At 55.5% G+C, this 57671-nt stretch carries 44 protein-coding genes, 1 tRNA gene and 1 pseudogene (2 of these 46 cut by a window edge); 36 read left to right on the top strand and 10 right to left on the bottom strand.

Annotated elements, in window-relative coordinates; translation table 11 throughout:
* Nucleotides 1-8, bottom strand: partial view of an SDR family oxidoreductase gene (locus tag OHL16_RS17900; RefSeq protein ID WP_263368568.1) — the start only. Its footprint begins 721 nt before the window's first position; only the first 8 of its 729 coding nucleotides appear in the window; the start codon lies at nt 6-8; the stop codon falls past the left edge of the window.
* Between the two features lie 102 nt (nt 9-110).
* On the opposite strand from OHL16_RS17900, the gene OHL16_RS17905 reads away from it, so the two are divergent.
* A complete protein-coding gene (locus OHL16_RS17905) occupies nt 111-1028 on the top strand; it encodes a LysR family transcriptional regulator (protein ID WP_263368569.1) in 918 nt (305 codons plus the stop codon).
* A 378-nt stretch (nt 1029-1406) separates the two neighbouring features.
* Here OHL16_RS17905 and OHL16_RS17910 read toward each other — a convergent pair whose 3' ends face one another.
* The 3 genes from OHL16_RS17910 to soxR all read right to left on the bottom strand — a co-directional run bounded on the left by OHL16_RS17910 (nt 1407) and on the right by soxR (nt 5045).
* On the bottom strand, nt 1407-2528 hold the full coding sequence (locus OHL16_RS17910) for an outer membrane beta-barrel protein (protein ID WP_317891090.1): 1122 nt from the start codon (nt 2526-2528) through the stop codon (nt 1407-1409).
* A gap of 469 nt (nt 2529-2997) precedes the next feature.
* The gene (locus OHL16_RS17915; RefSeq protein WP_263368571.1) at nt 2998-4338 is read right to left on the bottom strand and encodes a phospholipase C; all 1341 of its coding nucleotides are present in this window, start codon (nt 4336-4338) and stop codon (nt 2998-3000) included.
* A gap of 260 nt (nt 4339-4598) precedes the next feature.
* Nucleotides 4599-5045: a redox-sensitive transcriptional activator SoxR gene (gene soxR, locus OHL16_RS17920; RefSeq protein ID WP_263368572.1), complete on the bottom strand. Its 447-nt coding sequence runs from the start codon at nt 5043-5045 to the stop codon at nt 4599-4601.
* Between the two features lie 101 nt (nt 5046-5146).
* On the opposite strand from soxR, the gene OHL16_RS17925 reads away from it, so the two are divergent.
* The 3 genes from OHL16_RS17925 (at nt 5147) to OHL16_RS17935 (ending at nt 7950) form a co-directional block, all read left to right on the top strand.
* Nucleotides 5147-5959, top strand: a complete 813-nt coding sequence (locus OHL16_RS17925) for an SDR family NAD(P)-dependent oxidoreductase (RefSeq protein ID WP_263368573.1) — start codon at nt 5147-5149, stop codon at nt 5957-5959.
* Nucleotides 5956-7029 (top strand): S-adenosylmethionine:tRNA ribosyltransferase-isomerase, encoded by a 1074-nt coding sequence (locus OHL16_RS17930; RefSeq protein ID WP_263368574.1) that lies wholly within the window; start codon nt 5956-5958, stop codon nt 7027-7029. The genes OHL16_RS17925 and OHL16_RS17930 overlap by 4 nt, the downstream gene beginning before the upstream one ends.
* Nucleotides 7030-7452: 423 nt before the next feature.
* Nucleotides 7453-7950 (top strand): thiamine pyrophosphate-dependent enzyme, encoded by a 498-nt coding sequence (locus OHL16_RS17935; protein WP_263368575.1) that lies wholly within the window; start codon nt 7453-7455, stop codon nt 7948-7950.
* 383 nt (nt 7951-8333) lie between these two features.
* On the opposite strand, the gene OHL16_RS17940 is transcribed toward OHL16_RS17935, so the two are convergent.
* The 3 genes from OHL16_RS17940 to nusG form a co-directional block, all read right to left on the bottom strand.
* Complete coding sequence (locus tag OHL16_RS17940; RefSeq protein WP_263368576.1) at nt 8334-9392, bottom strand: VWA domain-containing protein; 1059 nt, start codon at nt 9390-9392, stop codon at nt 8334-8336.
* Between the two features lie 17 nt (nt 9393-9409).
* Nucleotides 9410-12544, bottom strand: coding sequence for a hypothetical protein (locus OHL16_RS17945; protein ID WP_263368577.1), 3135 nt, complete (start codon nt 12542-12544; stop codon nt 9410-9412).
* Between the two features lie 603 nt (nt 12545-13147).
* The gene (gene nusG / locus OHL16_RS17950; RefSeq protein WP_263368578.1) at nt 13148-13669 is read right to left on the bottom strand and encodes a transcription termination/antitermination protein NusG; all 522 of its coding nucleotides are present in this window, start codon (nt 13667-13669) and stop codon (nt 13148-13150) included.
* A gap of 347 nt (nt 13670-14016) precedes the next feature.
* On the opposite strand from nusG, the gene OHL16_RS17955 reads away from it, so the two are divergent.
* The gene (locus tag OHL16_RS17955; RefSeq protein ID WP_263368579.1) at nt 14017-14412 is read left to right on the top strand and encodes a response regulator; all 396 of its coding nucleotides are present in this window, start codon (nt 14017-14019) and stop codon (nt 14410-14412) included.
* Here the strand turns inward: OHL16_RS17955 and OHL16_RS20145 are convergent.
* The gene (locus tag OHL16_RS20145) at nt 14361-15137 is read right to left on the bottom strand and encodes a Crp/Fnr family transcriptional regulator (RefSeq protein WP_317891091.1); all 777 of its coding nucleotides are present in this window, start codon (nt 15135-15137) and stop codon (nt 14361-14363) included. The two genes, OHL16_RS17955 and OHL16_RS20145, sit on opposite strands and share 52 nt — an antisense overlap.
* 798 nt (nt 15138-15935) lie before the next feature.
* Here OHL16_RS20145 and OHL16_RS17965 point away from each other — a divergent pair.
* The 27 genes and pseudogenes from OHL16_RS17965 (at nt 15936) to OHL16_RS18095 (ending at nt 48765) form a co-directional block, all read left to right on the top strand.
* Nucleotides 15936-17120 carry a DegT/DnrJ/EryC1/StrS family aminotransferase gene (locus OHL16_RS17965; protein ID WP_263368580.1) on the top strand — a complete coding sequence of 395 codons (1185 nt, stop codon included), beginning with the start codon at nt 15936-15938 and terminating at the stop codon, nt 17118-17120.
* Between the two features lie 23 nt (nt 17121-17143).
* A complete protein-coding gene (locus OHL16_RS20150; protein WP_317891092.1) occupies nt 17144-18721 on the top strand; it encodes a Gfo/Idh/MocA family oxidoreductase in 1578 nt (525 codons plus the stop codon).
* A gap of 146 nt (nt 18722-18867) precedes the next feature.
* Nucleotides 18868-20847 (top strand): polysaccharide biosynthesis protein, encoded by a 1980-nt coding sequence (locus OHL16_RS17980; RefSeq protein WP_263368581.1) that lies wholly within the window; start codon nt 18868-18870, stop codon nt 20845-20847.
* 47 nt (nt 20848-20894) lie between these two features.
* The gene (locus OHL16_RS17985) at nt 20895-23186 is read left to right on the top strand and encodes a GumC family protein (protein ID WP_263368582.1); all 2292 of its coding nucleotides are present in this window, start codon (nt 20895-20897) and stop codon (nt 23184-23186) included.
* A gap of 59 nt (nt 23187-23245) precedes the next feature.
* The gene (locus OHL16_RS17990) at nt 23246-24505 is read left to right on the top strand and encodes a DegT/DnrJ/EryC1/StrS family aminotransferase (protein ID WP_263368583.1); all 1260 of its coding nucleotides are present in this window, start codon (nt 23246-23248) and stop codon (nt 24503-24505) included.
* Between the two features lie 76 nt (nt 24506-24581).
* Nucleotides 24582-26129 carry an oligosaccharide flippase family protein gene (locus tag OHL16_RS17995; protein ID WP_263368584.1) on the top strand — a complete coding sequence of 516 codons (1548 nt, stop codon included), beginning with the start codon at nt 24582-24584 and terminating at the stop codon, nt 26127-26129.
* Nucleotides 26130-26164: 35 nt separating this feature from the next.
* The gene (locus OHL16_RS18000; RefSeq protein ID WP_263368585.1) at nt 26165-27379 is read left to right on the top strand and encodes a glycosyltransferase; all 1215 of its coding nucleotides are present in this window, start codon (nt 26165-26167) and stop codon (nt 27377-27379) included.
* Between the two features lie 142 nt (nt 27380-27521).
* A complete protein-coding gene (locus tag OHL16_RS18005) occupies nt 27522-28865 on the top strand; it encodes an O-antigen ligase family protein (protein ID WP_263368586.1) in 1344 nt (447 codons plus the stop codon).
* Nucleotides 28866-28871: 6 nt separating this feature from the next.
* Nucleotides 28872-30599 (top strand): glucosamine inositolphosphorylceramide transferase family protein, encoded by a 1728-nt coding sequence (locus OHL16_RS18010; RefSeq protein ID WP_263368587.1) that lies wholly within the window; start codon nt 28872-28874, stop codon nt 30597-30599.
* A gap of 24 nt (nt 30600-30623) precedes the next feature.
* Nucleotides 30624-31730 carry a polysaccharide biosynthesis/export family protein gene (locus tag OHL16_RS18015; RefSeq protein WP_263368588.1) on the top strand — a complete coding sequence of 369 codons (1107 nt, stop codon included), beginning with the start codon at nt 30624-30626 and terminating at the stop codon, nt 31728-31730.
* Nucleotides 31731-31745: 15 nt separating this feature from the next.
* Nucleotides 31746-33008, top strand: a complete 1263-nt coding sequence (locus OHL16_RS18020; protein ID WP_263368589.1) for a glycosyltransferase — start codon at nt 31746-31748, stop codon at nt 33006-33008.
* 22 nt (nt 33009-33030) lie between these two features.
* Nucleotides 33031-34071, top strand: coding sequence for an NAD-dependent epimerase/dehydratase family protein (locus OHL16_RS18025; RefSeq protein WP_263368590.1), 1041 nt, complete (start codon nt 33031-33033; stop codon nt 34069-34071).
* A 100-nt stretch (nt 34072-34171) separates the two neighbouring features.
* Entirely contained in the window at nt 34172-35356 is a 1185-nt protein-coding gene (locus tag OHL16_RS18030; RefSeq protein ID WP_263368591.1) for a glycosyltransferase family 4 protein, read from the top strand.
* A 115-nt stretch (nt 35357-35471) separates the two neighbouring features.
* Complete coding sequence (locus OHL16_RS18035; RefSeq protein WP_263368592.1) at nt 35472-36089, top strand: PIG-L deacetylase family protein; 618 nt, start codon at nt 35472-35474, stop codon at nt 36087-36089.
* A complete protein-coding gene (locus OHL16_RS18040; protein WP_263368593.1) occupies nt 36083-36862 on the top strand; it encodes a WbqC family protein in 780 nt (259 codons plus the stop codon). The genes OHL16_RS18035 and OHL16_RS18040 overlap by 7 nt, the downstream gene beginning before the upstream one ends.
* An 84-nt stretch (nt 36863-36946) precedes the next feature.
* The gene (locus OHL16_RS18045; RefSeq protein ID WP_263368594.1) at nt 36947-38200 is read left to right on the top strand and encodes a glycosyltransferase family 4 protein; all 1254 of its coding nucleotides are present in this window, start codon (nt 36947-36949) and stop codon (nt 38198-38200) included.
* A gap of 3 nt (nt 38201-38203) precedes the next feature.
* Nucleotides 38204-38950 carry a carbohydrate deacetylase gene (locus OHL16_RS18050; RefSeq protein WP_263368595.1) on the top strand — a complete coding sequence of 249 codons (747 nt, stop codon included), beginning with the start codon at nt 38204-38206 and terminating at the stop codon, nt 38948-38950.
* A 124-nt stretch (nt 38951-39074) separates the two neighbouring features.
* Nucleotides 39075-39758 carry a PglD-related sugar-binding protein gene (locus OHL16_RS18055; protein ID WP_263368596.1) on the top strand — a complete coding sequence of 228 codons (684 nt, stop codon included), beginning with the start codon at nt 39075-39077 and terminating at the stop codon, nt 39756-39758.
* 24 nt (nt 39759-39782) lie between these two features.
* The gene (locus OHL16_RS18060) at nt 39783-40496 is read left to right on the top strand and encodes a sugar transferase (protein ID WP_317891093.1); all 714 of its coding nucleotides are present in this window, start codon (nt 39783-39785) and stop codon (nt 40494-40496) included.
* Between the two features lie 61 nt (nt 40497-40557).
* Nucleotides 40558-41301 carry an RraA family protein gene (locus OHL16_RS18065; protein WP_263368597.1) on the top strand — a complete coding sequence of 248 codons (744 nt, stop codon included), beginning with the start codon at nt 40558-40560 and terminating at the stop codon, nt 41299-41301.
* Between the two features lie 19 nt (nt 41302-41320).
* Nucleotides 41321-42409 (top strand): hypothetical protein, encoded by a 1089-nt coding sequence (locus OHL16_RS18070; RefSeq protein ID WP_263368598.1) that lies wholly within the window; start codon nt 41321-41323, stop codon nt 42407-42409.
* Between the two features lie 16 nt (nt 42410-42425).
* A complete protein-coding gene (locus OHL16_RS18075; protein WP_263368599.1) occupies nt 42426-43451 on the top strand; it encodes a hypothetical protein in 1026 nt (341 codons plus the stop codon).
* Between the two features lie 36 nt (nt 43452-43487).
* Entirely contained in the window at nt 43488-44828 is a 1341-nt protein-coding gene (locus tag OHL16_RS18080; protein WP_263368600.1) for a carboxylate--amine ligase, read from the top strand.
* A pseudogene (locus OHL16_RS20410) lies at nt 44821-45246 on the top strand (NAD(P)-binding domain-containing protein); the annotation flags it as partial. The gene OHL16_RS18080 and the pseudogene OHL16_RS20410, both read left to right, overlap by 8 nt.
* 48 nt (nt 45247-45294) lie before the next feature.
* The gene (locus OHL16_RS18085; RefSeq protein WP_263368601.1) at nt 45295-45795 is read left to right on the top strand and encodes a DUF1932 domain-containing protein; all 501 of its coding nucleotides are present in this window, start codon (nt 45295-45297) and stop codon (nt 45793-45795) included.
* 112 nt (nt 45796-45907) lie between these two features.
* Nucleotides 45908-47050 (top strand): right-handed parallel beta-helix repeat-containing protein, encoded by a 1143-nt coding sequence (locus OHL16_RS18090; protein ID WP_263368602.1) that lies wholly within the window; start codon nt 45908-45910, stop codon nt 47048-47050.
* Between the two features lie 713 nt (nt 47051-47763).
* Nucleotides 47764-48765 (top strand): hypothetical protein, encoded by a 1002-nt coding sequence (locus tag OHL16_RS18095; protein ID WP_263368603.1) that lies wholly within the window; start codon nt 47764-47766, stop codon nt 48763-48765.
* Between the two features lie 221 nt (nt 48766-48986).
* On the opposite strand, the gene OHL16_RS18100 is transcribed toward OHL16_RS18095, so the two are convergent.
* Nucleotides 48987-51284, bottom strand: coding sequence for a putative Ig domain-containing protein (locus OHL16_RS18100; protein ID WP_263368604.1), 2298 nt, complete (start codon nt 51282-51284; stop codon nt 48987-48989).
* Nucleotides 51285-52044: 760 nt separating this feature from the next.
* Here OHL16_RS18100 and OHL16_RS18105 point away from each other — a divergent pair.
* Nucleotides 52045-52119: transfer RNA gene (locus tag OHL16_RS18105), tRNA-Gly, on the top strand.
* 87 nt (nt 52120-52206) lie between these two features.
* Here OHL16_RS18105 and OHL16_RS18110 read toward each other — a convergent pair.
* Nucleotides 52207-53835: a S41 family peptidase gene (locus OHL16_RS18110; protein WP_263368605.1), complete on the bottom strand. Its 1629-nt coding sequence runs from the start codon at nt 53833-53835 to the stop codon at nt 52207-52209.
* A gap of 270 nt (nt 53836-54105) precedes the next feature.
* Between OHL16_RS18110 and OHL16_RS18115 the strand changes: the two genes are divergently transcribed.
* The 3 genes from OHL16_RS18115 to aroC form a co-directional block, all read left to right on the top strand.
* Nucleotides 54106-55998 (top strand): peptidylprolyl isomerase, encoded by a 1893-nt coding sequence (locus OHL16_RS18115; protein WP_263368606.1) that lies wholly within the window; start codon nt 54106-54108, stop codon nt 55996-55998.
* A gap of 460 nt (nt 55999-56458) precedes the next feature.
* Nucleotides 56459-57442 carry a 3'-5' exoribonuclease YhaM family protein gene (locus OHL16_RS18120; protein WP_263368607.1) on the top strand — a complete coding sequence of 328 codons (984 nt, stop codon included), beginning with the start codon at nt 56459-56461 and terminating at the stop codon, nt 57440-57442.
* A 194-nt stretch (nt 57443-57636) separates the two neighbouring features.
* A protein-coding gene (gene aroC / locus OHL16_RS18125) for a chorismate synthase (RefSeq protein WP_263368608.1) crosses the window boundary here: on the top strand, nt 57637-57671 show its 5' portion. The gene runs 1141 nt beyond the window's last position; 35 of the gene's 1176 nt are visible here — the first part of the coding sequence; its start codon is at nt 57637-57639; its stop codon lies off the right edge, out of view.

Below are 57671 nucleotides of genomic sequence, written 5' to 3' on the forward strand. Positions count from 1 at the left end.
TTTGCCATAGCGTTCTCCATTTCTCGACAGCTTCTCGCTGTGAAGCTGTCTATAAACGAAGAATGCTCCTCTCCCGCATATAAATCCAATACATAGTGCTAATATCATGCATGCGTCTAACGCAATTAAGACAGGCCGACCTGAACCTACTGGTTGTCTTTGCGGTGTTCGCCGAAGAACGAAACGTCTCCCGCGCGGCGGATCGCCTGCTGTTGAGCCAACCCGCCGTGAGCCGCGCACTCCAGCGATTGCGCGACATGTTCCACGACAACCTCTTCGTGCGCACCGCCGCGGGATATGAACTCACGCCGCAAGGGCAGCGCCTTCTGCAGGAACTCGAGGTCATGCTGCCGAAACTCGATCGCCTGTTGAGCGGATCGAGTTTCGATCCAGCTGTCGAGCAAGCGAACTTCCGCCTTGCCGTCACGGACAATGGTGCCGCGATCCTGGTGCCGGTGTTGTGCCGCGAGGTCTTGCCGATCGCGAAGAAGGTGCACTTCGATTTTGTTGCCTGGCACCGGGGGAGCTTCGACGAAGTTGTGCACGGCAGCGTTGATCTCGCCTTTTCCGCGAGCTCAGTAGAAGCTCCGCCACCGCTGCAAAGCCAGACGATCTATGACGAGCAGTTTGTTTGCGTTGTAGATGCGAAGAGCCGCCTTCCGAAGTCGCTCACACTGGCGCAGTACATGAAACTCGAACACATCAGTATCAGTATTCTGGGCGGGATTCAGGTGTCTCCTGATAGGGCTCTGGCCACGATGGGACACAAAAGGCAGATCGCTATCCATGTCCCCTACCACGAAGCTGCCATTCGCTGTGTCCCAGGAACGAAGCTTGTAGGAACTGTCCCGCGTAAGTTTGTATCCGGAATGATCCGCAACCCAGCCATCAGGATCCTCAATCCTCCGCCCGAGATTGCCGGTTTTCGTTATGCGATGACCTGGCATCCTCGCCTCAATACGGACGCGGCTCACTCTTGGCTGCGGGCCACGATGCGACACATCGGAGAAGTTGTAGCCAGAAGCTAAACCGCCGTATTTCAATTGGCGCGTAATCGCCAAAGCACTCATCAAGACAAATCGCTCGGTGGGGATGTTGTTGGCCGTATACCGGCAAACCGGAAGTTTCGTGGAACCGGGTCGAAAGGTCCGGTTTGCCGACTACTCGGGAGTTAGCGAGTTCCGTGCTCTGTGGTTCCAAGAGTTGCGCAAGAAGCAGACGAGGAACGACGTGCTATGAGTGGGTTCTTTCCAGCGTGCAGCCATGGAGCCGAGCAGTTGCAGGACCCGCCTGTGAGGCGCCCATGGTGTGCACACCCGCAGATTCTGTTTGTCACTCGTCGAGTCGGTGCGCACGACTTTGCATCGTGTATGGAGAAAAATCGGCGTGCGGGAAGCGAGCATACCTCAAAAGTGAAAGATCACATCCGTTGCGAACGTAAATTGATTCGTCCGCGTCCCCTTGTCATAGGCCCCGCGGTCCCAGGCGTGATCGAACCGTACCTCCGGCCTTATCTGCACCGTGGACCCCACCCAGTGGCTCAGCATCAGCGTGGCCTCGCTGTACTTCGTCGCATACCCCGTACGCTGGCCCTTTTTGTCATTCAAGAAATCATTGCGGAACGAGGCGAAGTCGTGCGGCGATATCTGCTTGTTGATGTAGTTCACCATTGCCCACTCAGGCGCCAGACACGTCTGTAAGTCCGCCCTGCAATTCGCGCCGTTTGTTCCTTTCTCCGGCGCAATCGACCCGTTCACACTCGGCACATCTCTCTGGTACATCGCATACATCTCCGTTGCCATATGCCAGGTGCTTCCGAACTTGTGATACCAAGTGCCGTCATACATCTGCAGATTGTTGAACGCATACTTGCCGTCATTGATTCCGTTTGCGCACAGGTAGAAGTTATCGTTCACGCTCTTCGTCGTATAGCTAACACATCCCATGAACGACGGCTTGGCATCCTCGGTCCATAACGCCACATCATGACTACCCGAAACCCCGGCCTGCACTACCCACTGATCGTTCAACTGGATCGTTGCCAGCACACCCGTGTCGGTAAAGGGGTCCACGGCATACAGCAGTGAGTGGCTGAAGATGTAGTTGTTTGGCGTCAACTGCGCTTCGATTCCCGGGATGGAGATAAACCGCCCCACCCGCACATTCATGCCTTTCGCCACGTGCGGAAAGTACACGTCCGCGTACTCCAGCACCGGGTCGAACCCATACTGCCTGTCATGATCCAGCAACTGGCTACTGAAGTACCCCTTGTTCGTCGTCGAACGGTAGTCCGTCCCGAAGAACCCAGTCAGATGAAATCCCCAATCGACATGATCCCGCTGCACCGAATCCGGCAGCCGCTCGACATACACCACTGCCTGCCCCAGCTCTATGCGATTCGAATAGATATCATTCGTCTCCGGATAGTTCCGGTCGCGCGATGTCGACACGTTTGCCGTCGGCTCGATCCACCCATAGACCTTTGTCCGCCCTGTCGCTCCATCGATCGCGGTCTGAAGGGGATACACGTTCCCATCTGCCTCTCCAATTGTCGGTGACCCACCGTACGACCAGTCCGAGTTGGGGAATGGTGGCGAACTCAACGGCGAAGGTAGCCCCCGCCGAGGCGCCGCCGGCCCGGCCACCGCCGTACCCTTCCAATCCTCCCTATAAAAGTCTATCCACCGCTCAAAGAGGTTCCGTGTGCCATTCGCTGTCGTCGCGGTGTTAGCCGCTGGCGCGTTTGGAACTTGCTGAGCTTCGGCGCAACACACGCCTAGGAGCGAAATACCGACAATTCCTGCTACCGCGAATTTCCTCAAGCCTCCTCCAGCAATCTCAACTCGTGAGAGATACCACTCAAGACTACTTCCTGAAAACACTGCAACAGAACTCACTCTATGGGAGGACCAATATGAAATCCGTAAGAACGCTTGACGCGACCCGGACCCTGGTCGCCTTCCGGAACCATTCCAGCGTAGGACACCACGCAAAAGACTACCTGGGCGCGCTGGTTAGGTCTCCGACCATGGCGCGGCGCCAGGCGCTCAAGTTGGGCACTTCAGCACCGAACAGAGTCTCGAGGAATCGCAACACCGAAGTGTGATCGAAGAGGTCCGATGACACGAACGCGCCTCGACTGAACGGCGAGATGATCAGCATGGGGACGCGAAAACCCAATCCAATTGGGCCTGTGATCGTTGGACTGCCGGTGACGGTCGGGTCCGGTATCGCGGGCGCGGTCACATATTCGCCTGGCGTGCCGGGAGGTGCCGTCACCGGCGCAACGTGATCAAAAAATCCGCCGTTTTCATCGTAGGTAACAAGCAAAAACGTCTTTGCCCACAGTGCCGGGTTCGCTGTTAGAGCACTGACGATGAGAGAAAGGATATTCTCGCCAAATATCGAAGGCGAAGGCGGATGATCCGAAGTTAGAACCGACCCCACCAGCCAAGAGACCTGGGGCAAATTCCCAAGTGCCACATCGGCCAGGAAGTCGACGGGGAACTGTGGTCCGAATGCATTCTGATGCAGAACCGATGCAGGATCCTGAAAAGTTTTGAAGTAGGAGAGAACATTGTCCGAGAGAATCCCGCCGAGCACAGTCTCATCAGGCGACGAGTAAACCTTCCAGGAAATTCCCCGAGCCTGGAGCTGCTCGGGCATTGTCGTATATGTCAGACGGCCGTAGACGGCTGTGCGGTTTGTGACGATGGTCTGCAAGATCGGTCCGCCGTTTTTTCCATCCGGGTCGAGGGAGGCCGCCATCGTGTAGAGGCGATTCGGGTCGGTCGGGCCCATCACCGAGCAAAAATAGTTGTCGCAAATCGTGAAGGCATCGGCCAGAGCGTAGTAGTAGGGAAGGTCGACGCGAGTGTAGTAGCCCATACCTAATACGGCGTCGTTGGAATCGATCGGAAGACGCGAGCTCACAAAACCGTCCATGGCGCCATTGTTCCAGCTCTGATGCTGTGGCACCCAGTCGTGGGTGATGTCGTGCGTGCAGGCTGCATTCGTTTTAGAGGTGTCTAAGTGGAATGGCAAGAGTACCCCTACAGGCGAGCTCGTTGTGTTCGCCGGATCGGGTTGCTGGAATGCCGTGCTTCGATCAGAAAATCCACGGACGCCCCGGTAGCTTCCAAAGTAGTGATCGAAAGAGCGATTCTCCTGAATCAGGATCACCACATGTTCGATGTCAGTTAACTTGGAGCAAGCGGGCGAAACGGAAGGAGAGGTGACAGAACTGCCGCCGCAACCATCCAATCCCAAAGACGCCAGCTCTGCAACAACAGTGGCAGCTCCGAGTCTTAATAGTTCCCGGCGAGTGAAATTCTGCATAGGCTCTAAATTTCAGATGCTCTCTCCAGGAGCAAAGGTAGTATCGGTTATCAAGTCCTGGTTGGCACCTGCGCAACAGGACTATTTGATTGGAAATGCGGGCATCCCGAATCCAACGACCAAGGGGGGACCGAAAGTACCGCTCCGCGAAACGAGGGTGATCCGGTTGCGTCATCGAGCGGATCACGGGCAACCCTGAAGTAATCCCAAGGTAAGAGTTGCCGACAATTCAGGAGTTCATTCGAATCGATGCACTTACTTTAAAGTCTTTTGTCACCAATCCAATAGCGAGGACCGGGACCGAATCGGCTGGCCCGATCACCAGGGTTGGCAAGTTGACAGTCATGTAGTGACAAGCAGCCGCAACCAATGCATCGGGTGAGACCCGCCCGGAGGCGCTCGAGCTCAGCAATCCGCTCATCAATACGCTTTGTCCAACTCGCAGAGATTTTCGCCCAATCCGTGCGTTCTGGCACGCGGTTCTCCGGTAACTTCGCCAGCTCGACGCCGACTTCTTCGAGCGTCAGACCCATTCGCTGAGCGAAGACAATGAAAGCAATCCGCCTAAGAACCGCCCTCGGATACCGACGGTGACCTGAGCCCGCACGTTCGGACTTGACCAGGCCTCGCTCTTCATAGAACCGGAGCGCCGACGCGGCAACGCCACTTCGACGCGCAACCTCGGAGATTGTAAGCAAGCCGGACATAAGGGAAGACTAACGGGATTTGCGCTTGACTTCAAGTTGACTTGAACTTGTAGTTTGAAGACGTGTCAGATCGTAACGCCTTTTCGGCAGAAAGAACTCTCATGAATATCCATCACAAAGCTGTCGACTCTATTCCGTCTCCGCCCGCCCCGGCAGACGACCATCCGTTCAACCCGTTCCCCCATAGTCGAGTCGCTGTTACCGGCGGCACATCCGGCCTTGGCCTAGCCCTCGTCCGCGAACTGCTGAATCGTGGCGCGGAGGTCGCGCTCGTCGCGCGTGGCCAGGACAGGGTGAAACGTGTCGTGCAGGAGTTGTCGGACGCACACGGCATTGTCGGTGACGTGTCCCGGAAGGAAGATACACACCCCATTGCGATGCAGGTCGTGGGTGCGCTTGGAGGACTTGATGTTCTCATCAACAACGCATCGGACCTGGGGCCGACGCCGTTGAAGCTATTGGGCGATACGGAGTGTGAAGACTTTGAGCGTGCACTCGCGACGAATGTCCTCGGCCCTTTTCGGCTGACGAAGGCGCTGCTTGGCTCGCTGGGTGCGTCCGCGCGGGAGGGCCGCGGAGCGGTAGTGGTAAACGTGTCGAGCGATGCCGCGGCGAACGCTTACCAGCGCTGGGGGGCTTATGGCGCGAGCAAGGCAGCACTACTTCATTTGAGCCGCATCTGGGACGAAGAACTCCGTTTGGAGGGAGTCCGCGTTCTCTCAATCGATCCAGGCGACATGGACACACCCTTGCACGCTGCTGCGGTGCCGGATGCGGACCGCTCAACGTTGAAGCGTCCGGAGGTGGCAGCCCGCGAACTCGCTGACGCGGTCGCTGCCGTGCTGTCGCGGCGTGTCTCGGATTTGGACTCGGATTCGGATTCTGAGGCGATAGCACAAGAGGCAACGGGATGATTGCCGCCAATCTTCCAGTCCAGCGCCCGTCCAACGCGAAGGTACTGATCGTTGACCGTCGAGGTCATATCAAGCATCAGGCCCGGTCCGAGTTCGTGAACCTATTGCGCCGCAGCGATGTGGTGGTTGCGAATGACGCTGCTACCTTGCCGGCGAGTCTTTTCGGACAGCATAGCCGCACCGGCCGCCAGATTGAAGTACGTCTTGCGGGCCGTGACTCACTCGATGAGGTCGGGCAGTTTTCTGCTGTCGTCTTCGGGGAGGGTGACTTCCGCACGCGCACAGAGAGTCGGTTGAAACCCCCAGCCTTGATTCCCGGCGACCGACTGGAGTTAGGGCGGCTACGGGCGACTGTCGCACGATTGCTGAATCATCCGCGCTTGATTTTGTTGCAATTCGAGGGCTCGCCACAGGAGATCTGGGAGGGGTTGGCCCGGCACGGGCGACCTGTCCAATATGCCCACCTTCCGACCCCACTTGCCATTTGGGAAACTTGGACATCAATAGCCGGTCCACCAGTCGCCTTCGAGCCGCCTTCAGCTGGATTTGTTCTTGACTGGAGCATGCTCGCATCCATGAGCGCACGGAAAATCCGGTTCGGAACAATCACGCATGCAGCTGGGCTTTCTTCGACCGGCGATCCGGAGCTGGATGCGCTCCTGCCATTCGCCGAGCCGTACCGGATTCCCCGATCAACTGCGTTGATGATCAAGCAGGCTCAGGCGTCACACGGACGCATCATTGCCATCGGGACTACGGTTGTCCGGGCACTGGAACATACGGCTGCAATGTTTGGCGGCGTCGTGCCATCCGGCGAGCGGTTGGCGACCCAGAGACTCGGCGCCTCCAGCAAGCTGTGTATCGTCGATGCAATTCTCTCCGGCACCCACGAGCGGGGCACCAGTCATTACGAACTGCTGCGCGCCTTCGTCGATGATGAAATACTGGGCCGCATTGACCAGGAACTGAATGCTCGCGACTATCGCACACACGAGTTTGGCGATTCAGTGTTCCTCGAAAGAGCCGCCAACCGAACGTGCCACTCAGCGCAGCCATCTGTCGCCGCATGACTGCATGTGACACCTCAAGCGCTCCGTCAGCCTCCACGAAATAGTGCGCTTAGGCTGATTGGTCCCGAGTGACGGGCAAACCGGAAGTTTCCTGGAACCGGGGTCGAAATGTCCGTATTGCCGACCACCGGGAGCCATCGCAGAGCGGCTCGAATCCCTAATGCCAAGTCCGCCCACCTCTTCGAGCAGCGCTCACCTAGCCGTTACTGCCGATGAAACATGAGATCAAAAGCATGCTAATATCCCCGTCAATATGACTGCGAGCCCACCCCTCATTATTCACTCGGCAGCACGGGCGCGCTGACGAAGTTCCCTAACAGTCAGCAGACGTAGCAGTAGTTGTCTTTAGGTGAAGTCACTCTCGCAGGAAAAAGAGAAGGCGTTAATGGAACCTCAAGCGAGTGACGTGATCGCGGCATCGGCGTGATCGGCGACGGATCAGCCAATTACGCTATCACAGGTCTCTGGTCCGCGGCGCACTATCGTGTGCCCGCCACTTTCGTGATCCTGCGCAACGACGAGTACGGCGTGCTGAAGTGGTTCGCCGGCGCCCTGAAGGCAACTGGCCTGCCCGGCATGGACTTGCCGGACATCGACTACTGCGCCATTGCACGGGGCTTTGGCGTACGAGCCGTTCGCATCGACATAAGCGATCAGCCGGTGACCATCAACGACACTAGCAGACTTCGCCCAGGCGATGTGCCTCTGCCGCACGGTCCAGATCTTGGCCCTTCAATCGTGTGGCCTGCTGGCGGGGCTGGTGACTCGTATGTTCGCAAGTTTGAGCTGGCCTATCTTTACGATTTAAGCGCGCCCGGCAGGTACACCGCCTACGCGGAGGTTATGGACCCGTCATCCCATCGATGGCTGCGTACCAAAACGGTGACCTTCGAGATGACGGCGGTACGGAATAATCTCTAAATAGAGTGCGCCGGACGTATCACCGGCAATCCGGAAGTAATTCTCATTTGGCGATATCAAGGGCGATGCACTCATTGAGCTTAGCGAATCGACAGCGATCCGACGTCTACACTATGAGGTCTCAAGCCGTCCGCGTTTTTTGTCGGTCATGTTGCGTTGTCATCGGAGGGACTTATTAACCGGTCCAACTTGGGTCCAACTTGGGTCCAATAAGGATTTCTACCGATTGTTTTCGGTTCGAAACCGTTGTGTCTTGCACATCTAAGTTATTGAAAATGCGTGCTATAGCATTTTCGCAACGAGGAGGTCAGCGGTTCGATCCCGCTCAGCTCCACCAGAGATGAGATTTATCCGTCGGCCGAACGCTTTTGCGTTCGGCTTTTTCATCGAGCGACGGTCTGCGCGTCTGGCGCGGGGAAGGTCGCCGTTGAGACCTGCGCCTGTTGGAGGCGGTATCCATCCCGCGTGCGCACGCGGTATTTCTGCAGACGATCGCCGACGAGCTTGACGGAGATCGAGCGCCAGCCATGATTGGCGTTCGGCTGCGGGTAGTAGCTGAGCGAGTAGAGGTGCGCGAGATCGTCACGGATCGAGGAGAAGGCCTTGGTTTCATCGCCCCAGCTTCTGGAGAAGTAGGCCTTGCCGCCGGTGGCTTTGCTCATGCGTTCAAATACGGCTGATGAGACCGGTTCAGTTTCCGCGGCACGTGTGCTGACCATGTAGATGATCGTTCCCGTGGACTGGGCCAGCTCCGCTACGTCTTCCGGGGGGACCAGGCTGGCATTGTCGGGACCGTTGGAGAAGACGACGATCGCCTTCTTGCCGGTGAACTGGGCCGCGTCTTTGACCGTCATCAGGAGGGAGTTATAGAGAGCGGCGTCGTCCCCGGCGACCGTGCTGCGGACGCCTCGCAGGACCTGTGAGCGGTCAGGAGTGAGCGAGACGGCACGCGAGAGGTTGCGGCTATAGGAGTAGAAGGCCAGTTTGCTTGCGTCTTCAAGCTGGCGGATAAAGTCGGCGATGGCGTCCTGCGCGAAGACAAATCCGCGGTACATATAGTTGCTGGTGTCGAAGAGGATGAAGACACTGGCTCCGGTGATTGCCGGGCGTGAGATTTCGCTTAATACTTTGTCCTCGACCGCCCGGAGCCCATCTTTGGGCGGTGTTTTGCCTTTGGAGGATGTGTTGTCGATCAGCATGCGTGTGGGCTCGTTGCCCTCCTCGAATGTGGCGATCTTTTCGGGGATCTTATCCTCGGTGATGGCGAAGTCTTCCGGGCGAAGGCCGCTGATGTAGTTTCCGTTGCGGTCGGTCACGGCGACGTTCAACTGCACGAGAACGACGTTCACGAAGATTCGCGAATCGTCCTGGGCCACAGTCCCGTGTGTGCCACTGTAAGAGAGGGTCAGAAACAGAGGGAGCAATAAGAGTTTCTTCGTCATTGTTTTGCCATGGGTTCTCATTTCTCACCACCACTTTCGACTTGTGCGGTCGCTTTTGTCGCTGGTTGCAAGGCGAACTTGCCTTGCCGAAACTCGTCTCCTGTCTCTTCCATGGCGCGCTCCACTGCAGGCCAGTCCTCGAGCTCAGTGGCGAAGATCTTCGCGGCCATGCGATGCGTCAGTTGAGGGGCAAAATGATTGAGCATCACGGGGGAATAGCCCATCTCATCGACCAGGCGGGCCCAGTAGAGATTTGTGGACTCCCATGACTCGCCGAAGAGGCGGCTGGAGTCTCCTCCAAAGGAGGGGAATGGCTTCACGTTCAGGAGTGTAGAAGCGTAGGTTCGCGCAAGGACTGGATGAGGCACGCCAAAGTCCTTCGCGAGTTGCTCCACACTGGTCTCAGCCGGGTCGGTGCGGGAGAGGGCCTCCAGTTGCTGATTCGCTGTCCCTAGAGAGGCGGCCTCTCCGGGATACATTTTGCGGTACTCGACTGCGAGGAAGAAGGTGTCTGTGGGCATCAGGTGATAGAGGATTGCCACCGGATCCTCTGCATTGACCAGCGCCTGCTGGAGATGCTCCATCCGCTGTGGGCTCATTCGCGCCGAGAGAATGGCGGTCACCTTGCCGCGCAGTTCGGGGTTCTTCGTCGATGCGACGAGGATCTCCTCCCCCGATCGCTGATATAGTGCGACGGCGTGAAGCTCGTTGGGGCTGATGTCCCACCACCGCGGCACTGTGGCGCTTACCAGAAGGGCAGGCACCAGCTCTTTCCAGATGAGGGCTTGAACGTTCTCCGGAACAATGAAATCCTCCTCGGTCATGGCGAGGGCATGTGGCAGGTCAGATAAGGAACCCATCAGATAGGCGCCGCCGCCGGCGGGGGTGCCTATGCCGAACAACTGCGGAACCTGCCAGTAGCCTTCAGGACCGATGATGGAGATCCCTGAGAAGTCATGGGAGCGGACGAAGAGCGAGTTGTTGTGCAGGACCTGAGCTCCCGGCGGTTCGTAGTAAGCGTAGTTGAGGCCGACAAGGGTGTCCCTGAGAAAGGGGGCGAGCTGGCCACGGGCTGCGTCGAGTTGCGCCGGTGTGCCCGGTCCTTTGATGACCTTGGTCAGGTCTGTGCGAATCTGCAACTCGGCGTGATGGGTGACGTAAATTCTTGGCGCCCAGGAGATCTTTTCGCTACTCGTAAAGATCGGGCGAGGCATCTCAAATTCGCGAAGTTCTCCTGCTAGAGCCAGTGCGTTTGGAGGGGCATGGGCCCCCTTCGCCATGGCTTGCAGGTCATCGGCGAGAGCGAAGAGCGTATCGAGTGAGACGAGGCGCTGGTCTTCGAGCACAGTATGGATTCTGGCAGCCAGCTCCGCGTGCATGGCCTGGCCGTCGGCTGTCTTCTGAGGCGGTCCTGCCAGCAGGTCGACGATTCCGCCCTCGGTTGGCTTCGGCATGCCGCAAGCCGCCGTGATCGCGGTAAGCGAGGCACGGGAGGCGTCGAAGAGTTGGATCGAAGAGGAGACCTTGGCATAGGGAGCAATCATCTTCTGCCATGACGCGTTCATTTGATCGGCAGGAATTTCCCCCTGCCGCGCGAGGACCTGCCACAATCCGATGTTTGCCTGAAGGGCACCGAGAGCATTTCCACGGAGCGCCTGGTTTGAGATCCCATCGGTTGCATCGGCAGCGGCCATGAACTGCGCGATGGATTCGTCGCTCAGCTGCGGGAACTCCGAGAAGACCAGGTACCAGCTGCCGAACTGAGAGAAGCGATCCGCCAGCAGGCGCACGGTCGCCGGCGACAGGCGGCTCTGGGGGGATTTTCCGCTGTCGATTGCACTGAGCATGAGGTAGCTCTGAAGCGGTCCGCTGTCGGTCTCGACACGCGACAGGGAGACCATGGCCTCAAGCAATTGCTCAGGGCTGTCCAGGTTGTGACCATGCTTGCCGAGATTGCGAAGAACCTTGGAATCGGCCTTGTCGCTGAGAATCCCCTTCCATGTGGCGAGATCGCCCGGGACAAGTGGTTCGCCGTTTGGCTCCCACTCGACGCGGGTTAACAAGACGAGGAGACCGGGCGCCCGGCGGAAGATGCCTGTGCCCGCGCTGGCGTCAGGGAATGGCTCCTTGAACGCTTCGTAGAGGCGTTTGAAGCGAGGGCTTTCCAGGAGGTGCTTCTGCTGCTCCGGACTGACGCGCGCCATGGCATCGAAATAGGCGGCGAGCCAGCCATTGTCCTTGGAGAACAGATGGCTTGCGAACTCCCCGGAGGATTCCGGGCTCGCCCCTACCAAGTCTTTCCAGGCTGGCTCGGCGGCGGCTCCACCGGGTACAGCCACGTGCCCTGAAGAGATGCTGAGCTCGCTGCCGTAAAAGTTGAGAATGGCGCTGGACGGAAGCAGTTTGGGAAGCCCGGGCGAGCGCTCGAGCGAGCGGGCAGTGTCGTCGTCGATCTTCGCCATCGCCCAGTAAAGACGCGCCACGTCCGGATTGCGCACCATGAGCTCTACGAGGTTCCCAGATGCGTGTTTCTTCCCGGCACCTAGGGGCAACCAATTGCTCTCTCGGAACAACACAGGCACACGAGTGGAAGGGTATGAGTAGTCGAACGGAATTCCCTTCTGTAGGTCCTCCTCGAATTCAGAGAGGGGAAAACCTGAATCGATCGTGAGGAAGGCTCGCTCGGCGTTGGCCGTCGAGAGGACGATCTTCTTCTTGTCCTCGCAGCCTTGAAGCAATCGGTATCCGAGGATTTGAAGCAGCGTGCCTGAATCGTCACAGTTCGACACGTGAATGGTGTTGCGTGAGCCTGCCAGGATCTGAAGCTCCCGCGCCTGCTGCACGTAACGATCGAGCAAGAGAAGAAACTCGGTTGGCTTGCCGACCTGATAGCCCTCGATGTAGACGTTGCGAGCGAGGAGGGGAAGCACGTCCTCCGGCGACACTTTCTGGCTGATGCCTGCCATGCGAAGGAATGACCGGAGGGGGCCGGGGATAAAAACGCCTTCTCCCGCAGGAGATCGCGATGGACGCGCCTCCGGCTGATGGGATAACGATGGTGCCGATTGAGGCAGGGCAGCAGGCGGATAGAGGCACAAAGACACAATGCCTGCCGCGGCCACGACGACGAGCGGACGAAGAGGAGACGTCATGAGGGAACACCTCTCCAGAACCTTCTGAGCGACGGCATAGCGACCCGAAATTGCACCAGGCGCGGCGTCACGATGCCGCACTCAATCTATACCTGGCCTACAAAGATACCGCTCTACCGTCGTGTCTTTCCGGTTCCTTTTGCCTTTGGTCGGAAAATATATACCAACTGAATCCCAATGCCAGACTATTTGGTCAAGCTGATGTAAAAGATTTCCTGATCGGCCATCCGCCACGTACTGTACTCTCCCCGTGGAAAGATTTGCCAGCGTATGTTGATCGCATCCAATGCGGTTTTGTGCCGCCGTAAGCGCGATTGTGGTTTGCCAAGTTCCGGGGGCATGGAAGGCTTTGCTATCAATGCGGGAGGGCCTTGGCGAGCAGCTGGGCCGAATTGCCGCAGGGTGTCTTGCCCCACCTTTTCGTTTGAAGTGCAGCGCTTGCTCGCCAACCGCCAACAAGGTTTAGGGCCGCCCGGCCCCCTGGCCCCGACGGGGCCGTCCCCGGAGGGCTGTCAGGAGCCATGTGGAGGCATCCCCTCGGGGGGAGAAGCGCTCGATGCAGTCCATGTGCTGTTGCAGAACCGTTTAGGGCGAAAACATGCGTCAACTGGCTAATTGCGCCTCTGCAGCATCCATCTCGAGCAGCATCGCGCTCTGGATCAGGTCCAACGTGACAAGCAACCGCATCTTTCCCTTGCGCTGAAGGATTTTACCCTCCAGCCCAGCAAAAGGTCCGGACGTAATCCGCACGTGTTTGCCGGCAGTTAAGTAGGGGTATGGCTTTGCTTTCCAGGTTGACAAGGATGACTGAAGTCTTTCAATCTCCTCATCTGGGAGAACTGCTGGACCGCCGTCAAAGCTCACCAGCCGAATTATTCCGGGGCGTGAGAGGACCCGTACCCGGTCGGACAGAAGCATCCTGACGAACACATATCCTGGAAAAAGGGGAAGCTGCACTTCGACTCGGCGATGATTCCAGTGGCGCACAGAGGAGTAGAGAGGCAAATACGACTCGACTTTCTGACTAGCGAGTCTGTGTGCGACAGCTTTTTCGTGTCGAGGCACAGTGTAGGCAGCATACCAGCGTGGTCTCAAATCATTTTCCACCAGGTGTGTTGTTTCCATGGCCTCGCCCTTTCTCAATCCTGCTGCCAGAACTCCGGCAAGCCAATATTGCTCAGCGAGTTAGATATTAGCTATTAGAGAATAGCTATGACTTGTTTCAATCTAGCAGTGGACCTATTTCCTCCTACCGCCCCGAGATAACGTGTCCTCAGATTATTCGCATATCCACAATGTCCGTCAGTGTGGTAGCGCACATGGCGACGAGAATTAATGGGAGTAACCCGAATTTCCACTTCTTGTGTAATTCAATGCACAGACGGCGATGTAGATGAGTTGGTATATGAACGACTCTGAGGAATTTATCTCAGGAAGGACATTGACCGCATCGAAGACAGGATGAAGCGATTATGACCTTTGAACAGCCACAGCTCCCGATCGTCCTGGTACTGGAAGATGTAGACGAGACACGTTACTTAATTGAGAAAATGCTGGTAGGAAGTGGTTACTGTGTAGCTCTAGCGAGGAACGAGGACGATGCCATTGTGATGGCCAGATCCCACACTCCCGATCTGATCCTGATGAGTCTGGGCCTTGGAACCGATCGGCTCATTGCAGCCGCCCATCGTATTCGCCAACAAGCCGCCCTCAGCGAAGAGGTTGGGGTCGTCATTTTTTATGTTCCGACCATTCCAGAAGGGGCTGAGATGGAGGTTGATAAGAATGTTTACCTGACTCGGCCGGACAACTTTAATCAAGTTAGAGATCTCCTCCAAAGGCTTCTCTGTAAAGCCTCCTGCCGCTGAGGTTGCTTCCTTTGACAAGCCCCGACCAAGCGATCCATCTCGTCTTCGACGATGCTATAGCATTCACAAACCGTCGCTTCCAGGCCTTTCCGGTCGAGGACCTTGATATGGCCGCGGGAATAGTGGATCAGGCCAGCGTCCTGCAGTCGCCCAGCTGCTACGGTCACGCTCTCCCGTCGTCCGCCTACTAAATTGGCGATGAACTCCTGCGTCATTAGGATCTCGGAGCCATAGACGCGGTTATGGCACAATAGCAGCCATCGGCAGAGACGCTGCTCTATAGGGTGCAGCCGGTTGCAAACAGCCGTTTGTGAGATCTGTGTAATGAGCGCCTGAGTGTAGCGGAGCAGGGTGCGTTGAAATGTACCACCACGCGCAAACTCCTCTTGCAGTACCTTTGCAGGCATTTTCAGAGCATGGCCGCCGATCTGCGCCACTGCACGATGTGGGATATTACCGCCGCCAAGGAATAGGGCGACGCCGATGACTCCTTCATTTCCCGCGAGAGCCATCTCAGCGGTTGAACCATCTTGCATTGTGTAGAGACACGAGACGACACAGGTCGTCGGAAAGTAAGCGTAATCGATCCGCTCACCGCACTCATATAGCACTTGTCCGAGCTTAAGAGTCGCGTGCTCGAGGTGAAGGCGGACATATTCCTCTTCTGAAAGAGACCACAGAAGACGGTTTCCTATAGGGTCTTGCGTTCCCAAGGCTCTGAACATCGAAGACTCCAAGCTGATCGACAACCTCGACTCTTGTTTCTAGTGATCGGCCCGGGTTCCAATAAAAGGTCAGTCAATCCAGCCAGTAAATTTGACGACGCTGTATCCCATTTGCGAGTCCGTCCCGTATCCCACCTGCGAGTCCGCCGCTGTATCCCACCTGCGAGTCCTTACTCTATCCCAAGTTAGAGATCTTGACTAGTGGTTAAGGTCAGAGGAAACAGATATGCGGAGCATAACTACAGTTCGAGTAAGTCCTATGAAGGTTACCACCGTAATGTGCGGCGCTTTCTGAAGCACAGCTGCACAAAGTTGCTGCGACAAATTGAGGGATAGAGAGTTTTTCCGTCATCTGTACGCTGCCACACCGACACCTTGCCCGTGAACCGCTAGTTTGTTTTCCAGTCTCAAAAATAGGTCTAGTGAGCGGGCATTGGAAGACTCGCTCTGAGTCAATAGGGCATGGCAGCAACAAACAGATTCGTCAGGATGACGCTGTTGAATATATTTTGCTAAGCGACTGATTCGAGAAGCATAAGCAAGATATCCACAGCGGTTCAGGATGGCGGAGCCATGCTCCACGGCGCATACCGGAAGGACTACGCTGAGACGCAACACATATTTTCGAGCCGTTTTCACGCAACTCGACCATCTCCCGCAACAAATGGCCGAACACCAATGATGGTTGCCTTTGCAGCGAGGACAGGATGAACCATTGAGAAACTCTATCTCCAGCTTTTGCTTACAGCTACATCATTCTGCTCGATCCTATTCTTCAATGTGACAGGAGAAATCCACGTGGCCACCAGTGCTCCGGCTCGATCCGACTCTCCGGCTTTAGTAGAGCCGCCATTTGCAAGCATTCCATTGCTGGATCTCAAGGCACAGTACGCTGGGATTCGCGGCGAGCTCACCGACGCGGTTACTCGAGTTTTTGAATCTCAGCACTTTATCCTGGGACCTGAAGTTGAAGCGTTGGAGCGTGAAATAGCCGAGTACGTAGGCGTGGAATTCGCGATCGGATGCGCATCTGGTTCCGACGCGCTCCTTCTGGCACAAATGGCTATTGGCATTGAATCTGGAGACGAGATAATTACTTCTACATTCACTTTTGGTGCAACCGCGGGTTCGATCGCACGATTGAAGGCTCGCCCGGTGTTTGTAGATATCCGACCGGATACATTCAACATCGACGAGCGGCAACTCGAGGCTGCGATTACGCCGCGCACTCGAGCCATTATGCCGGTTCATCTATTCGGTTTGTCGGCCGACATGGATTCAATTCTGGAGATAGCGCACAAGCATCATGTGCCCGTAATCGAAGATGCTGCCCAAGCCATCGGCGCACGATGGAAGGGGGAGGGCGTTGGGAGCCTTGGGGCTTTTGGGTGCTTTAGCTTCTTTCCATCAAAGAATCTTGGTGGGGCGGGCGATGGCGGGATGATTACAACAAATGATCCGCAGCTGGCTCAGCGCCTGCGCATACTGCGGGCTCATGGTGCTCGGAAGAAATATCAATACGAGTTGCTGGGGATCAACAGTCGGATCGATGCACTTCAGGCCGCTATTCTGAGGGTGAAGCTCGGGTATTTGGAAAGCTGGACCGCAGGCCGTCGACGAAATGCAGAGAACTACCGCGCGTTGTTCGCCGAATACCACCTGACAGAACTGCTGACGTTGCCTTTTTCGCCGGAAACAAGCTTCCACGTGTACAACCAGTATTCGATTCGCGCTCCGCACCGGGACGAACTACAGAGGTATCTGTCCGACCGGGGAATTTCGACCGAGGTCTACTATCCGAGCCCTCTTCATGTTGAGCCAGCATTTGCTTATCTCGGCTATCGCGCCGGAGATTTTCCCAACGCTGAGGTTACGTGTCGTGAGGTACTGTCACTACCAATTTATGCCGAGCTTACTATGGACCAGCAGAGGGTAATAGTTACTACTATCGCGAACTTCTACGCCAGACTAGCTCATCAATAAGGTCCGGAGTAAAAGGAGGAGTAATGCTCCCAAAGATTGCTGTGATTGGAAACGGGTACTGGGGGACAAACCTAGTGCGCAATTTTCACGCTCTTGGAGTACTGAAATGCGTTTGTGATTCTCGAGCCGAATCGCGGCAAGAAGCACAGGCACAGTTTGGTGTAGACACCTGCTCTTCAGTCTCGGCGCTCCTCAATGACCCTGAAATCCAAGGCGTGGTGATCGCGGCACCTGCTGCTCAGCACTACGAGCTGGCCAAGAACTGCTTGTTCGCAGGGAAGGATGTCTATGTAGAGAAGCCACTGGCGATGCGGGTCGAAGAGGGGCGGGAACTCGTAGCAATCGCGGAGACGCGACGGCGGGTACTTATGGTTGGGCATATTCTCCAATATCACCCCGCGATTCTGAAGCTCAAAGAGTTGATTGACTCTGGCGAACTTGGCCGTATCCAGTACATTTACTCGTCACGTCTCAACTGGGGCAAGCTTCGGTCAGAAGAAAACATTCTGTGGAGCTTCGCCCCACATGACATCTCTGCCATTCTCTACCTTCTAGAAGAAACACCGGTTACTGTTACAGCAACGGGTGGGTCATTTGTAAATCCTCACATTTATGACACCACACTAACAGCCTGCGAGTTTCAAAGCGGCGTGAAGGCGCACATATTTGTAAGTTGGCTCCACCCGTTCAAAGAGCAACGATTAGTCGTCGTTGGTGCTCAAAAAATGGCTGTATTCGATGACGTAGAAAAAGAGCGCAAACTTACGATCTACTCGCACAGCATTGATTGGCTAAATCGCCTTCCGATTGCGCATAAAGGCGAAGGCCAGCCGGTGCCTCTTCCAGTTGAGGAGCCTCTCAGGAACGAATGTGAACACTTCATTGAGAGCCTTGTTACCCGAAGAATGCCACGGACCGACGGCAATAATGGAGTGAAAGTGCTTGAGATTCTGGATGCCTGTGAGCGATCGCTGCATGCGCAGGCCGCATCTGTTAAGGTCCATGGAGAAACGACAAAGTATTTCGCCGACCCTACAGCAGTTATCGACAGTGGTAGCGAAATTGGCGAGGGTACCAAGATCTGGCATTTCAGCCATGTGATGCCTCGCTCCCGGATCGGAAATAATTGCAATTTGGGTCAGAATGTTGTGGTAGGTCCAGATGTCAGGATCGGCGATAGAGTAAAAATTCAGAATAACGTTTCAGTGTATACCGGAGTGGAGCTTGAGGACGACGTCTTCTGCGGGCCGTCCATGGTGTTCACAAATGTGATCAATCCGCGCAGCCACGTCGAACGGAAGCACGAGTATCGACGAACGCTCGTGAAACAGGGCGCTTCGATCGGAGCAAATGCAACCATCCTCTGCGGGGTCACACTAGGTCGGTATTGTTTTGTGGCCGCTGGCGCGGTCGTCACCAGCGATGTTCCCGACTACGCGCTCGTGATGGGGGTTCCGGCAATCCAGACTGGTTGGATGTGTGTGTGCGGAGTTCGGCTGCCTGCTGCAAGTAACTCAAGCTGCAGCGAGTGTGGGCGCACTTACCTTATCGAGGACGGTTATTGTCGAGAGACAACCCAAACCTCTGCTATAGCAGCGTAACCTTATCATTGATCACTTCTATCTCATGCAGCGCTCTGATTTCCCCTAGCGGAGAGTGGATCACTTAGGTCTCCAGGCTCATCGCAGTCTGTAGTCATATGAAGCTCGTTTCATTCCGCACCAACAACCTATAGGAGCGGATCGCCGTGACCTCTCTGCTGAACTACAGAAAGACGCTCATCCTGACGTCGCAGATCTTCCTATTAGCCATGAGCTATTACGGAAGTTTTATGCTTCGATTCGACTTTCGCCCGGAAGTGAGCTATCAGCTGCTTTTCGTGCGGACACTACCCGTGGTTCTTGCGGCCGAGTTGCTCGCGTTTTACACGTTTGGGCTTCTCCGTGGATGGTGGCGTTACGCGGGAATGAGCGACGCGCTGGACATTTGCGAGGCTACGTTTGCTAGCGCTGTGATCCTTTATTTGCTGATCGAGGTGGTTCTTCGAGTGGATGGGTACCCCCGATCGGTGCTTGCGATTAACTTGGTCCTTACTGTGCTCGTTGTGGGAGGAACGCGCTTTGCGGTTCGCGCCTACACGGAAGGCGCGCAGCACAGTGCCGCTGAACTTAACACTTTGATTGTTGGGGCCGGCAGGGCAGGGAGCACCATTGCGCGCGAACTGAAGCGTAATTCGGGGCTAAACCTGAAGCCGGTTGGATTCGTTGACGACGATCCCAGCAAGCACGGTATTCGTATTCACGGCCTGAAGGTGCTGGGATCAACTGACTGCATGTCGGAGATCCTTAGCCGGATGAACATACGGTGTGTGTTGATCGCGATCCCTTCGGCCAGAGGAAGTCAAGTGGAACAGATCATTGCGAAGTGTCGCCAGTGCAAAGTGGATTTTAAAATCCTTCCTTCTCTTAGCCGGCATGTTAACGGGGGAGTCTCGTCAATTGCCGACTTGCGCAATGCGCGGCCTGAAGATTTGTTAGGTAGGCAGCCTGTCCAGATCGACCTGGCGAGTATACGAAGACAGCTCGAAGGCAAAGTGCTGCTGATTACAGGAGCCGGCGGGTCGATAGGCGCAGAGTTGAGTCGCCAGGTATGTGACTTTGCGCCACGCGAGTTGATTGTGGTGGATCGTTCAGAGAATTGTTTGTTCAATCTGGGACTGGATCTCGGCACAAACAGACCGCAACAGCATTTTATTCCTGTGATTGCGGACATACAGGATGTTGGTGCTATGCGTGAGATCTTCGCTCTGCACCGCCCCGACATGGTGTTTCATGCTGCTGCATACAAGCACGTACCTCTGATGGAGCAGAGTTGTTTTCAGGCGGTGACCAACAATATTTTCGGCACTTACAATGTTGCTCTTGTCGCACGCCAGTTTGGGTGCAAAGCCTTTGTCATGATCTCCTCCGACAAGGCCGTAAACCCGACCAACGTCATGGGAGTAACAAAGCGAATTGCCGAGTTGATCATCCTGGGCTTGCAACACGAGCATACACGCTACGTTGCGGTGCGGTTCGGAAACGTCTTGGGCAGTAACGGCAGCGTAGTCCCTATCTTTCAACAGCAGATCGCCGGCGGCGGTCCCGTCACTGTGACGCATCCTGAGGCGAAGCGCTATTTCATGACCATCCCGGAGGCGGTTCAACTCGTATTGCAGGCTTCGACCATGGGGGTTGCCAGCGACATTTTTGTACTCGAAATGGGCCAGCAGATCCGCATTGCGGATCTGGCGCGCAATCTGATCCGGCTATCGGGTTTGGAGCCAGACCGGGACATTCCCGTTATTTACACTGGCCTGCGTCCCGGCGAGAAATTATTTGAAGAACTCATGTTGGATGGTGAGGGGATGAAACCGACTTCACACCCAAAGATTCGCGTGCTCGATGGTGGGCCCATCAGCTTTGAACAGGTGCATCTCTGGTTAGATGAACTGTCCGCGTTAGTGGAAGCAAAGAACGTGTACGGTTTGGTGCAGACTTTCCAGCGTATCGTGCCGGAATACAAGCCCAGTAACGAACTACTCGCTATGAGTGAAGTCGATCGTCACGACATGGCTCTCAAATACCGTCGGGCCCGAGGGCAACTGTGGCACTCAGTAGACAGCATGCCTAATGTTCCCACCGAACACTTAGTCATGCCGAAAAGAAACTATGAACAGCCTCACTAAATCTATTTGCAGCGTTGTGGAAGGGTAGCGGGAAGGACGGGGAGACAATGAGCTTTGAACCATTCTCGCGGGACGAACAATGGGATGCCATGAGCTTGCGAAGAGCCGAAGCAATGAATCGGCACCTTGGGCTAACAACCGAGCAAGGACCAGGTCCGCAGCACACGACTGAGTCCGACCGAACAGCCTACCCCTTTCGGAGCCGCCCGGTCGACGCCGAGGCGGAAGGCACAGGCTGGCTACGAGGTGTAGGTATTGTCAGGGAGCACTGGCGCCTATCGGCGCTGTTTACCCTCGTCGTCGTGGCGAGCGTGACTGCGGCCACACTGATGATGAAGCCGGTTTATGAGCCTCAGGCACGTGTACAAGTTGACCCGCCCGGCGCTGAGGTGTTCTCTCTTCAGGGCAATAATAGTAGCGGAGCCGCGACCGATTACCTCGCGACACAAGCGCAGAATCTGCAAAACGATGAGCTGACGCTGGATGTCATTCGTAAGCTCCATCTTGATCAGAGCCCTTTTTCCGGAGGCGCCCCGGGGGCAATTAGTGGCACGCCGAGTCTGGCCACGGAGATTGTTGTTCCCTTGACACCTGCGGAAGAGAAAGCGTTGATCGTTTTCAAACAGTCTAGAAAGATCACGCGTGACGTAGCAAGTCGGCTAATCACCGTCAGCGTGTCGGCGCACAATCCAGTGGTGGCAGCAGCAGTGACGAACACGCTGGTAAACATGTTTATTGAACGGGATTACAAGCTGCGAAACGATGCTATCTTGCAGTCGTCGGAATGGCTGCAGAGGCAGCTGGAAGATATTCGCCAGCGAATGGATGATTCCAACCTTGCGCTCAACAATTTCGAGAAAGCCAACGGAGTTGATGCGATCGGGGACAATCAGAATAGATTTTCTGAGCAGATGGTAGAGCTCAGCCGACAATTGATGCAGGCGCAGGCCGACCGTATTCAGTTGCAGTCATACTTGAACGATCTGAACGGCGCTAAAGACAGTTCGCTGCCCCAGATCAGTAGCAACCCCGTGGTGCAGGAGTTGACGAAGAAACTGGCCGAAGTCAGGGCCGAGATCGCCGAAACCCGGGCGGTATACGGTGCGAGCCATCCAAATACCAAAAAACTTCAGAACGAGGCGGATGAGCTTCAGTCGCAGTTGAACACAGAGCGGTCAGAGATTCTTCGAGATATGAAGACGAGCTACACAGCTGCACAAGCCCGCGAACATTTGATGCAATCGCAAATGCAGGGAGCCAGCAAGCAGATGGTTGTGCTGGCGCAATATAACGCCCTTAAGAAGGAATCGGACGCAAACACGCAGCTCTATCAGGCGCTGTACCAGAAGATCAAGGAAGCGGCTATCGCCGCGGAGACCAAGTCGAGCAATATCCGTGTCGTCGATCGGGCACGCGTACTGGATCGGCCTACGCGACCGTATCGTAGCCAAAACATCGCTTTAGGTCTGCTTGTTGGCCTGATAGGCGGAGTGATTGTGGCATTCTTGCGCGAGGCTATGGATACACGCATCCACACGCCCGAGGACATCAAGAAGTGCCTGGGGGCGGAATCGGTCTCAGTAGTCCCTGTAATTGGCAACGGCGAACCGGCAGCGCAGGCTCGTTCACGGTCTCGACTGCAGCAACATACACCGCAGCGCAATCCATACTTGTTTCAGGTTGATAGGCCGAACTCACTTGAGGGAGAGGCGCTTCGAGGCATTGGCGTAACAGTTCGTCTATCTCGTCAGAATGGCTGCACGCCGCAAGTAATCCTCGTTGTTTCGCCGCTCACGGGCGAGGGCAAGACTACCCTTTCCATCAACCTTGCGCTCACGCTCGCCCGGCACGGAAGAACATGCATCGTGGATGCGGATCTCCGCAAGGAAGGCGTCGCGCCTGCGCTGGGAGTTGTCGCTAAATACGGGCTCAGGGAAGTGTTATCGGAGAGCATGGGAGTCGACCAAGCGCTCGTGTCGGCAGTGCAGTTGCCTAACTTGTCGCTTCTTGCGTCGGGTACTGCGCCCGGTGACCCGAGCGCACTGATCTCCTCCACTAGAATGTCGGGTCTGGTCGGGAAATTGAGACAGAGGTTTGAATTTATAGTGATTGATTCACCACCGATGCTTCTGTTCTCCGATGGGCGGGCACTGTCCGTCCTGGCAGACGGGATCATCGTAGTCGGACGATCCGGCGTGACCACGCGCGAGACTCTGAAACGTGTCATAGAACTGCTGGATGGGGTGCGATCGGCTCCAATCGTCGAACTGGTCCTCAACGCCGCAGAATCTCCTATTACGGACTACCACTATTACCGCCGCTACGACATGGCAAGTTGACATAGATCAGGCTTGCAACTCAACGGAAGCGTAGTTTCCCTCAGTTTAGGAAGGTGCTCTTGACAACAATTCTCCTTGATGCAGACATGCAAGAGGGGCGGCGCACGAGCAACTTAGCCATCGATGGCGGTCAATCCGTGCGAACCCGCAAATTTGCGCATTGGCCGTCACTGTCGGAGGACGAAGTCGAAGCAGCGAGCGCTGTCTTGCGGTCGGGCAAACTCAACTACTGGACCGGTGAGGAGGGGCGACTGTTCGAGAAAGAGTTCGCGGCATTTGCAGGCTGTCAACATGCAGTTGCCGTTGCGAACGGAACCGTTGCGCTCGAACTGGCGCTTTACGCACTGGGAATTGGACAAGGGGACGAGGTGATCGTCCCGAGTCGCACCTTCGTTGCCTCAGCTAGTTGCGTCATCATGAGAGGCGCGAGGCCGGTATTTGCGGACGTAGATCCAGTTAGTCAAACGCTTACAGCAGACAGTATTCGCGAGGTGTTGTCCCCAGACGTTAAGGCCATCATCGCTGTTCACCTGGCAGGTTGGCCCTGCGATATGGATCCGATTCTCGAGTTAGCTCGCGAACACGGGCTGAAAGTTATTGAGGATTGCGCCCAGGCACATGGTGCAACGTACAAGGGACAACCAGTTGGGTGCCTAGGTGATGCGGCGGCCTTCTCTTTTTGCCAGGACAAGATCATGTCAACAGGCGGCGAAGGCGGTATGCTCACCACCAATCACGATGAACTGTGGAAACGGGCTTGGAGCTTCAAGGACCATGGCAAGGCATATGATGCTGCGCATACGTTTAGACAGGAAGCCCATTCAGGGTTCCGTTGGCTGCACGACTCTTTCGGCACGAATTGGCGCCTCACTGAAATGCAGGCAGCCATCGGCCGCAGTCTCCTCGCGAAACTTCCAAAACACCTTGAGTGTCGCCGTAGGAACGCCAGGGTGCTCAGTCAGAGCTTCGGCAATATTCCTGCCCTTCGAGTTACAACTCCTCCCGAACAGATCGGCCATGCGTACTACAAGTACTATGTCTTTCTTCGTCCAGAACGGCTACGGGAGGGATGGAGCCGGGATCATTTGCTCAAGGCCCTACTTGCAGAGGGGATTCCATGCTTTAGCGGGAGTTGCAGTGAAGTCTATCTTGAAAAAGCCTTCCCCGAGAGTATGCGGCCTGCTCGGAGATTGCAGGTAGCGCAGCAATTAGGCGAGACAAGCCTCATGTTTCTTGTCCACCCGACGCTCTCTGAACCGGACATGCTGGATATAGTTAGCGCGGTCGAGAAGTTGCTGCTAGTCGCGGCTGCCCAGTAGCCAAATTCGCCGACCACCTGAAGGCAGCGAGGCACGACGTGAGATATTCGCTGATTGGGAGAAGAGTCCACCATCCATGTTAGCCGGTCTCAGTTCGTCGGACAGAAGACCAAGCAGCGACTCTGTAGGTGTCGCGCGCGACCAGATTCGTGGCTCCAGCTTGTTCATGGTCGGAAACGTGTTCTCCCTGGCGATCACGTTTCTTCCTCATCTGGTGCTGGTACGCTACCTGACTACTGAAGCGTTTGGTCACTGGGCTTATGCATTGTCTCTGGTAACGGTAGGCAAGACATACGCACTTGGATTCAATGAAGCGATGAGTCGCTTCGTGCCCATATATCATGCAAAACAAGAGTCGTCGAAGGCGCTCGGCAGTATCGTTGTGGTTTTTGCAGTGACGCTTCTGATCAGCTGCTCTCTGATTACAATCTTCGCTGTGGCGTCCCACCCGATTCTGGAGATTCTTACAAAAGGCAGAGAGCCGGTCGGCCTGCTGTTGATCCTGATGATTCTGATTCCGCTAGAAACCACGGATCTTTTGATCATGAACTTGTTCGCTTGCTTCGCTCGGACTCGGGAGGTCTTCTGGGGGCGATACATTCTCCCGCCTGTGCTGCGGGCGACCGTGATCGCGTTGACGGTGTTTCGGCATGAGGGGCTGTCGTTCCTTGCGTATGGCTATCTACTGGTCGAGTTCCTCACTATTGTTTCGTTTGGCGCGCTGCTCGTTCGCGAATTGCGCCGGCAGAAGATGCTTCAACATCTAAAGTGCGTCAGGTTTCCGGTTCGCGAGATCTTCGGATTTAGTGTGCCACTGATGGGCTCGAACGTGATCGGCATGATTGGTGGCTCAATCCCAGTGTTACTTCTTGGGTACTTCCATCCAATCTCAACGGTTGCCTACTACCGCGTCGTGCTGCCTGCTGCAGGTCTGAGCGGTATGATTCCGGGGAATTTCATGCCGCTCTATATGCCATCAGCCTCGCGTCTATTCGCTAAGGGCGATACCCGTGGGATCAACCACCTCTTTTGGGAAACCTCGCTTTGGATGAGCGCGCTGGCATTTCCGATCTTCCTTATCACTTGCTGCTCTGCACGAACGCTAACAAGCTTTCTCTATGGCGCACGGTATGCGCCTTCGGCCTCAATTCTGGCGATCCTCTCGCTTGGCTATTTCTCCAACGTTATTTTCGCCTTCAGCGGCGTGACCTTGAAAGTTCTTGGCAAGGTCCGCTTGATGGTGATCCTGAATATTGTGACTCCGATCATCATCGTAGTACTGAACCTGTTGTTCATTCCGCGCTACGGAGCTATCGGCGCTGCGGTCGCAACAGCATCAGGCCTGATTGTGCAGAATATCCTCCGGCAGCTGGGGTTGTGGCTAGGAGGTGAGGGCATCAGCTTCTTTGAAAAACGGTATGCCTCGTTCTTTCTAGTGCTTGCGGCGAGCTTCCTTGGTCTGTATTTTATCCAACTCTTCACTCCCAATAATATCTACGTCGCGCTGTCGCTTGCGCTCGCTGTTTCGGGAGTGGTGTTGTGCCTGATTAAGAAGCAGCTTAACGTTGCAGACACGTTCCCGGAAATTCTCCGACTTCCGATCGTTGGCAAGCTTTTCGCTTGATTGTGTAGTCGGATCTCACCCACGAGGCTGGTGAAATGGCCGGTACAGCGCAAACTCCTTTGGACAAGCAGATAGCCAAAACGCCAAGTCGCGCTAATCCGCAGCATCGCGGATGGAGTCGTACTTCCATTTGTCACGTTTGTGAGGGCGGCGCCTGGGCTGGGGCCGAAGTGCAGGCCTCTACGCTATTGCGAGCGCTCGCAAAACATCCTGAAGTCAGCCTCCAGGCAATCATCCTTAAGGAGGGCCGGCTAGCTCACGAATTGCGTAGTGACGGAGTCGTGGTGCAAGTCGTCGACGAAGAGGGGAAGAGCTTCCCGCGGATGATCTCCGAATGCTCAGAGTTTGTGAAGAGCAGAAATATACAGATTCTGCACTCTCACAGCTACAAGGAGAACCTTGTGGCGCTAATGCTCTCTCGCATTTGTAGAGTGCCGTATCTGGTCCGGACCGAGCATGGCCATCCTGAGCCGTATTCAGTCGTTCGCAATCTGAAGCACTGGTGCGTTCTGGCAGCAGATCGTCTGGGAGCCAACACGGCGGACCAACTTGTCAGCGTCAGTTCAGACCTGGGCGAATATTGGAAGCGGCATGTAAATCCGCAAAAGGTGACTGTCATTCGGAATGGAGTAGATCCGGAGCGCGTGAGTTCCAGGTTTAGACCTGACGAAGCAAAGCAGCGGCTGGGCATCCCAGGCGACAGCTTTGTCGTGGGGACTGTTGCTCGACTGGAATGCATAAAACGGCATGATCTCTTCGTGATGACGGCAGGCTATCTTGCAGAGAAGATTCCGAACGGGAATTTCCTCATTGTCGGCGGAGGACGTCAGAAGGACTCTTTGCAGCGGTTGATTCACGATTTCCGCCTGCAGGAACGCGTCTCTCTGCTTGGCGAGCGCGATGACGTTTATGACGTGCTGCGTGCGATGGATGTTCTGCTAATTTGCTCCGACCATGAAGGCATCCCCATGGTCATGCTGGAGGCAATGGCATTGGGAGTCGCGGTGGTTTCACGCAGGGTAGGTGGCGTGTCCGAAGTGATTCAGGATGGAGTGAATGGAATATTGGTCCCATCTGATGATCCAAGGGAGCTAGGTCGAGCTTGTATGTCCATCTACAATAAGCCCCGCTTGCGGAAAGAACTTACTCAAGTTGCCTGCGATGAGGTACACCGCAAGTATTCAGCGGAAAAGAATGCCGAGACCATGGTGGAGTTATACCAATCCATCTGTTACGCGCGTGCGCAGTAGCGTTGTGAAACTCATAGTTCTGGCAGAAGACAGATGCGTGGAGCGCATGTCCCGAAGTGTGTTAGCGAAGAGGCGCTCAACCAGAGAGTAAGGTTTTAGCATGTTTCCCACGATCATACGCAACACGCAGGAGCACCGGCCCATGGGGCTGCTGCTGGCCGCCGTATTGGCGACCGCATGTACTCTAGGGTTGATGGTTGCGTCCGACAACTGGATTGTTGTCGCGGCCATATGTGGCCTCTTGTTATTGCTCGCACGCCCGATTGAAGTAGCTTTAGGACTCTATGCTTTCCTGATACCCTTCGAATCCATGACGACGATAGACAACAGCGATGGTCCAACCCCTACTCTGCTGAGGTATGTGGGCTTGGTTGCGCTCCTCGCAACTGTGGGTGCCGGCTGGCTAAGCGAGCGCATCACCCGGCCTCCAAAGACCGCGCTGTTCTGGTCGTTGTTTATTCTCTGGTGCGCAGTTTCCACGCTATGGGCAATTGATCCAGAGATGGCGCTTCATCGGCTTCCAACTGTGTTGGGCCTGTGGTTGCTCTACATGGCTGTAGTCTCGGTGCGAATGACGGCCAAGGAATTGGCCTGGATTACACTGCTGACAATTCTGGGCGGATGCAGTGCGTCTGTCTATTCTGCCTATATGTTCTTCCAGGCTGGTGACGCTGTCGGCCGTGCCTCGCTCGGAGAAGGATCAACTCTGTCGGATCCGAACTTCTTTGCGATCGCTCTTCTGTTGCCTCTGTCGCTAGCAGTCAGCGAGGTACTCACAAGCCGGACCTGGTCGCGCCGAGTATTCGTTTTGTCTGGGACTGGCGTGATTGCGCTTGCTGTGTTCCTGACGATGTCGCGAGGTGCGCTCGCCGCGGTGGCAGCGATTGCGTTTGTGTTTTTGTTTCGGTTACGTCTGGACCGTCGCCTGCTTCTTCCGGTGGTAGCGACGGGTGGGGCATTGTTGTTCATGCCCGCGTTATTTTTTGAACGTATGCACGAAGCTTCAGCCAGCAGGATTTCAGGGCGACAGGATATTTGGCTCATCGGGATCCATTCCCTAAAGAGTTACGGAGCATTCGGAGCAGGCCTCGACAATTTCCCTAATGCCTTTGAGAGGTACGCTGGAACGTCGCTCTTCTTTGCAGGAGACCAGCGCTCTTCTCACAACATCTATCTGACCGCCTCTGTCGAATTAGGAGTTGTGGGGATACTGTTTCTATTTGCGGCGTTGCGTTCACATATGAAGGCATTCAGACCTCTTACGAGAATGTCCCCGGCTTCAGCTAACATCGTAGCGTTCGAGGCGGCTTGTTGGGGGATGCTGATAGCGGGCTTTACCCTCGACATACTGTGGCGAAAGGCGTTCTGGTTCGTCTGGGCCCTTTCGGTTGTAGCGATTCAGGTCGTTCAACAGAACAAACAGCGCATTGATACTGATTCACTAGAGATGCAGAAGTCTTATCCCAGACGTGCTCGTTTTAATTAGGCTGCAATGTCCTCCGTCCCTGTCACTGCCGCCACTGGCGGCATAACCCAACCGTCTCCTGTCCCGCTGAAGGTGGGTGTGGTACTGCGCTCGTCTCAGGTGCCAGGCTGGGTCTACTATCTTCTCGGGAAGCTGATTGGCTACAAGGCGGTCGAACTTGTCCTCGTCGTTGTGGATGATGACTCGAAGGTGGCAGTGGGGGCAGGCCGCGGTCCTATTCTATTTCGATTCTGGGCCGGGTTCGATCGCTGGTTCCGTCGAACCAGAACCGATGCTCTCCGGTTGCGGGATTGGCACGAATTGAGGAGCGACTCTGTCACCGTTGTGATGCTCCGAGCGAGTAACACCGCCGCCCAATCGGAGCTCGACATTGCTGCTCTAAAGGAAGCCAGTCCCGGCTTGCTGCTGTATTTCGGTGACGATGCTCTCGGAGCTGAAGTTGCAGCGTGCGCACGACAGGGCATGTGGTCAGTGCAACAAGTAGGTCCGTGCGGAACGGCGGCGATTCCAAGTCAGTTCTGGGATATGTATGAAGGCAATTGCATCTCTCGATATGGGCCGCAGGTAGTTGAGCAAACGCAGAATCGAACACGAATTCTGTATCGCCCCTCACCTCTTACAAATTTCCTCTCCCTCGCTTTGAATCAGAACGCGGCTTTCTGGGAAGTCGCTGATTTTCTAGCCACCCAACTCAACGATGCTGCGCGGCTGCAGACGGATACGCAATTGTGCCCCGAGGTAAATGCGAGCCAGCACTTATTTCCTCGCACTATGGGCAATATGCGCATGGCGGGTTTCCTGATGCAGTGGGCCAGGCGAATCCTGCGCCACGAATTCAAAAGGCGCCTGTTTCGTGAGCAATGGACAATTGCCCTGCAACCGAAGAGTGGCATGTCGACGGTCAATTGCGAGCACGGCTTTAGAATTGTTCGCCCCCCTCGGGATCGTTTCTACGCCGATCCGTTCCTAGTCGAAAGGAATGGACGTAATTACGTTTTCTTTGAAGACTACAAATTCGCTTCTCGAAAAGGCTTGATTTCGTGCTGCGAGCTGGACGCTGAGGGCAACTGCAGCAAACCGCGAGTGGTGCTGGAACGCAAATACCATCTCTCGTATCCGTTCCTCTTCACCTGGCAAGGAAATCTATACATGATTCCCGAAACTCGTGACAATAGGACAATTGAAATGTATCGAGCGAGCGACTTCCCGTATTCATGGGTTCACGAAGCAGTCCTCATGTCGGACGTGGCGGCGACGGACTCCACGCTGCTGTACTACCACGAGAAGTGGTGGCTGTTTACGGCGGGCGTGCTCGATCATGCTTCACCCCACGAAAGGTTGTTCCTGTTCTTCGCTGAGTCTCCGTTGGGGCCTTGGACGGCCCATCCGAAGAACCCTATCGTTTCCGACGCTCGCCACGCGCGTCCCGCAGGGTGCCTATATTTCGACAACGGACAACTCATCAGACCGGGGCAGGATTGCTCAAAGGGTTATGGCTACGCGACCCAACTGCACCAGGTGAGTGTGCTCTCAGAGACGGATTATCATGAGACGCTGCTCACGAGCATTCCTCCTGACCGGATCCCAGGAAGCATCGGTATCCATACGTTCAATCAGAATGATGAGTTTCGAGTAATCGACTGCAACTTTCTGATTCCGCGTTTCGACTTCAACTCATTCGCCTCCGCCTTTCATAGGGTTGGAGGCTCAGTGCGACAACTTGGTCGCTCGTGATTCTGCAACGTATTCGAGGTGAATATGCCCTACCTCGCAGGAGTAACAACCCACGTCGTTCGCTACAGCGTGACTCTTTTGTTGCTTGTGGCTGCCCAAGCTGGTCTTCCCCAAGCACCTGTCTCACCAGTGAGAGTCGCACCCGTGCCGACTCCGACTGTTCCTGGCCAGAACGGGGCAGTACATGTGATAAAGCCGGAGGGTTCAGGTGGTGGCGGTCAGACAGATTCCATCCCGAGCGCAAAGGGCGATGCCACTGCTCCGGAAAAGACGGCAGCACTCTCGCCGCCGGCTGGAGACGGGGATCCCGGCTTCGAAATTCTGATTGGGCCCGGCGATTTGATTGAGGTCAGTGTGTACGGTGCTCCGGACTACATCAAGGACGTGCGAGTGCGGTCAACAGGTGAGATCACGCTTCCCCTGGCGGGAACTGTGAAAGTCGGCGGACTCACACCCGCACAGGCTGAGGCGCTCATCGCAAAGCGTCTAAGTGATGGCAACTTCTTCAATGATCCGCGAGTTTCTGTCCTCGAAAAGGAATTTGTCACCCAGGGGGTTTCCGTGTTGGGCGAAGTGCAGAAGCCAGGGGTTTACCCGATGCCTGGGCCGCGGAGACTGTTCGATGCGATTTCTGCCGCTGGCGGTACCACGCCTCGAGCCGGCAACACCGTGACAATCCTGCATCGAGCCAACTCACAACATCCGGAAAGTGTCGTCCTGTCCTACAATGGCAAGTCTTCCAGTCAAAGCAACATCTATGTGTATCCCGGCGATACGGTCGTGGTCTCTAAAGCAGGAGTTGTCTACGTCGTTGGAGACGTTCGCTTGCCTGGTGGGTTTGTGATGGAAAACTCGCATATGACGATTCTCCAGGCCTTTGCGATGGCACAGGGGGCCAACGCAACTGCCGCACTTGACAGGGCCCAGTTGATCCACAAAGCAGGACCGGAAGACCACCCACAGCAGAAAATCATCTCTCTCAAGAAGATTCTGTCCGCCCAGTCGCCGGACATAAATTTACAACCGGACGACATTGTCTTTGTTCCTACCAGTCGTGCTAAGGCGGCTGGCCGGAAAACTCTTGAAGCCATTGTGCAGACAGCTTCCGGCATCGCGATTTATAGGCCATAGCTCGATGGTCCGGCGATGAAAATTCTGTGGATATTTCCCGAACTGCCTTACCCACTGACAAGTGGGTTATTGCGGGGCTTCCATCTCTTACGGCTATTAGGGCAGCGCCACGCCGTTAGCTTCCTGTCTCTTACCGACCAGAAGCAGATCCCACCGGACACTATCGTGGCGCTGAAACCATATACGGAGCGGATTATGACCTTCAGTCGCTGCTCCGCTCAGGCTCCTAGCTGGCTCACCGCGCTTGCACGTTTGCCTATTCTGGGCTCGCGAGTGCGTACGTCGTGGGACACACGGTCGGCGGTGAAGGAGATGAAGGAGGCAGCGCACAGTCTGCTGGAGCAGGAGGCATTCGATATTCTGCTGTTTCAGGGGCGCGAAGCACTTCCCGTGTTGGAAGGAGTAAAAATTCCGATTGTAGTTGAGTGTGGTGATACTCATTGCACGCGCATCCTCCAGCAGATGCGTTACGCCCGACTGTTGCTTCGACCGAGATTGTTCCTCCACTATATGCGGATGAGACGATCTGAAGAACGACTTGCGCGGAAAACTCCGTATCGGTACTTCATCTCGGAGCGAGATCGAGAGAACCTCCTCGGACCTTACGACCGAAGTGAAATCGTGCCACAGGGCATCGACTATGCCTACTGGAAACGAACCTCGCCGCGGCCAGGAAGAAACTGCATCGTGTTCTCAGGAGTTATGAATTATCCTCCGAATGCTGACGCAGCGATATTTCTCCTAAAATTGATTCTCCCCGCCGTAAGACGAGTAGCTCCTGAGCTGGAAGTTCTGATCGTTGGCCGTGAGCCTGCACCGGAATTGGTGAATCTGGCCCGGCACTATCACGATGTAACCGTTACCGGAGCGGTCGATGACATTAGGCCATATTTGGAGCGAGCTGACGTATTCGTTGCCCCACTCCGCTTCGCGTCTGGAGTTCAAAACAAAGTGCTTGAAGCGATGGCAATGGAGATACCGGTTGTCACGACTCCGGTAGTTGCTTCCGGCCTGCGTGCGGAAAATATAGAGCCACAGTTAGTGCTAGGTTGCAGTGCAGAGGAGATTGCTGCAGGCATCATCTACCTGTTGAGTCACGCTGATGAGCAGGCGAGTCGTGCCGCAGAAGGCCGTCGCTTTGTCGAAGCTCACTGCTCATGGTCGCACAGCGCAGAGAAGCTCGAGAAGCTCTGTCTGGCAGCGGCGGCTGGACGCGGGGCGGAGTCCCATCAGCCTGGTAGTGCCTTCCACGGGATTATTGCTGGGAGTTCGAGATGAAGAGTCGAATGAGAGGTATAGCATGCGAGTCTTAATTACTGGCGGATCAGGGTTTATCGGTTCGCACCTTACGGAAGCGCTACTGGAGCGAGGTGACGAGGTTCTAATTTTGGATGACCTCTCTACCGGCAGTGTGGAAAACATTCGTCACCTTAAGCATGTACCCAGGCTGCACTATTGGATTGATTCATTGATGAACAGAGCTCTATTGGCTGAGCTAGTCGATGAGAGCGATCTGGTCGTGCACCTGGCAGCAGCTGTCGGAGTCCGTCTAATCGTCGAGAGCCCGGTTCGCACGATTGAAACGAATATAACCGGAACGGAGGTTGTACTCGAGGCGGCACGCAAAAAGAAGAAGAAGGTGTTTATCGCTTCAACCTCGGAGGTCTATGGCAAGAGTACGGACTTTCCCTTTCGCGAAGAGGGCGATCTGGTTCTGGGAGCGACTAATAAGGGACGGTGGAGTTATGCCGCGTCGAAAGCCCTGGATGAATTTCTGGCACTAGCGTACTGGAAAGAAAGAAAGCTGCCAGTCGTGATAGGACGGTTCTTCAATACGATCGGTCCCCGTCAAACGGGACAGTATGGGATGGTTGTGCCCAACTTCGTTCAACAGGCACTGGAAGACCAGCCAATCACAGTATTTGGCAGTGGCAAACAAAGCCGATGCTTCTGCTATGTAGGAGATACGGTAGCGGCTATGCTGAAGCTATTGGACGCTCCCGCGGCCGTTGGTCAGGTGTTCAATATTGGTAGCACCGAGGAGATTTCCATCGAGAATCTCGCTAGCCTCATCAGAGCAAAACTCAACAGTAGTTCGCCGATTCGCTATATTCCCTATGACCAGGCGTATGAGGATGGATTCGAGGACATGCCGCGTCGAGTACCCTCGACCGCTAAGATCGAACACTGTACAGGATGGCGCCCAACTACTTCGCTGGACACTACGATTGACCTGATTGCACAATACTTCCGGCAGAAGCAGAAGACGCTAGCGTATGGCTCGACCACGGAACAATATAGCACAAATCAGCAACTGGAAAGCACCGACGCTGCAGCCTAAGCCAACGCGGCCCAGATGGAGAGACCCGCGCGAGTCGTCAAGACGTTCCATTCCCACTATGTGAATACAGGCCTAATAGCGGCACAAGGGTATCACTCAGATGAAAACAGCACACATTGTGCATCTCAGCACGTATCCCGTCGACGATATACGTATTTTTCAGAAGGCGTGTAAGTCGGAGGTGGCAGAGGGGTACCGAGTTACGCAGATTGTCTGCCATGAGTGCGATGGATTCGTCGATGGCGTCGCGATACGATCAGTGGCTCCATCCACGGGACGACTCTCGCGCGTGTTCGGTCTTTCCTGGAAGATGTACCGGGAGGCCAGACGGCTAGACGCCGACATATACCAGTTTCACCATCCTGATCTAGTTCCAGCAGGACTTCTGCTCAAACTCTCCGGCAAGAAGGTGATCTACGATACCCGCGAATGTTATCCGGACAAGATCCTGTCTATGCGATGGATTCCCGTTAAGTTGCGACATCCGATAAGCGCAGCCTTCGCACTCTATGAACGGATTACAAGCGCAGTGTGGGATCATGTGCTTGTGGCTGATCGCTACTCGGCGCGAGCGTTCTCAGGTCGCCCTGTCAGTGTGGTGCCCAATTATCCGCTACTCGCTTCTGTGAAGCGCCCCGAGGTCAGGCAACATGACAAGCACACGCTGATCTACGTAGGTGGGTTGACTAAAGAACGCGGCCTCTTGGTTATGCTGAAGATTGCGGAACTGCTCCGAGACCGCAATGTGGAATTACAACTCATGGGGGGGTGCTTCTTCGCGGAGGATGAAGAACGCATCCGCGCCGTGCCTAATGTTCAATACCTCGGGAATCAGAACCTGCAGGCTGTATACCAGCGCATTGCTGAAGCGGACCTTGGACTATTGCTTCTGCAGCCAGTGCCAGCCTATTCGTACGCGGGAGAAAACACGCTAAAGCTATTCGAGTATATGTGGTGCGAACTTCCGCTGGTGTCCTCCGATTTTCCGAATCTGAGGCAAATCATCGGGGGAGCACAGTGTGGAATCTGCATCGATCCATGCAATGCAGAGCGAGCCGCCGCGGCCATCATGAACTTGCTTGAGCAGCCAACGCTACGCCATCAAATGGGACGGAACGGCCGTGACGCAGTCCTTCAAGCCTATAACTGGCCGGCGGCGAGCAAGGTCCTGAGTCAGGCATATAAGAAGGTGCTCAGTAACAACCGCTCCTCGGGCGAACCCTTGCCTCTCTGGATCAGAGAGCCGGTTCAGGCTGTTCCATACAGCGTCAACGGCGTTCGATAGTTGCGTATATCTCTTTGGTCTGCGGGAAAGGGCGTGGTGTGAAGATGGCTGGAATTAATAACACAAAGGTCAACATATGGTAAGCAAACTAATGAGTTCCATGCAGGAGCGAGTCTTGATTCTTGCTCCGCACACGGACGACGCCGAGTTAGGATGCGGCGGGACCATTGCGAGAATGCTTAAGGATGGCGTGGACATTTCCGTGGCGGCCTTTTCCACGGCTGAAGACTCTCTCCCCCCCGGAGCGGTGCCTACCCAACTCCGCGATGAGTTTCTATCTGCCATGCAGACGTTGGGCGTTCCACAGGACAAGACATTTGTATTTGGATATCCGGTTCGCCGCCTGTCCTATCACCGCCAGGAACTGCTGGAAGAGTTGGTGAAATTGCGCCACCAGATTATGCCACATATGGTGTTTCTTCCCTCCGCCAGCGACCTGCATCAGGATCATCAGGTACTTAACGCCGAGGGTTTACGCTGCTTCAAAGACATGACCATCTGGGGTTACGAACTACCTTGGAACACCATTAGGTTTTCTGCACAGGCGTTTGTCACTCTGGAGCCCTGCGAGCTACAGGCGAAGTGGAAGGCACTCCAGGCATACAAGTCACAGTTTGATCTTTCCCGTCCCTACTTTTCCTGGGAGTTTATTGAGGGTTTGGCCCGTGTTCGCGGTGTGCAGGTGAAGGCGCCTTACGCGGAGGCCTTCGAGGTGATGAGGATCAAATGGTAGATAGTCCGGAACCAATCAACCCGTCACAGCATTCGGCAATCTGCGGAGTAACCGCAGCTGGAGGAACGATTGCAGCCAGTCACCAACCCAATTACATACCTTGGCTTGGTTACTTCTTCAAGGTTGCCCTAGTGGATAAGTTCGTCTTTGTGGACACCGTGGCTTATTCATGTGGCAGCTTCACCAATCGGAATTCCATAAAGACGCCAAACGGTCCGGCATGGCTAACGATCCCGGTACTTAAGAGCGGTCGAACTGGCCAACTCATCATGGAGGTACAAACCGATAATATCCAACCCTGGGTGCGGCGGCACGTGATGGCGCTCCAGAGTAATTATGGCAAGGCGCCATACTTCAAGGAGATATTTGCGCTACTGGAGCCACACTATGGCGCGGTGGACGGCAGCACCAATTCGCTCGCCGAGTTCAACATCGGCCTGATCCGTGCAATCGCCGCTTATCTTGGCATCGACACGCAGTGGATACGAGCTAGCGAATTAGGCGTTGCGGGGGCGAAGACCGACCTGGTTGCGAGTATCTGCACCGCCGTGGGCGCTGACACCTATGTAGCAGGGATGGGAGCCAAAGCGTATATGGAGAGCGATAAATTGGAAAACGCCGGGGTCGCTCTTGCATATTCCTCCTTCTCTCAAACACGTTACCCCCAACTGTCTGGTGAATTTGTCTCGAATCTATCCATCGTTGACGTTTTGATGAATTGCGGTGCTAGGGGAACTAGACGATTGTTAGGCATCGAATCCGACCCGGTCTGATAACGGTCCGATCGCTCATCGCAAGAACAGTACGGCAGGGAGTCAGTGCCGTCCAGTGTCGTCAATGTTACGAGGTATCTCGAAATGCGCGTATGGTTGGTAAATCACTACGCTCTTACGCCTTCCGAACCTGGGGGGACACGGCATTATGCTCTCGCCCGATATTTGATTCGGAGTGGACACGATGTCACGATCATCGCGTCCAGCTTCAATCATGCCACGCGCAGGCAGCGGAGCTGCATATCTGGAAAATTGTGCGCGTTCGAGCAATACAACGAGGTGCCTTTTCTGTGGTTACGCGTACCGGGTTATCGCAGCAACGTGGCCAGGCTTTGGAACATGTTTGTTTTCGCTTTCGAAGTGTGGTGGGGCCTGGGAACCCGGGGAATGAACAAGCCGGACATAGTGGTCGGCTCATCGCTTACCTTGTTTGCCGCCTTTGCTGCAGCGCGACTCGCTAGACGACTACGTGTTCCTTTCGTCCTGGAGATACGCGATCTCTGGCCGCAGACACTCATTGATATGGGGGTGAGTCCCCACCACCCGGCCGTAGTCGGGTTCGGGATGATAGAGCGTTATCTGTATCGCAAAGCGGACAAGATCGTCACACTTTTGCCCAACGCTTCAGACCACATGATTGCCAAGGGAGCGCAGCCGAACGATATTACATGGATTCCAAACGGCATAGACACGGAACTCATGCCGGCTCCACACGATCCGGCGCCGCACGATGTATTCACAGTGATGTACGCAGGGTCCCACGGTGTATCCGACGCTTTGGACCCAGTGCTTGATGCAGCGGCAATTCTGAACAAGGAAGCCCCAGGGAGGTACTGTTTCCGGTTCGTGGGAGATGGCCCGAAAAAAGCGGGACTGCGCCGGAGAGCAGAAACTGAGAACATCGCCAACGTGGTGTTTGAGGATCCGGTGTCGAAGCGAGATATTTTCTCAGTATTGCAGGAAGCTGACGCTTTCATTCTTAGCGCCAAGAACACCACTCTATACCACCACGGTATAAGTCCGAACAAGCTTCACGAATATATGGCCGCCGCGCGTCCCACCATCTTCGCAGGAAACTCGCATAACAATCCTATCGCCGAGGCGACAGGAGGCCTTACCGTCGCTCCAGAGGATTCCGGGGCCATTGCCGCGGCGGTTGAAGCACTGGCTGCCATGTCGATCTCAGAACGATTGAACATGGGGCTGCGAGCACGGCAATACGTAGAAGAGCATCATGATCTCACGAGGCTTGCTCGTCGTCTCGAGCGAGTGCTGCAAAGCGCCTTCGCTTCTCGCGAGGAAGTAAGGAACGAGCCACAAGTATTGATTCAGAGGTGAAAGGTGTTTGCTGCTAATAGACCTCGGAAGATCATCGTAAACGCGGACGACTTCGGGATGAGCGCGGAAACGAATCGGGCGATCGTAGAAGCATTCGGCGAGCATGTGATCTCGAGTGCCACCCTGATGGCCAATATGCCGGGTTTCGACGAGGCCTGCGAAATGGTGCATCGCCATGGGCTTCTGGGGAAGATCGGAGTGCACCTGAACCTCACCTCGGGACATCCATTGTCATCTCCCATTCAACGATGCACGCGGCTTTGCGATGACAGGGGGATGTTTCGGATGCGGCACACTCGGTTTCGGTTGTCGAAGGACGAGAGGCTTGCCGTGGAAACGGAGATCGCTGCACAGATACAAGCGTGCCTGGACCGTGGGCTTGTTCCGACGCACATGGATTCACACCATCATGTCCACACGGAATGGGCGATTGGAGCGGCAGTCATCTCTGTTGCACGCAAGTATGGGATAAAGGCTATCCGATTGACACGCAACTGTGGCCCTGGGATCAGTTTTGCACACAAGCTCTACAAATTGGCGTACAACACCAGGCTGCGGATGTATGGCCTGGCGAAGACCGACTATTTTGGCTCCTTCGCAGACGTGCAGGAGATCCTTGCAACTGCATCGTGTGACGTTGAGGTAATGGTGCATCTTCCTTCCGATGGTGCCGAAAGCATTCTCGATCCCAGCGAAGGCCCAAGAATGGAGCGCTGGTTTCGCGCGTATCAGCTTGCGAGCTATTCCTGATCGGCAGGGGATCAACGGGCATTTTCAGGAGGTGATTGCAGGGCGGTAGCACACGTTAAGGAAAGTGATAGATAAGAACAAGATTGAATCAGGCAGACGAAATGTACCAGGAGGTCGAAGCTCTATGAAACGCATCGCAATCATAGGTGCGGGTGGATATGCCCGCGAAGTGGCGTGGCTGCTCGAAGATATCTCCGCGGCGACTAATCCAGAGGCGGGGTATGCAACGGTCGGTTTTCTGGTAAGCGACACAAGTAGAATCGGGCCTCATGACAGCCCCATCTTAGGAGATTTCTCGTGGCTTGAATCAAATCATGTTGATGCTCTTGCCATGGGAATTGGCACTCCTGCAGCAAGGCTCACACTCTCCGAGAATCTAAGGGAGAGATTCCCACACATCGCATGGCCGGCGCTGATCCATCCCAGTGTCAAATGGCAGCAGCGAACGATGCAGGTTGGAGAAGGGGTGATTCTCTGTGCTGGCAGCATCGCCACCGTGAACGTTCGATTTGAGCCATTCTGCATGATCAACTTGTCTTGCACTATCGGCCATGAGGCTGTGATCGGCCGCGGTTGTGTGCTCAATCCAACGGTCAACATCTCGGGTGGCGTCGAACTGGGAAGCGGAGTGCTCGTCGGAACCGGCGCGCAGATTATGCAGTACGTTAAGGTTGGCAATGGTGCTCGGATTGGCTCAGGAGCGGTAGTGAATAAGGACGTCAATGCGGATACGACCGTGGTTGGAATTCCTGCCAAAGAATTGATCAAGAAATCACCGATTGAAGCCGTGGCAGCCACGGCCGCCTAGGTGAAAAGTGGCACAGATATCACCATGGCTCCTTCGCCAGAACTCGTTCTAAGCTACAAGCTGAAACGGCTGTTCGATTTGTGTGCTGGGGTTGTGGCCCTCGTTCTGATGTCACCGCTCATGCTGTTGATTGGGTTACTGGTAGCAGTGTTCCTGGGGAAGCCGGTCGTATTTCGGCAGCAACGCCCTGGGTTGCACGGACAACTGTTTACTCTGTTGAAGTTTCGGACGATGGCAGAAAACGACAGGGAAACAGGAAAGCCGGTTCCGGACAGCGAACGCATGACGGCATTTGGGCGCTTTCTTCGCAGCACGAGTCTTGACGAGCTACCAGAGCTGATCAACGTGCTGCGCGGCGAAATGAGTATCGTCGGTCCTCGGCCGCTATTGGTGTCTTACCTTATGCGGTACTCTCCTTTCCAGATGCGCCGGCACCAGGTGCTTCCTGGTATCACGGGGTGGGCGCAAGTCAACGGTAGGAACGCTGTAAGTTGGGAGCGCAAATTCGCAATGGATGTCTGGTATGTCGATCATCAGTCCTTGTTGCTTGACCTCAAGATCATTGCCCTGACTTTGTGGAGTATCACAAGGCGAGATGGAATCGACCAGCCCGGCCTGGTTGGGGCAGCCGAGTTTATGGGCAGCGGTGACGTAGAAGCTATTCCTGTAGCGGATGCGACTGTGCGTTGTCACGCCGTCACGCCCAGCATTGAAGAAGCCGACTCATGTCGGCAATAGGCACGACCGCAGAGAGAGCCTTACACGCAGCGGTCGAAACTACTCACGAGAAGGAGGCAGTATGGAAAGCAAAGCCACTAAACCTATCTCTGCGGAAATGTTCCCAGGGCCAGGCTTTCGCGTGAACGAGGATGTTCGTCGTTTGGATCCAGCTCTGATGAGCGAATTTACAGAGTTTGCCACCCCGGATATTTCTGACATGCTCAATCGTCTGTACGCGGTCGATCCGGGAATCGCCCGCCTGACAAGTAACGAGCACAAGCTGTGCGGACCGGCCTGCACTGTCAAGGTCTTCCCAGGTGACAATCTGATGGTACACAAAAGTCTAGACGTGGCCAGGCCAGGAGACATTGTGGTCATCGATGCTCATGCGTCGTCCATGAATGCGGTATTGGGTGATTTGGTTTCAACCAAGGCGAAACATCGTGGCATCGCCGGCTTCATCGTAGATGGATTTGTTCGTGACTTACCCGGCATCATGGAATTGGATTTTCCCATATTTGCTCGCGGCACTACATCTATCGGCCCACTTCATCGCGGGCCAGGCGAGATAAACTACCCAATCTGCTGCGGCGGCATTGTGGTGAACCCCGGCGACGTCATTGTTGCAGATGGTGCAGGCATTGTCGTTATTCCGCAAGAAGTGGCGTCCGACCTGCTGAAGAGGTTACGCAACCATAAGGTCAGCATGGCGGCTTACCTGGCAGGTGTAAAGCGCGGTGACTTTTCCAACGCGTGGGTAGACAGAATTCTGTCAGAGGCAGGATGCGCTGTCAGTACTGCAAGTGAAACGGTAGCCGCATAAAGTGTACGGAGGTTCTCTGGTGTATCCGCTGATGTGCCGACCGGGCGTGGCCACAATCCTTTACATCGGGTATCGCATAAAAGAAGCGTATCGTGTGCGTCACCCGGCCACTCGGCTTGCCCTTGAACATCGATCGCAGTTCTATACAGAACTATGGTGTGATGCTGCAAAGCAACTTGGAGCTAGCATCGAAGCGTTGGGAAGTGAGATTCTCGAAATTCGACTTGGTCAGAACTCCACACGTGTTCGACAGACCACGACTTGTTGCGATTCTGCAATCGCTGGTGTAGTGGCTGGATACAAGCCTGTAGTGCACCGTTTATTAGCAAGGCGGCAATTGCGAACGCCCACGTATTGCGAATTCACCCTGAACGAGATTACCAAAGCCGCCGCTTTTGTCGAAAGCTCCGCAAGTAAATGTGTTGTAAAACCTGCCAATGGCGGAGCCGGCGAAGGTGTGACGACTGGTGTCATTGGCAGTTTCGACTTGGTTCTTGCAGCTGCAAACGCGGCAGTCCACGGTCCCAATCTTATAGTTGAGCGGCAGGTCCCAGGCGATGTCTATAGGCTTCTCTACTTCGACGGTGTGTTGATGGATGCGGTCCTACGAAGACCTTCTACTGTAGTAGCCGACGGCAAATCCACCGTTCGGGAATTGATTCGCCTTGAAAACGAAGCCAGGTTGAACGCAGGGCCGAACCTTGCAAACGCACTTATTGTGATTGACATGGACGTGCGAAGGACGCTCGCGAACCAGGGTTTGACACTTTCTTCTGTGCCAGTGCAGGGAATCGCAGTAACCCTAAAAACCGTCATTAACGACAACTCACAACGCGACAATTTCTCGGCAAAGCATCTGTTGTGCAAGTCAATCATTGAAGATGGCGCAGCGGCCGCGGAGGCTGTCGGCGTACGACTCGCTGGCGTCGACGTGATCACGCCTGACCCCAGTGTGCCCCTGGCTGAGTCGGGCGGCGTCATCCTGGAGGTCAATACAACGCCCTCGTACCATCACCACTACTACAAGCGGGACGGGAGTTATCCCGTCGCCGTCCATCTATTGCCCTTTCTGCTCGCTAACGGCGTGGCGGAACAATTTACTGCCTGAAGACAGGAGATGCTCGATGACTAAAATGTTCACCTTCGACGCGGATAATTATGCGGACGTATTTGCGAACAATGGCTACGTACACATCCCGGAGGGCTTGTCCGAAGAGTTCCACGCCCGCCTGGTTAAATATGTCGAGGATTCATTTGACAAGAAGCATTTGAAAGACTTCGCTCGCGGCGACAAGCAGCAAGCGTTGTTCGAATTCCTTGAGCCGGAACACTATGATGAACTGCGCGAGGTCGTCGCGGCAATCTGCGGGGTGGAAGCGAGCAGTCTTACCTTATCAGAACGCCACATCAAAGAGTACGAGCCCGGTGCTGCTCCTTATCCCCTGGCGCATAAGGACCGCTTTGGCTCCGAAATTGCCGTCGGATTCTCCATCCGCGTTCCGGTGGGATCAACGCTGGTGATTTATCCAGAGCATGACCTAAGCGCCAACCCATTTAACTCCACAGCCGAGCTACGCTCCAGCTTTTCCGCAAACGCGCATCCAGAGGCGGGGTTGAAGCATGCGCTTCGGGTAGAAATACAGGATCAGCCGCGTGGTGTGCAGTTGTTTAGGGGAAATATGATGTGGCATCTGCGCGAGCACGGCGCGGGTACCACAGTGCTGTATTTGAAGTTAAACACCTACAACTGCGACACACTGGGTGAAGATCCTCACAGCGTGGAGGTCCGGCAGCGCACACTATCCATTGTGGACTCTTCCCCCTTCGAGTGGGCGGCTAGCATACCGGTCATTGCCAGGCGCGTCGATTACATCCAGCGCCGCTATAACCGCGATTGGAACGAAGTGTTCGGTGTGGTCATCTACGGGCAGCCACATACGACTATCACTGAAGCCGAATTCGAAGCGCTGCGGTTGATGGATGGACAGCGAACAGTGACTGAAATCTCCCAGAGAACGGAACAATTATGCAAAGGCAGAGACGTGCGTGAGGCCATTCGTCTGTTAGCCCAGCGTGGCATTGTCGACCTGCTTACAAAGCCACTCGCAATGGGGCAAGTCCGCCACATGGCCCTTCGTGAAGTGGCCTGACCGCTGCAATCCGCAACTGACACGGGAGGTATCACATTGCTAAATAGTAAGCTGCCGCCTGCTCTTATTGTTGGAGGGGACCATGGAGCTCTTTCAGCCGCCAGGAGCCTGGCGGCCGTTTCGATAAAGGTCTATGCGATCAACCATCCGCTGGCAGATGTTCGGTACTCTCGGTTCTGTACCTGGATCGACCTATCGGCACGTACGGCAAATGCACCAGAAGCCTGGGCGACGTACCTTCTCGGGCGTGAGTCTGATCATCTCCGAGGGGCAGTTCTGCTGGCGGCGAGCGATGAAGCAATTGAGCTCATCGCCGAGCACCGCGAGCTACTCTCTGAAAGGTTCAGGCTCGACTTGTCGAACCCAGCAGCCCAGCTCTGCATGCTCGATAAGCTAGGCACGTACCGCGCTGCACAGGCAGCGGGTATACCCACTCCAAAATTCTGGGTGGCCGATACGCGCAAGCAGGTCGAAGGGTTGGAGCACGAGTTAGTGTTTCCTCTTGTCCTCAAACCGATCCTCGGCCACAAGTTTCGCAGGAAATTCTCAGGATCCTACACTGTCACTTACAACATGAAAGAGTTGCTGAACGCTTTTGATACGGTCTGTTGCGCAGGCATCCGGACCTTTCTTGTCGAGATGATTCCCGGACCGGACGATAAACTATGCAGCTATTACACCTACCTGGATGCGAATGGGAATAATCTCATCGATTTCACTAAGAGGGTTATTCGTAGATATCCCATGAACATGGGTGGAGCAAGTTACCACATAACTGACCACGTACCAGATATTCAAGAGCTGGCATTGGCACTATTCCAGAAGGTTGGGTTGCGTGGCGTGGCGAACGCCGAGTTCAAGATGGATGAGAGGGATGGCAAGCTTAAACTGATTGAATGCAATGCGCGCTTTACTGCCGCGGATTGTTTGCTCGTCGCCAGTGGATTGAATTTACCTTTGTTTGTATATAACAGGCTGACTGGCCGCGCACAGGCGGCGCCGTCCAGTTACCGCATGGGGATGCGGCTATGGAATCCAGTCGGAGATTTTGCGGCTTACCGGCAACTGAACAAAATGAGGTTGTTGACTTTCAAGGCATGGATACGCAGCATCATGCACCGAAATCTCTTTCCCGTCTTCCGGTGGAGTGATCCGCTCCCTGCAATCGTTGGCAGCATCCGGCTGGTTCTTTATGCCTGGTCTCGCGCCACCTCAAAAGTAGGCAACGGAAATCGTACCGCACACCTGCGCCTGCCGAGCGTGCAGCAATCGTCACAACCTTTGACCACAACAATTGCGCCAGATATCCCCAGGCATCAGGAACCAACGATTGGGCTGTCCCAGAAACAAACGTTCGACCGGTGTCGCAATGGATAATTACTCACATCAAACCACAATCGGGATTCTGTACCCAGGTGAAATGGGAGCCACCTTCGGAAAGTTACTGTGCGGGGTTGGCTTTCGAGTGGTGACGACCGTCGAGGGCAGAAGTCTTCGTACCCACCGCCTTTGTCAGGAGGCCGGTCTGAGCGTGGTTGATTCTCTTGGCGAAGTTCTTGCGCATTCCGATGTTGTGATATCGCTTGTTTCACCTAGCGCAGCGTTTCCCGTAGCCAGAGACGTTGCTGCGCACTTAGAGCGCTCGCCCCGAAGCTTGTTGTATGTTGACGCGAACTCCATCTCCCCCATGACTGTGGCACGAATCTCTGAGGTATTGTGTCGCGTACCCGTTGATTTCGTCGACGCGTCGATCGTTGGTGTAGCTTCCCAACTTCGGCAGAGGGGGACCTTATACCTCAGCGGATCGCGTGCAAAAGAACTTTCAGGTCAATTCGAGCCCATCGTGCGTATCAAGAACATCGGGGAGATGCCCGGCCAAGCGTCGGCTCTCAGAATGATTCTCTCGGGGATAACGAAAGGCTTGCCGGGGTTGTTTATAGAGACAATGCTGTTTGCCCAGGACATGCATCTACTCAACGAGGCGATTGAAACCTGCGATGAGCTTTACCCCGGCATGATGGAATTGATCAGACGGTGGGTGCCCACGTATCCAGAGCATGCCGCGAGACGGTGCGAAGAATTACAGGAAGTTGAAGAGACAATGTTGATCAGTGGTTCGACACCTCGAATCGTACGTGCTGTCCGGGAAGTCATATCCGCTTTGGCCAGTATCGGCTGGCCAGACGACGAACCGCAGCAGTGGACCATTGTCGATATCATCAGGGAGATCCAAAGGCAGGGCACACTACAGGCGTCAGAGTCTCACTCCGATCAATTCCCAGAACACAAGAATGGGTCGGGACCTGGTGACCAGCCGATTACCGTCGGAAGCCGATCTCCCTAATGATCCGAAGAACAAAACGAATATCGCCTCGAACCTTTCGTCGGGATCTAGCAACGATTTCAATGAGGTCTGCAAAGAAATGACTTATCTAACTGTTGATTAACAAAAAACCATGGTCACCATACAAGGCAATCCGGCTCGCTCGGTCCTATCTGCTCTCCGTCGGTATCGGCCGGCTGCCGCACTGGTGACCGCCCTGAGTCTGACCCTTCTTGTGCAAGGAAGTGGCGCCGGCAAGACTTACTACGTTTCGCCCATGGGCAGCGATTCCAACGCATGCACCCAGGCCAGGCCCTGCGCGAAGCCTGACTATGTCTTCAATAAAAAGGCGTCCGCTGGCGATACGGTTCGGGTTGCACCAGGCACGTATGATTACGGGACCGATGCGGCGGCCCAGTTTCTTAAGTCAGGAACGGCTGTCAACTACATCACCGTTACCTGCGCCACCCGAGGCGCGTGCAAGATTCAGAACTCCATAACTGGTAATCGCACGGTGGTTGTGCTGGGAGGCAGCTACATTACCTTCGACGGTTTCGAGGTGACGAATAACAGTTCGGCAGGTAACAACCTCGGTCTCTATGTGACCGGTTCGTTCGTGAACATCACCCACAACACCATCCACCACATCGAGACCGATTGCAGCGAGAACGGCGGCGGCGGTATCCAACTCGCAGGCAGCGGAAGACAGAGCGGCACCGGCCACCACATCGTCATTGACTCCAACCGGATTTATGACATCAGTTGGACGAGCTGCCAAAACTCGTCTTCGCGGCAGACAGACGGTATCCTAGCGGAGACCGCAGGCGGCGGCATTACCATCACCAACAACATCGTCTACCACGTTGCCGGTGGCTGGGGCATTATGATGGGAAATGGTAGAGGCAGTGCCGCTCCAATGGTGGTCCAATACAACACTGTCTTTAGTAACGGGAACGGCGGTATCACGCTCGTCGGCGGTACGGTACCACCCATCATCACGAATAACATCGTGTTGAACAATGGCCTTATCAATCCGAGATGCGGCATCAATCTGCCACATGGCCTTTCGGGCACAGTTGGTCACAACGACCTATGGAACAACGCCGGAGGCAATTACTGCGTTGAATGGGGCAGCAGCGATCAAAGAGTTCATGCGGACGATATCTCCGTGGATCCTGCTTTGGGAACTACGTTTATCAACTGGCAAGCGGATGGTTCTGGAGACTATCGCCTGAAGGCGGACAGCCTCAAAATGGGCGCAGGCTCAAGAGACTAGATGCGTCGCCTGATAAGTGGATGGTTCTCGTGATAACCACCAGAAGGTGGCTCCGGACTGGGCGTAGGTTCCGGCGAAGATACTCGACGCTGGATTACGTGAGCCCGTTGCAGTACGAAGAATGGCCAGGGAAAGCGCAGCAGTCGCAAACTGGGAAACGCATTCTGAGGGCAAGGTCAATGGGAGTTCATTGGAGGACAATACGACGGTTCACAAGTGACAGAGGCCCTCTGCTCACGTTAGCGGTGGCGTTCTCCGTGGTTTGCTCATGCGTGCTCGTAACCTCTGGATTCATCAGAGGCACCGACCAGTTCTGGTATGTTGCCGACGTGGAGTCGCTTGTCCATGGCCAACACGTCACAAACAACATATTCCCAGCAAACCTGGCCACGCCCGGACCGCTGCCCCGCTCGTTCGTACACAACAACCTCACGCTTTACGTCGTCGTTCCCCTAGCACGGCTCTTGGGTGGGCAGGCAGGTTGGCTCGCGACGAACCTCGCATGCACTGGTGGTTCTGCGCTGCTTGTTTTTCTGTCATTACGGAGAACATCTGCCAGGGCCGCCGCTCTGGCGGCATCATTCCTTCTGCTCTTGCCGCTAACCATCTGGGTAACATGCAACGCACTTTCAGAGCCAATTTACGTCTTCCTTACCACGCTATGTTTATTCGTATGGCTCCGCGCCAGGCACCCACTGAGCCAAGCACTCTTCGTGATCGCTGCAGTCGCTGCCGCCCTCGCAAAAGAGAATCTCGTGGTCCTGTTGCTGGTGCCTATTTTGAGTCTCTGTCTCTGGCGGGGCGAATGGCGCAGCAACTTCCGGGGCTCGTCGTACCTCGTATGTATTTCTCTGTTCGGCTTAGCGCTGTTTGCCATTCTCCGGAACATGGTCTTCGCCGAAAATATTCATTACTCGTTGGCCGCCCGACTGATTACCACCCTCCCGCCGAAAAATGACAATATGGCCCCATATTTTCTCTCCACTCCCCCCGACTTCAATTGGGCACTGTTCTGGGAGAAGGCTGCGCGGAACGTACCTGCGCTGGTCAGATTCGCGCCTACGGAGGCACCATTTTTAGTACCATTTTATGCTCTATTGGGACTCTTTCTCTGGTGTCTTGCCTCGAATTGGAGAACGCTTTCGATTGACTGTAAAGCGTCAAGGGCCTGCGTCGTGACGATCATGCTCATTGCGTCTTATTGCGCAACCGTCCTGCTCTTTCAGAACGAATCGCGCTATGTCTGTTTCCTAATTCCCTCTTTGCTTGTCTCCACGTCATTTTTGGTAAGTTGGACGGAGCGAAGGATCCGAATTCTTGAGGTCTGCCTTCTATGCCTGCTACCTGTCGCACCTGTCCTAGCGTTCCGGGTTCGCAAAGAAGGTATGCAACAGTCTGTGGAGACAAAGAAGATCCAGCAGTTTGTCGACTCCCATTTGGGGGAGGGAATCCCACTGTTGGTAGTACGCGATTCAGGCGATGGATCTCGTTTTATTGAGGTGACGTTCGCGGTTCGGCCCAGGGCTACTCTGGTTATTGAAGAGCCGAACTTTTGCGGCCAATTGAATCGGTATCGCAAACGGTTCGACGTCCGGTACGCCTTCGGACAGGCATCGTTTCTTGCGTCCATGAGCAAGCATGTCGCCGACATTGAGCGCGATGCAGGTCGCTACGCCGGCTATGGCGTGTTTGACATCCAAACTAGCTGTCAATGAGGGTGCGCGAGCGCATACGTCGCCACAAATCCGCGAAGAGCGGGGCATTGATTGGTGCTTAGGGCTCTGTAGGAGCGAAACGTCCGAGTGACAACTCGATTGGAGGGCTGCAGGTCTGCCGGGATTTGGCCATTCGAGATAGTTCGTGCTGATAAAAAATAACCCCATCCCACGAGGAAAACTCCTCGCAGAATGGGGTTGTGTTGTGTCGAGTCCTTCCGTTAGTTGTACTGGTGCGCTCCGATGTCGTATGGTACCGACCTCGTCTTGCCGTCGAAGTCGGTGGCTGGAGGGGCTCCTAGAGTGGAATTACCAGTGCCAATCGTAGGCGAACCTGACTTCTCGTGATAATCGCCGGAACCATCCGCTTGCCAGTTGACAAATGTCGTCCCCTGCGCCGGGTCCACGGAGATATCCCCGCTTCCAGGATCGGAAATGGGAGTTCCCCACTGATGGCAATAGTCAGCACCGCGGTTGCCATGTACATCGTTATGAGCCACCGTCACGCTGTTGCCGGGTGCCAACATAATGCCACACTGCCCACTGACGAGACCGGTGTTGAACACCATGTTATTGGTGATATAGCCGTTGTTGAGCCCGTCGAGGATACCGCCGTTCGAGGTGGAGAACACAAGATTATTGGCAACGGTAGCGCCGTCTGACGCTATCAGGATTCCCCAACCACCGCCCGTATGGTGGACGATATTGTTGGTCACTACGATGTTGGCACCGCCTGTTTCCGAAAGAATGCCATCGCTCTGCACGGTAGAGGCACTGCATTTCCAGCCACTTTGTGGCGTGTAATTGATATCGTAGATCAGATTGGAATCCATCGTGATGTTATGCCCGGCCCCGAGTGACGAGCCGCTACCGGCGATCTGGATGCCGCCGCCGCCGTTCGAGCCGCAGTCGGTTTCGATGTGGTGGATGGTGTTACGGGTGATGTTCACGAACGAACCGGTCACATAGAGACCGAGGTTGTTACCTGCCGAACTGGTATTCGTCACCTCGAATCCGTCGAAGGTAAGGTAGTTGCCTCCCAGATAGACCACTGTGGAATTGCCGGTCACGGAGTTCTGAATCTTGCACGCTCCTCGCGTGGCGCAGGTAACAGTGATATATTTTCCCGCAGTTCCCGACTTCGTAAATGATGCTGCACCACTTCCGTAATCATACGTACCTGCTGCGACCTGCACGGTTTCGCCAGGCGACGCAAGATTGAAAGCATGATCGGGGGTAGCGCAGGGGCTGCTTTGACTGCACGAGTTGGAATTGCTGCCCGATGGCGAGACATAGTAATTGGCACTGGTGCCCGGGCTGCTTGTTGCCGCGGCAATGGTGAGACTCAGCGTAGCCGAGGCAGTCTGGCCCGTAGCATCGCTTACTCCGACACTGTAGGTGCTCGTTCCTGAAACAGATGGCGTGCCGGAGAGAACGCCAGCGTGGCTCAAGGTAAGGCTCGGATTGCAGGACCCTGAACAGCCTTTTACTACCCATGTATAGGGAGTAGTCCCACCGGTCGCAGTGAGGGTGGTGCTGTAAGAGGTAGATACAGTGCCACTCGCAAGTGTGCTGGAGGTAATAGCGAGAGGAGAAGGGGTGGCTGCTCCGGCCGCGATGGTGATGTTGGCGGGCGCCGAGGCAGTCTGCCCCTTCGCATCGGTTACTTTGACAGTGAAGGTGGAGGTTCCGGTATTAGCTGGTGTGCCAGACCATACTCCAGACTGACTGAGGGCAAGGCCTGCATTGCAGGCTCCAGAACAGGTCGTAACTGCCCACGTATAAGGAGTCGTTCCTCCGGTAGCGGTCTCTGAAGCGCGGTAGGCGGAGCCCACAACGCCACTCGGAAGTGTGCTGGAGGTAATAGCGAGAGGAGAAGGGGTGGCTGTTGCGGCCGCGATGTTGATGATGGCGGGCGCGGAGGCAGTCTGCCCCTTCGCATCGGTTACTTTGACAGTGAAGGTGGTGGTTCCGGTATTAGCTGGAGTGCCAGACCATGCTCCAGACTGACTGAAGGCAAGGCCTGTATTGCAGGCTCCAGAACAGGCCGTAACTGCCCACGTATAAGGAGTCGTTCCTCCGGTAGCGGTCTCTGAAGCGCGGTAGGGGGAGCCCACAACGCCACTCGGAAGTGTGCTGGAGGTAATAGCGAGAGGAGAGGTGGTAGCTGATTTGGCCGCGATGGTGATGATGGCGGGCGTGGAGGCAGTCTGCCCCGTCGCATCGGTTACTTTGACAGTGAAGGTGGTGGTTCCGGTATTAGCTGGTGTGCCAGACCATACTCCAGAATGGCTGAAGGCAAGGCCTGTATTGCAGGCTCCAGAACAGGCCGTAACTGCCCACGTATAAGGAGCCGTCCCACCAGTAGCGGACTGTGAAGCGCTGTAGGCGGAACCCACAACGCCGGTGGGAAGGGTGCTGGAGGTAGGAGTGAGAGGGGAGTTAATGGTTGAACCGCACGCCGTGACGGTAGCCAGTGCCGCTAAAAATAGTAGGGCAAAGATTCTTTTGATAAACATCAGGGTCCTCATTCATATAAAAAGATTGAGCGCCAATTAGCGGGCAGCTTCGCCGGAAGCTAAAGGCACAGTTCTGCTGATCCCTGTGAGGAGCAAGGCTGTCCGAGGTTCAGCCTTGGCGCACAGAGTCAAAGTTCCAGGTTTTTAGTTTGTTCCTTGCACAGTCGTACGAAGACTTCGACGCTTATCTAGACGCGTCGAGAGTCGTGTCGCCAACGATGCGAGGGGTATTACTGGATTCAGCTGCGAATGGCCAGGCTGGGCCGAAGCCAACGCATTCGAAGGAGCACGCCCATACAGTGCGAGCGGCTCTCGGGACAAGTTTGTCCCGGAAAAAGAGAAGAGTTGCTTCAAAATAAATACACCTCAAGTTAAATTGCTGACTTATTTAGCTGAGGGCAGGAAGACAACAGGTACAACAGAAAGTTGCATTTCGGAAGGGAGATACTACTCTATATATACCCACCGATGATCTGGTGCGCATTCGCGCTTGCCACCGGGCTATACCGAAATCTGCACTTCTCAATCCCGAACCTATGAGGAATGGGATGACTTCTTAACTATAATTGCAATGAGCGTGCGGCGCAATGCAACTTATGTGTAAAAGTGAGGTGAAAATGCAATATTTTGCTGTTATAATATATCGCCTTTAGAATGATGGCGAAATTAGCATGAGTTGAGAAGTACACCTGCGTAAATTCATGCGCCCACCAGAGCAGCTCCCGCGAGTTCAGGATGTGGCTATAATGGCAATGTACGAGCGGGAGTAGTTCAGTGGCAGAACGTCAGCTTCCCAAGCTGAATGTCGCCGGTTCGATCCCGGTCTCCCGCTCCAGATTTCAGTAGAAAATGACGAAGGTCGCGTAAGAGAAAACGCCCGCGAGTGTCACTCGCGGGCGTTTTCCTTTCATTGGGAAAGGCGTCAGTGGCCACCAGGAGCCGCCTTTTGGGCCAGGGCAAGTTTCAGATGGTCCTGCAGGGTCTGGGCTTCGGGTAGGTAGGTGATTGCCTTCGCGATCTGGGGATCCCATTCCGCCCGTACCTTTAGCCCTTCCAACTGGCCGAATTGTGAAGTGAACAGCTCACCCTTGATGTTCTCCTTGACCCAATCCTGCGCGCTGGCGATATCGGAATCGGTGTACTCAATATTTTGCGACTTGAGGAATGCCTTGAACTCCTGCAGCGTAGCGTCATCCACGGCAAAGTCTTTGGGGACTGAGTTGTGGACTGCCATGTAGTGCTTGCTGAAGTTGAAGAACGCGTAGTGCTGGAGCAGGGAATCCTGAAAGTGGTTCGTCTTCAGGTTGTCGATCTTCTCGTCGGGCGTAATGCCTCCGCCGCCGTATACAGTACGGCCGGAGTCGGTCAGCTTCACCTCGAGGTTGGTCTTGTCCTTGGGCTGCGTGTCGGAGTCGCGCACGTAATAGTAGTCGTAGAGCGACACATTATTGTAGTTGCGCTGAATAAGCCTTCCGGACGGGGTGTAGTAGTGATAGGTAGTCAGTGCAAGTCCGGTGTTTTCGGAGATTTGAAATACGGTCTGCACCAGACCTTTGCCGAAGGTAGTCTCGCCGACGATCAGAGCGCGATCGTGATCCTGAAGGGCACCCGAGACGATCTCAGCCGCTGAAGCGGTGTTGCGGTTCACCAGAACGACGATCGGGTACTTCGTATCCGAGCCGTGAGAGGCTCGGTAGACCTGGTCCGGGAAGGCCCTTCCGCGCTGCGAGACGACGATCTGCCCTTTCTGTAGGAACTTGTCCGACATATTGACGGCTTCGTTGAGCAGTCCTCCGGGGTTGCCGCGGAGGTCGATGACCAGGCCGTTGATGTCGCCGAACTTATCGAGCGCGTCACCGACCTCCCGGCTCGTTGTCTCGATGAAGTTGCTGACGTGAATGTAGGCGATGCCCGGCCGAACAAGGAAGGCCAGGTCGACTGAGGGGCGCGAGACCTCGTCACGCACGAGGTCGAAGACCAGGGGCTTGGGTGAGCCTTCACGGCTCATCTCCACAGAGACATGGGTGTTGCGAGGTCCCTTGAGCAGGGAAGCGACGGCCGCGGAATCCATGCCCTCGGTGCTCTTGCCGTCAACCGAGAGAATGACGTCGCCGGGACGGACGCCAGCTTTGTAAGAAGGCGTGCCTTCAAAGGGGTACAGTACGACGATCTTCGTGCCGCCCTTGGCCGTCGGGTCGGGCTGAGGCTGGATCGTCATGCCGACCCCGTAGTAGCGGCCGTGCTGGTCCTCGCGCATCTGCGCGTAGGCCTTCGGGTCATAGAAGTTGGAGTGCGGATCGAGGACGTGCAGCATGCCTGGAATCGCGCCGTCGTAGATCGCCTTGTCGGTCTTGTCCGTGGTCAGCGGTTCGGCATAGTTCTTCTCGACGAGCGCGTAGACGTCGGTAAACGTATGCAGGTTGTCCCTTAGCACGGACTCATCGGTTGCCGATTGGGCGGCGACCTTCCGGTTGATGAAAGATCCCAGCACTCCACAAGTGGCCAGGAAGACGGTGACGGAGAAGAGGGCGCGGCGGGTGCGGGGAGCCATCGGCTGGGTTACCTCGAATAGCAAAGCTGCGCGGGGACCTGCGCTGAACGCCCTACAAAAGGCCGTATCCCCATTGGACGGAGTATAGCATCGGAGCGTTAGCCGTTGCCTGATTTGCTGGGGATTTTGATCGATTCGCCTCCAGCGTCTTCTGACGGTAGAATTGTGGGACGGATTACCCTCCGCCCATGTGCTGAGTCAAATCAGGCAGGGGCGAACGACCATGCGATCGTATCGGGATCGCGGATGCTGGCAGAGATACGAGTGACAATGATTTCGAGGATTTCGCAGTTTGCAGCCATGTGCGGGCTCGGCCTGCTGACGCTGCCTATCGCAGCGCTGGCACAGGCGCCGCGGTACCAGAGCCCTTTGACGGCACCCACGCCCCAGCAGACGGCGCTTCCGGTTCCCCCCGCGATCACTCCCAACGGCGAGGTTGTTGAGGACGTTATCGTTCGCGTCAACGACCAGATCATCAACCGCAGCGATCTCGAGCGCGCCCAGCAGCAGCTGAACTATGAGAATCAGCAGGGCAATGCGAGCCCTGCCGATGCGGCCGAGCGGCAGAAGAACCTTCTGCGCGACATGATTGACCAGCAGCTTCTGCTCTCGCGGGGCAAGGAACTCGGCATCAATGCCGATGCCGAGGTGATTCGCCGCCTCGATGAGATCCGCAAGCAGAACCATCTGGATACGATGGAAGACCTCGAGAAGGCCGCCCGCCAGCAGGGAGTCTCGTTCGAGGACTTCAAGGCCAACATCCGCAACAACATCATCACGCAGCAGGTCGTTCGCGACGAGGTCGGCCGCCGCATCCAGATGACGCAGGCGCAGGAGCAGGCCTACTACGATGCGCACAAGAATGAGTTTACCCAGCCTGAACAGGTTCGACTGAGTGAGATCCTTGTGCCCACCGCTGCCGATGCCAACGATGCTGCGGTGGCACAGGCGCAGGCCAAGGCTGACGAAATCTCCGCAAAGATCAAGGCGGGAGACAAGTTCGATGAGCTGGCCAAGACCTACTCCGGCGGGCCAACGGCTTCGCAGGGAGGCGATCTTGGTCTTTTCAAGCGCGGCGCGCTGGCCAAGGTCCTCGAGGACCAGACCTTCGGCCTTCCCGCCGGCGGCGTGACCAACCCCATCCGCACCCGTCAGGGCTACGTCATCCTCAAGGTCACCGAGCATCAGGCTTCCGGTGTTCCCCCGCTCAAGGAAATTGAGCCGCAGGTTCAGGAGGCGCTGTACATGCAGTCCATGCAGCCCGCTCTGCGCGCTTATCTGTCGAAGCTGCGTGAAGAGGCCTACATCGATATCAAGCCGGGCTTCGTGGACTCTGGTGCCAGCTCCAAGCAGACCAAGCCGGTCTTTACGGCTTACGCGCCTCCCGTTTCGAAGAAGAAGGCGCAGACAGAGAAGCAGCGGTTCGATCGCGGCGGCCGCTTTTCGACGGTGAGCAAGACGACGACCGCTCCGGTGGTTGCAACTCCCGCGGTTGCGACGGCACCTTCGGCTGCGGTCACAACGGCGACGACTTCAAAGACCTCGGCTCATCCCGCCAAGAAGAAGATCAAGCGCGAGAAGATTCGCTATGGGCAGGCTCCGCGCAATGCGCTTCCTCCGGGACCGCAGGAGACCTCTGTGGGCGCCGGAGCGGGCGTGGCTTCGTCGACCCTGACCGCCGACGCTGGAGCGGCCGTTGCTCCGGGAACGGCGATAGCTCCAACTGAGAGCAAGACGCAGTTCTCTACGACCTCTGATCCCGATCCGCTCGCCCCGAAGGCTGTGGTCACCGGTAAGACGCGTTACAGCTACCGCGCCAAGACGGAGGCCGCCGAGAAGGCCGCCAAACAGGCTGCTCGCCAGAAGGAGAAGATTGCTGCAACTCCGGCCGCTCCGGCGACTGATGAGCTGGTCAGTGAGAAAGTTCAGGCGGCTCCGCTCGGTCTGAACGGAGACACCGGCAAGCAGAAGAAGCCGAAGAAGCAGAAGGGAGCTCCCAAGGAGAGGCTGCAGAACAAGGAGACAAAGCCTCCTGTCGAGGCTCCTCCGCCGGCTCCAACGGTGAACCCTGCGCTGGGAGCGACGCCGACAGGCCTCACACCCACGACTCCGGCTGCTCCGGCCCCGGCACCTCCGACGCCCACGACTCCTCCGTCGAACTAGGGGTGTCTGGTCTTCCCCTGGGGGGTACCCCCTCCCCCCTCATTTGGGCTAAGCCCTCTTATTTCAGCGGCTTAGCGGAAATGATTTTCGATAAAATATTGAAAACAAATGGGTTATGGGTCAAAATATTGATTTTGAAGGGGATGGCGCCCGGCCTTATCTGTCTTTTAGCTCTAGTTCTATTTTAGTGAATTGAGGGAAACTACTCTGCCACTTTCCCCAGGTTTATTTCCTGGCTTCAAGTCGTTCATTTTGTGTTGCGTGAAGGCGTTGTGCAGCCTCTGGGAGCGGATTGTGGGCTTGACAGATATCTGCGGTGAAGTCGAAGCAATGCATCGGGAGTTGTCGTAGGAAACGGCAAACGGCAAACGCAGAGGACGCAAAGGAACCGCAAAGGTCGCCGAGGTAATGCCAAGGCAGGCAATGGGCCTTCGGTCAGGTCCGGGGTATTCTGGTTGCGATGAAAGATTTCTTTGTTGCGGATGCTCCTCGTTTTGAGAACTCCGTAGTTACGTCGTACTTCGTTCTCTCCTCGTTTCAGGTGCGTGACAGAAAGCAGGGCGGCCAGTTTGTCTCGGCCATCCTCACGGACAAGACCGGATCGCTGCCCGCGGTGATGTGGGACGATTTTGCAGATGCCGTGGCGGTCTGCACGGAAGGCTGTTACGTCAAGGCCCAGGGGCAGATTGCCCGCTACCAGGGGCGGTTCCAGATGGGGTTGCAACGGCTCCGTCCGGCCGCCGAGAGTGAGGTCGACGCGGCAGACTTTCTTCCGGTTACCCGCTTCGATGTGGAGGAGATGTGGACTGAGCTGCGGGGCTACGTCTCGCGCTTCACGAATCCTGATCTGCAACGGCTGGTGTTTGCGTTTCTGGACGATCCTGAGATTGCCCAGGCCTATCGGACGGCTCCTGCCGCCAAGATGCTGCACCATGCGTGGATCGGGGGACTGCTGGAGCATGTGCTTACGCTGGTTCGCGTGTGTCTCGCTACGGCGCCGTTTTATCCGGAGGTCGATGCCGATCTGCTGGTTTCGGGAGCAGTCCTGCACGATATTGGCAAGATCCGCGAGCTGTACTGGAAGACGAGCTTTGGCTACACCCTCGAGGGGCAACTTGTGGGCCACATCAGCATCGCGCAGCGGATGCTGCAGGAGAAGGTCCGAGGGATCGAGCCGTTTCCCGAGAAGCTGCGCCTGCTTGTCGAGCACATGATTCTTTCGCATCACGGCAAGTACGAGTTCGGGTCTCCGAAGCTTCCGATGACGCCGGAGGCGCTGCTGCTGAACACTCTCGACGACCTTGAGGCCAAGATGCAGACGCTGCGTAACGCCTTCGACGCCGCCACGGAGCAGGGCAAAGGACCGACGGAAGTGACCGACTGGGTACGATCGATGGAGCGTCCGCTGTTCAACTCGCAGGCGTACCTCAAGGACAGCGAGTAGCGCGCCTGAATCTGAGTGGAAGGCCGAAAGCAGATCCCTCCACTCCGCTTCGCTCCGGTCGGGATGACAGGTTTATGTAAGGAGTAAATGACTCGTGAACTAGTCACACGCACTCGAGTCCGTCTGTTGCGGTTGCGTTGCTACAATTAAGCTTTCGGCAATCACGTCGAGAGAGCGCAGGGTAAGCGAGGGAGATGCTTCGATTTTCCACAGCAGGTGAGAGCCACGG

Origin of the sequence: Edaphobacter bradus (genome assembly GCF_025685645.1) — a bacterium.
Taxonomy (GTDB): Bacteria; Acidobacteriota; Terriglobia; order Terriglobales; family Acidobacteriaceae; genus Edaphobacter; species Edaphobacter bradus.

Excerpts from the sequence above, each read along its gene's own strand:
- OHL16_RS18025 (WP_263368590.1), top strand. The coding sequence starts at position 33,031 with ATGCGAGTCTTAATTACTGGCGGATCAGGGTTTATCGGTTCGCACCTT.
- OHL16_RS17940 (WP_263368576.1), bottom strand. The coding sequence starts at position 9,392 with ATGACGAAGAAACTCTTATTGCTCCCTCTGTTTCTGACCCTCTCTTAC.
- OHL16_RS18115 (WP_263368606.1), top strand. The coding sequence starts at position 54,106 with ATGATTTCGAGGATTTCGCAGTTTGCAGCCATGTGCGGGCTCGGCCTG.
- OHL16_RS20145 (WP_317891091.1), bottom strand. The coding sequence starts at position 15,137 with ATGTTCAGAGCCTTGGGAACGCAAGACCCTATAGGAAACCGTCTTCTG.
- OHL16_RS17955 (WP_263368579.1), top strand. The coding sequence starts at position 14,017 with ATGACCTTTGAACAGCCACAGCTCCCGATCGTCCTGGTACTGGAAGAT.
- OHL16_RS18100 (WP_263368604.1), bottom strand. The coding sequence starts at position 51,284 with ATGTTTATCAAAAGAATCTTTGCCCTACTATTTTTAGCGGCACTGGCT.
- OHL16_RS18065 (WP_263368597.1), top strand. The coding sequence starts at position 40,558 with ATGGAAAGCAAAGCCACTAAACCTATCTCTGCGGAAATGTTCCCAGGG.
- OHL16_RS18030 (WP_263368591.1), top strand. The coding sequence starts at position 34,172 with ATGAAAACAGCACACATTGTGCATCTCAGCACGTATCCCGTCGACGAT.
- OHL16_RS18120 (WP_263368607.1), top strand. The coding sequence starts at position 56,459 with ATGAAAGATTTCTTTGTTGCGGATGCTCCTCGTTTTGAGAACTCCGTA.
- OHL16_RS18005 (WP_263368586.1), top strand. The coding sequence starts at position 27,522 with ATGGGGCTGCTGCTGGCCGCCGTATTGGCGACCGCATGTACTCTAGGG.
- OHL16_RS18020 (WP_263368589.1), top strand. The coding sequence starts at position 31,746 with ATGAAAATTCTGTGGATATTTCCCGAACTGCCTTACCCACTGACAAGT.
- OHL16_RS17925 (WP_263368573.1), top strand. The coding sequence starts at position 5,147 with ATGAATATCCATCACAAAGCTGTCGACTCTATTCCGTCTCCGCCCGCC.
- OHL16_RS17945 (WP_263368577.1), bottom strand. The coding sequence starts at position 12,544 with ATGACGTCTCCTCTTCGTCCGCTCGTCGTCGTGGCCGCGGCAGGCATT.
- OHL16_RS18000 (WP_263368585.1), top strand. The coding sequence starts at position 26,165 with ATGGCCGGTACAGCGCAAACTCCTTTGGACAAGCAGATAGCCAAAACG.
- OHL16_RS17915 (WP_263368571.1), bottom strand. The coding sequence starts at position 4,338 with ATGCAGAATTTCACTCGCCGGGAACTATTAAGACTCGGAGCTGCCACT.
- OHL16_RS18015 (WP_263368588.1), top strand. The coding sequence starts at position 30,624 with ATGCCCTACCTCGCAGGAGTAACAACCCACGTCGTTCGCTACAGCGTG.
- OHL16_RS20150 (WP_317891092.1), top strand. The coding sequence starts at position 17,144 with ATGCTCCCAAAGATTGCTGTGATTGGAAACGGGTACTGGGGGACAAAC.
- OHL16_RS18040 (WP_263368593.1), top strand. The coding sequence starts at position 36,083 with ATGGTAGATAGTCCGGAACCAATCAACCCGTCACAGCATTCGGCAATC.
- OHL16_RS17905 (WP_263368569.1), top strand. The coding sequence starts at position 111 with ATGCGTCTAACGCAATTAAGACAGGCCGACCTGAACCTACTGGTTGTC.
- OHL16_RS18055 (WP_263368596.1), top strand. The coding sequence starts at position 39,075 with ATGAAACGCATCGCAATCATAGGTGCGGGTGGATATGCCCGCGAAGTG.
- OHL16_RS18060 (WP_317891093.1), top strand. The coding sequence starts at position 39,783 with ATGGCTCCTTCGCCAGAACTCGTTCTAAGCTACAAGCTGAAACGGCTG.
- nusG (WP_263368578.1), bottom strand. The coding sequence starts at position 13,669 with ATGGAAACAACACACCTGGTGGAAAATGATTTGAGACCACGCTGGTAT.
- OHL16_RS17985 (WP_263368582.1), top strand. The coding sequence starts at position 20,895 with ATGAGCTTTGAACCATTCTCGCGGGACGAACAATGGGATGCCATGAGC.
- OHL16_RS17995 (WP_263368584.1), top strand. The coding sequence starts at position 24,582 with ATGTTAGCCGGTCTCAGTTCGTCGGACAGAAGACCAAGCAGCGACTCT.
- OHL16_RS18090 (WP_263368602.1), top strand. The coding sequence starts at position 45,908 with ATGGTCACCATACAAGGCAATCCGGCTCGCTCGGTCCTATCTGCTCTC.
- OHL16_RS18010 (WP_263368587.1), top strand. The coding sequence starts at position 28,872 with ATGTCCTCCGTCCCTGTCACTGCCGCCACTGGCGGCATAACCCAACCG.
- OHL16_RS18110 (WP_263368605.1), bottom strand. The coding sequence starts at position 53,835 with ATGGCTCCCCGCACCCGCCGCGCCCTCTTCTCCGTCACCGTCTTCCTG.
- OHL16_RS18075 (WP_263368599.1), top strand. The coding sequence starts at position 42,426 with ATGACTAAAATGTTCACCTTCGACGCGGATAATTATGCGGACGTATTT.
- soxR (WP_263368572.1), bottom strand. The coding sequence starts at position 5,045 with ATGTCCGGCTTGCTTACAATCTCCGAGGTTGCGCGTCGAAGTGGCGTT.
- OHL16_RS17930 (WP_263368574.1), top strand. The coding sequence starts at position 5,956 with ATGATTGCCGCCAATCTTCCAGTCCAGCGCCCGTCCAACGCGAAGGTA.
- OHL16_RS18045 (WP_263368594.1), top strand. The coding sequence starts at position 36,947 with ATGCGCGTATGGTTGGTAAATCACTACGCTCTTACGCCTTCCGAACCT.